At 59.3% G+C, this 57,671-nt stretch carries 45 protein-coding genes (2 of these 45 running past the window's edge); 21 read left to right on the top strand and 24 right to left on the bottom strand.

Annotated elements, in window-relative coordinates; genetic code table 11:
* The 5 genes from ACXR0M_RS03925 to kdgD all read right to left on the bottom strand — a co-directional run.
* Positions 1 to 365: the beginning of an AEC family transporter gene (locus ACXR0M_RS03925; RefSeq protein WP_458830104.1), read on the bottom strand. The gene continues 577 nt to the left of window position 1, outside the view; only the first 365 of its 942 coding nucleotides appear in the window; its start codon is at positions 363 to 365; its stop codon lies off the left edge, out of view.
* A 519-nt stretch (positions 366 to 884) separates the two neighbouring features.
* Entirely contained in the window at positions 885 to 2,438 is a 1,554-nt protein-coding gene (garD, locus tag ACXR0M_RS03920; RefSeq protein WP_458830103.1) for a galactarate dehydratase, read from the bottom strand.
* Between the two features lie 11 nt (positions 2,439 to 2,449).
* Positions 2,450 to 3,814, bottom strand: a complete 1,365-nt coding sequence (locus ACXR0M_RS03915) for an MFS transporter (protein WP_458830101.1) — start codon at positions 3,812 to 3,814, stop codon at positions 2,450 to 2,452.
* A gap of 184 nt (positions 3,815 to 3,998) precedes the next feature.
* Entirely contained in the window at positions 3,999 to 5,444 is a 1,446-nt protein-coding gene (locus ACXR0M_RS03910) for an aldehyde dehydrogenase family protein (RefSeq protein ID WP_458830099.1), read from the bottom strand.
* A 59-nt stretch (positions 5,445 to 5,503) separates the two neighbouring features.
* Positions 5,504 to 6,415, bottom strand: coding sequence for a 5-dehydro-4-deoxyglucarate dehydratase (gene kdgD, locus ACXR0M_RS03905; RefSeq protein ID WP_458830097.1), 912 nt, complete (start codon positions 6,413 to 6,415; stop codon positions 5,504 to 5,506).
* A 236-nt stretch (positions 6,416 to 6,651) separates the two neighbouring features.
* Here kdgD and ACXR0M_RS03900 point away from each other — a divergent pair, with 236 nt between their 5' ends.
* A complete protein-coding gene (locus ACXR0M_RS03900) occupies positions 6,652 to 7,965 on the top strand; it encodes a phospholipase (RefSeq protein WP_458830095.1) in 1,314 nt (437 codons plus the stop codon).
* Between the two features lie 2 nt (positions 7,966 to 7,967).
* A complete protein-coding gene (locus tag ACXR0M_RS03895) occupies positions 7,968 to 8,156 on the top strand; it encodes a hypothetical protein (RefSeq protein WP_458830094.1) in 189 nt (62 codons plus the stop codon).
* A 208-nt stretch (positions 8,157 to 8,364) separates the two neighbouring features.
* Here the strand turns inward: ACXR0M_RS03895 and ACXR0M_RS03890 are convergent, their stop codons facing one another.
* From ACXR0M_RS03890 to ACXR0M_RS03875, 4 genes are all read right to left on the bottom strand, one after another.
* A complete protein-coding gene (locus ACXR0M_RS03890) occupies positions 8,365 to 9,114 on the bottom strand; it encodes a FadR/GntR family transcriptional regulator (RefSeq protein ID WP_024164483.1) in 750 nt (249 codons plus the stop codon).
* Between the two features lie 189 nt (positions 9,115 to 9,303).
* Positions 9,304 to 11,031 (bottom strand): ABC transporter ATP-binding protein/permease, encoded by a 1,728-nt coding sequence (locus tag ACXR0M_RS03885; protein WP_458830092.1) that lies wholly within the window; start codon positions 11,029 to 11,031, stop codon positions 9,304 to 9,306.
* Between the two features lie 96 nt (positions 11,032 to 11,127).
* A complete protein-coding gene (locus ACXR0M_RS03880; protein ID WP_003221630.1) occupies positions 11,128 to 11,688 on the bottom strand; it encodes a response regulator transcription factor in 561 nt (186 codons plus the stop codon).
* Positions 11,681 to 12,943, bottom strand: coding sequence for an ATP-binding protein (locus ACXR0M_RS03875; RefSeq protein ID WP_458830089.1), 1,263 nt, complete (start codon positions 12,941 to 12,943; stop codon positions 11,681 to 11,683). The genes ACXR0M_RS03880 and ACXR0M_RS03875 overlap by 8 nt, the downstream gene beginning before the upstream one ends.
* Before the next feature lie 238 nt (positions 12,944 to 13,181).
* On the opposite strand from ACXR0M_RS03875, the gene ACXR0M_RS03870 reads away from it, so the two are divergent.
* Positions 13,182 to 13,901 (top strand): SIMPL domain-containing protein, encoded by a 720-nt coding sequence (locus tag ACXR0M_RS03870; RefSeq protein ID WP_458830087.1) that lies wholly within the window; start codon positions 13,182 to 13,184, stop codon positions 13,899 to 13,901.
* A gap of 195 nt (positions 13,902 to 14,096) precedes the next feature.
* Here the strand turns inward: ACXR0M_RS03870 and ACXR0M_RS03865 are convergent, their stop codons facing one another.
* Positions 14,097 to 14,285: a hypothetical protein gene (locus ACXR0M_RS03865; RefSeq protein ID WP_458830085.1), complete on the bottom strand. Its 189-nt coding sequence runs from the start codon at positions 14,283 to 14,285 to the stop codon at positions 14,097 to 14,099.
* 218 nt (positions 14,286 to 14,503) lie between these two features.
* A complete protein-coding gene (locus ACXR0M_RS03860) occupies positions 14,504 to 14,866 on the bottom strand; it encodes a DUF6124 family protein (RefSeq protein ID WP_458830083.1) in 363 nt (120 codons plus the stop codon).
* Positions 14,867 to 15,844: 978 nt separating this feature from the next.
* On the opposite strand from ACXR0M_RS03860, the gene ACXR0M_RS03855 reads away from it, so the two are divergent.
* The 9 genes from ACXR0M_RS03855 to ACXR0M_RS03815 all read left to right on the top strand — a co-directional run bounded on the left by ACXR0M_RS03855 (position 15,845) and on the right by ACXR0M_RS03815 (position 28,484).
* Positions 15,845 to 17,446: an ABC transporter substrate-binding protein gene (locus ACXR0M_RS03855; protein WP_458830081.1), complete on the top strand. Its 1,602-nt coding sequence runs from the start codon at positions 15,845 to 15,847 to the stop codon at positions 17,444 to 17,446.
* A gap of 260 nt (positions 17,447 to 17,706) precedes the next feature.
* Positions 17,707 to 19,332 (top strand): ABC transporter substrate-binding protein, encoded by a 1,626-nt coding sequence (locus tag ACXR0M_RS03850; RefSeq protein WP_458830079.1) that lies wholly within the window; start codon positions 17,707 to 17,709, stop codon positions 19,330 to 19,332.
* A 303-nt stretch (positions 19,333 to 19,635) separates the two neighbouring features.
* Entirely contained in the window at positions 19,636 to 21,234 is a 1,599-nt protein-coding gene (locus ACXR0M_RS03845) for an ABC transporter substrate-binding protein (RefSeq protein WP_458830077.1), read from the top strand.
* 174 nt (positions 21,235 to 21,408) lie between these two features.
* Positions 21,409 to 22,830: an OprD family porin gene (locus ACXR0M_RS03840; protein ID WP_458830075.1), complete on the top strand. Its 1,422-nt coding sequence runs from the start codon at positions 21,409 to 21,411 to the stop codon at positions 22,828 to 22,830.
* A gap of 78 nt (positions 22,831 to 22,908) precedes the next feature.
* Positions 22,909 to 24,504 carry an ABC transporter substrate-binding protein gene (locus ACXR0M_RS03835; protein WP_458830073.1) on the top strand — a complete coding sequence of 532 codons (1,596 nt, stop codon included), beginning with the start codon at positions 22,909 to 22,911 and terminating at the stop codon, positions 24,502 to 24,504.
* A 73-nt stretch (positions 24,505 to 24,577) separates the two neighbouring features.
* The gene (locus tag ACXR0M_RS03830; RefSeq protein WP_458830071.1) at positions 24,578 to 25,588 is read left to right on the top strand and encodes an ABC transporter permease subunit; all 1,011 of its coding nucleotides are present in this window, start codon (positions 24,578 to 24,580) and stop codon (positions 25,586 to 25,588) included.
* Positions 25,589 to 25,598: 10 nt separating this feature from the next.
* Positions 25,599 to 26,525, top strand: a complete 927-nt coding sequence (locus tag ACXR0M_RS03825) for an ABC transporter permease subunit (protein WP_458830069.1) — start codon at positions 25,599 to 25,601, stop codon at positions 26,523 to 26,525.
* A gap of 10 nt (positions 26,526 to 26,535) precedes the next feature.
* Positions 26,536 to 27,504 (top strand): ABC transporter ATP-binding protein, encoded by a 969-nt coding sequence (locus ACXR0M_RS03820; RefSeq protein WP_458830067.1) that lies wholly within the window; start codon positions 26,536 to 26,538, stop codon positions 27,502 to 27,504.
* Positions 27,504 to 28,484, top strand: a complete 981-nt coding sequence (locus tag ACXR0M_RS03815; protein WP_458830065.1) for a peptide ABC transporter ATP-binding protein — start codon at positions 27,504 to 27,506, stop codon at positions 28,482 to 28,484. The genes ACXR0M_RS03820 and ACXR0M_RS03815 overlap by 1 nt, the downstream gene beginning before the upstream one ends.
* A 210-nt stretch (positions 28,485 to 28,694) precedes the next feature.
* Here ACXR0M_RS03815 and ACXR0M_RS03810 read toward each other — a convergent pair whose 3' ends face one another.
* The 7 genes from ACXR0M_RS03810 to ACXR0M_RS03780 all read right to left on the bottom strand — a co-directional run bounded on the left by ACXR0M_RS03810 (position 28,695) and on the right by ACXR0M_RS03780 (position 35,908).
* Positions 28,695 to 28,955 carry a hypothetical protein gene (locus ACXR0M_RS03810; RefSeq protein WP_458830063.1) on the bottom strand — a complete coding sequence of 87 codons (261 nt, stop codon included), beginning with the start codon at positions 28,953 to 28,955 and terminating at the stop codon, positions 28,695 to 28,697.
* 155 nt (positions 28,956 to 29,110) lie between these two features.
* Positions 29,111 to 30,346 (bottom strand): MFS transporter, encoded by a 1,236-nt coding sequence (locus ACXR0M_RS03805; RefSeq protein ID WP_458830061.1) that lies wholly within the window; start codon positions 30,344 to 30,346, stop codon positions 29,111 to 29,113.
* A gap of 505 nt (positions 30,347 to 30,851) precedes the next feature.
* The gene (locus ACXR0M_RS03800; protein WP_458830059.1) at positions 30,852 to 31,904 is read right to left on the bottom strand and encodes a hypothetical protein; all 1,053 of its coding nucleotides are present in this window, start codon (positions 31,902 to 31,904) and stop codon (positions 30,852 to 30,854) included.
* A gap of 16 nt (positions 31,905 to 31,920) precedes the next feature.
* Positions 31,921 to 33,018, bottom strand: coding sequence for an alpha-xenorhabdolysin family binary toxin subunit A (locus ACXR0M_RS03795; RefSeq protein ID WP_458830057.1), 1,098 nt, complete (start codon positions 33,016 to 33,018; stop codon positions 31,921 to 31,923).
* A gap of 84 nt (positions 33,019 to 33,102) precedes the next feature.
* On the bottom strand, positions 33,103 to 33,516 hold the full coding sequence (locus ACXR0M_RS03790; protein ID WP_458830055.1) for a hypothetical protein: 414 nt from the start codon (positions 33,514 to 33,516) through the stop codon (positions 33,103 to 33,105).
* Positions 33,488 to 34,132, bottom strand: a complete 645-nt coding sequence (locus ACXR0M_RS03785) for a hypothetical protein (protein WP_458830053.1) — start codon at positions 34,130 to 34,132, stop codon at positions 33,488 to 33,490. Before ACXR0M_RS03785 ends, ACXR0M_RS03790 begins: the two co-directional genes overlap by 29 nt.
* A 192-nt stretch (positions 34,133 to 34,324) precedes the next feature.
* A complete protein-coding gene (locus ACXR0M_RS03780; RefSeq protein ID WP_458830051.1) occupies positions 34,325 to 35,908 on the bottom strand; it encodes a peptide chain release factor 3 in 1,584 nt (527 codons plus the stop codon).
* A gap of 449 nt (positions 35,909 to 36,357) precedes the next feature.
* Between ACXR0M_RS03780 and ACXR0M_RS03775 the strand changes: the two genes are divergently transcribed.
* The 7 genes from ACXR0M_RS03775 (at position 36,358) to ACXR0M_RS03745 (ending at position 43,873) form a co-directional block, all read left to right on the top strand.
* Entirely contained in the window at positions 36,358 to 37,047 is a 690-nt protein-coding gene (locus ACXR0M_RS03775; RefSeq protein WP_458830808.1) for an ABC transporter permease, read from the top strand.
* Between the two features lie 21 nt (positions 37,048 to 37,068).
* Complete coding sequence (locus tag ACXR0M_RS03770; RefSeq protein WP_458830049.1) at positions 37,069 to 37,974, top strand: glycine betaine ABC transporter substrate-binding protein; 906 nt, start codon at positions 37,069 to 37,071, stop codon at positions 37,972 to 37,974.
* A 12-nt stretch (positions 37,975 to 37,986) separates the two neighbouring features.
* Positions 37,987 to 38,640: an ABC transporter permease gene (locus ACXR0M_RS03765; RefSeq protein ID WP_458830047.1), complete on the top strand. Its 654-nt coding sequence runs from the start codon at positions 37,987 to 37,989 to the stop codon at positions 38,638 to 38,640.
* Complete coding sequence (locus ACXR0M_RS03760; protein ID WP_458830045.1) at positions 38,637 to 39,794, top strand: osmoprotectant ABC transporter ATP-binding protein OsmV; 1,158 nt, start codon at positions 38,637 to 38,639, stop codon at positions 39,792 to 39,794. Before ACXR0M_RS03765 ends, ACXR0M_RS03760 begins: the two co-directional genes overlap by 4 nt.
* A gap of 643 nt (positions 39,795 to 40,437) precedes the next feature.
* Complete coding sequence (locus tag ACXR0M_RS03755) at positions 40,438 to 41,601, top strand: type III PLP-dependent enzyme (RefSeq protein ID WP_458830043.1); 1,164 nt, start codon at positions 40,438 to 40,440, stop codon at positions 41,599 to 41,601.
* Positions 41,602 to 41,770: 169 nt separating this feature from the next.
* A complete protein-coding gene (locus tag ACXR0M_RS03750; RefSeq protein ID WP_458830041.1) occupies positions 41,771 to 42,841 on the top strand; it encodes an alpha-xenorhabdolysin family binary toxin subunit A in 1,071 nt (356 codons plus the stop codon).
* Positions 42,842 to 42,871: 30 nt separating this feature from the next.
* The gene (locus tag ACXR0M_RS03745) at positions 42,872 to 43,873 is read left to right on the top strand and encodes an alpha-xenorhabdolysin family binary toxin subunit B (RefSeq protein ID WP_458830039.1); all 1,002 of its coding nucleotides are present in this window, start codon (positions 42,872 to 42,874) and stop codon (positions 43,871 to 43,873) included.
* Positions 43,874 to 43,892: 19 nt separating this feature from the next.
* On the opposite strand, the gene ACXR0M_RS03740 is transcribed toward ACXR0M_RS03745, so the two are convergent.
* Both ACXR0M_RS03740 and ACXR0M_RS03735 read right to left on the bottom strand, forming a co-directional pair.
* The gene (locus tag ACXR0M_RS03740) at positions 43,893 to 44,666 is read right to left on the bottom strand and encodes a tetratricopeptide repeat protein (RefSeq protein WP_458830037.1); all 774 of its coding nucleotides are present in this window, start codon (positions 44,664 to 44,666) and stop codon (positions 43,893 to 43,895) included.
* Complete coding sequence (locus tag ACXR0M_RS03735; RefSeq protein WP_458830035.1) at positions 44,663 to 45,343, bottom strand: Fe2+-dependent dioxygenase; 681 nt, start codon at positions 45,341 to 45,343, stop codon at positions 44,663 to 44,665. Before ACXR0M_RS03735 ends, ACXR0M_RS03740 begins: the two co-directional genes overlap by 4 nt.
* A 206-nt stretch (positions 45,344 to 45,549) precedes the next feature.
* On the opposite strand from ACXR0M_RS03735, the gene ACXR0M_RS03730 reads away from it, so the two are divergent.
* Together ACXR0M_RS03730 and ACXR0M_RS03725 are read left to right on the top strand one after the other, a co-directional pair.
* Positions 45,550 to 47,865 (top strand): TonB-dependent receptor, encoded by a 2,316-nt coding sequence (locus ACXR0M_RS03730; RefSeq protein ID WP_458830033.1) that lies wholly within the window; start codon positions 45,550 to 45,552, stop codon positions 47,863 to 47,865.
* A gap of 234 nt (positions 47,866 to 48,099) precedes the next feature.
* A complete protein-coding gene (locus ACXR0M_RS03725) occupies positions 48,100 to 50,628 on the top strand; it encodes a PepSY domain-containing protein (protein WP_458830031.1) in 2,529 nt (842 codons plus the stop codon).
* A gap of 128 nt (positions 50,629 to 50,756) precedes the next feature.
* Here the strand turns inward: ACXR0M_RS03725 and ACXR0M_RS03720 are convergent, their stop codons facing one another.
* The 4 genes from ACXR0M_RS03720 to ptsP form a co-directional block, all read right to left on the bottom strand.
* Positions 50,757 to 52,298 carry an alkaline phosphatase D family protein gene (locus ACXR0M_RS03720; protein ID WP_458830029.1) on the bottom strand — a complete coding sequence of 514 codons (1,542 nt, stop codon included), beginning with the start codon at positions 52,296 to 52,298 and terminating at the stop codon, positions 50,757 to 50,759.
* A 303-nt stretch (positions 52,299 to 52,601) separates the two neighbouring features.
* Positions 52,602 to 54,335, bottom strand: a complete 1,734-nt coding sequence (locus tag ACXR0M_RS03715) for a PTS fructose-like transporter subunit IIB (protein WP_458830027.1) — start codon at positions 54,333 to 54,335, stop codon at positions 52,602 to 52,604.
* Positions 54,336 to 54,346: 11 nt separating this feature from the next.
* Entirely contained in the window at positions 54,347 to 55,288 is a 942-nt protein-coding gene (gene pfkB / locus ACXR0M_RS03710) for a 1-phosphofructokinase (protein ID WP_458830026.1), read from the bottom strand.
* Positions 55,288 to 57,671: the 3' portion of a phosphoenolpyruvate--protein phosphotransferase gene (gene ptsP, locus ACXR0M_RS03705; RefSeq protein ID WP_458830024.1), read on the bottom strand. Its footprint extends 478 nt past the window's final position; 2,384 of the gene's 2,862 nt are visible here — the last part of the coding sequence; the start codon falls outside the window, past its right edge — the gene reads right to left on this strand; its stop codon occupies positions 55,288 to 55,290. The genes pfkB and ptsP overlap by 1 nt, the downstream gene beginning before the upstream one ends.

The following is a 57,671-nucleotide window of genomic DNA, read 5'->3' as shown; positions in this document are numbered from 1 at the left end:
CCGTACATGCTCGCTGCCAGCGCCAGACCGATCACCCCGTTATTGCCGCGAAAGGCGCCCTGGGTGTAGATGCCACGATCTTCGCGCGGACAACGCACAATCGCCCAGCCCCAGGCCAGGGCAAAACTCACCAGCGTGGCGAGCGCGAAGTAGATCAGCAGCGCCGGTTGCAGCGCGGCGTGCAGGTCCGCGTGCAGAATGCCGAGAAACAGCAGCGCCGGCATGCTCACGTTGAACACCAGCGACGAGGCGGTGTGGATGAAGTTGTCGTTGATCCAGTCGATGCGCTTGAGCAACACCCCGAGAAACAGCATGGCGAACACCGGCGCGGTGATGTTCAGGGTTTCGAGGAAAATTGCCAGCATGCCGGGGAGCCTTTGGGTGAGCGTCGTAAGAAGCCAATGATAAAGCAAAAGCCCCTCACCCTAGCCCTCTCCCGGAGGGAGAGGGGACCGACCGCGTTGTCTTGCGTCAGACATTGACCTGCAAGACCGTGTCGATTATGGATTCGGCAAAGCACTTTCAGGTCGATCTAATTCTAAAATATTCCCGGATCGGCCCCCTCTCCCTCGGAAAGAGAGGGGACCGACCGCGTTGTCTTGCGTCAGACATCGACCTGCATGACCGTGTCGATTATGGATTCGGCAAAGCACTTTCAGGTCGATCTAATTCTAAAATATTCCCGGATCGGCCCCCTCTCCCTCGGAAAGAGAGGGGACCGACCGCGTTGTCTTGCGTCAGACATCGACCTGCAAGACTCTGTCGATTGTGGATTCGGCACGGATCTTTCAGGTCGATGTATTTCTAAAACATTCCCGGATCGGCCCCCTCTCCCTCCGGGAGAGGGCTGGGGTGAGGGTAGCTTTGGGCCTCCCCCAAAACCATCAAGTAATCGGCGCCGGATTGAACAGCGTAATGTCGTTATGCAGCTTGTGCTTCTCCGCCCAGGTCTGCTGTTTGCCGCTGGCCACATCCAGGTAGTAGTGGAACAACTCCCAGCCCAACTCCTCGATAGACGCGCGCCCGGTGGCAATCCGCCCGGCATCGATATCGATCAAGTCAGGCCAGCGCTGCGCCAACTCGGTACGGGTCGAAACCTTCACTACCGGCGCCATTGCCAGACCATACGGCGTACCGCGCCCGGTGGTGAACACATGCAGGTTCATCCCCGCCGCCAGTTGCAAGGTGCCGCAGACAAAATCACTGGCCGGCGTCGCGCAGAAAATCAGACCTTTCTGTTTGAAGCGCTCCCCCGGGCCGAGTACGCCATTGATCGCGCTGCTGCCGGATTTGACGATCGAGCCCAGCGACTTCTCGACAATGTTCGACAACCCGCCCTTCTTGTTGCCCGGCGTGGTGTTGGCGCTGCGGTCCGCTTCGCCTTTGGCCAGATAGCGGTCGTACCAGTCCATCTCACGCACCAGTTCCTCGGCGACGGTTTTGCTCTGGGCGCGGGAGGTCAGCAGGTAGATCGCGTCGCGCACTTCGGTGACTTCGGAAAACATCACCGTCGCCCCCGCACGCAGCAGCAGGTCCGAGGCATAGCCCAGCGCCGGGTTGGCGGTGATCCCGGAAAATGCATCGCTGCCGCCGCACTGCATGCCTAGGATCAGCTCGGAGGCCGGCACGGTTTCGCGGCGGCGCTGGTCGAGCTTCTTCAGACGCACTTCGGCCAGCGCCATGATTTGCTCGATCATCTCGGTAAAACCGTGGCTGGAATCCTGCAGGCGGTACAGCCACGGATCGCTCAAGTCCACCGACGCATCGTCTTCGTGCATCACCTGCCCGGCCTGCAATTTCTCGCAGCCGAGGCTGATCACCAGCGCTTCGCCCCCCAGGTTCGGGTTACGCGCCAGATTGCGCACGGTGCGAATCGGGATGTACGCGTCGGTGGCGGTGATTGCCACGCCGCAGCCATAACTGTGGGTCAGCGCCACTACGTCATCGACGTGCGGATACTTCGGCAGCAGCTCTTCCTTGATCTTTTTTACCGCGTGATCGAGCACGCCGGTGACGCACTGCACGGTGGTGGTGATGCCAAGAATATTGCGCGTACCGACGGTGCCGTCGGCGTTGCGATAACCCTCGAAGGTGAAGCCTTCCAGTGGAGCCTGCGCGGCCGGTACTTCGGTGGACAGCGGCAGGCTGTCCAGCGGCGGCGCGGTGGGCATGCGCAGTTGATCTTCCTTGACCCAGCTGCCACGCGGGATCGGCTGCAACGCGTAGCCAATGATCTCGCCGTAGCGAATCACCTGGCCGCCCTCGGGAATGTCCTCGAGGGTGACCTTGTGGCTCTGCGGCACAAAGTCCACGGTCACCAGTCCGTCGGGAAATTCAGTGCCGGCCGGCACGCCCTGGTCGTTGACCACAATCACTACGTTGTCCCGCTCGTGCAGGCGGATGTAGCGCGGCGAGTCGGAATGTTCAATCAACTGCATGACGCCGCTCCTCAGGAATGCGCTTGAGACAATTTACCGGTGATTTCAGAACCACCGTTGGTTGGAGGCTCTTTGAGCACTACGCGTTTGATCGGGCCGACGATCACCAGATAGCTGAACACTGCGACCAGCGCGTTGGCACCGACGAACACCAGCGCCCATTTGAACGAACCGGTGGAGCTGATGATGTAGCCAATCACGATCGGCGTGGTGATCGACGCGATGTTGCCGAAGGTGTTGAACAGGCCACCGCTCAGGCCGGCGATCTGCTTTGGCGAAGTGTCAGAGACCACCGCCCAGCCCAGTGCGCCCACGCCTTTGCCGAAGAACGCCAGGGCCATGAAGCCGACGACCATCCATTCCACATCAACATAGTTGCAGGCAACGATGCTGCTGGATACCAGCAGACCGGCGATGATCGGTGCCTTGCGGGCGAAGGTCAGCGAATGCCCTTTGCGCAGCAGGTAATCGGAAATCACCCCGCCGAGCACGCCGCCGATAAATCCGCAGATCGCCGGCAGCGAAGCGATGAAACCGGCCTTGAGAATGGTCATGCCACGCTCTTGCACCAGGTACACCGGGAACCAGGTCAGGAAGAAATAAGTGATGCCATTGATGCAGTACTGACCCAGATAAACGCCAAGCATCATGCGGTTGGTCAGCAACTGGCGGATGTAATCCCACTTCGGACCGTCAGCCTTTTTGCCTTTGTTCTGGTCCATGTCGACCATGCCGCCGTTGTCGGCGATGAACTGCACTTCCGCCTCGTTGGCCAGCGGGTGTTGACGCGGGCTGTGGATAACCTTGAGCCAGACCAGCGAGAAGATGATGCCGAGAATGCCCATGACAATGAACACGTGTTCCCAGCCGAAGCGATAGACGATCCAGCCCATCAGCGGTGCGAACAACACGGTGGCAAAGTATTGCGCCGAGTTGAAGATCGCCGAGGCGGTGCCGCGTTCAGCGGTCGGGAACCAGGCCGCGACAATTCGTGCGTTACCGGGGAACGATGGCGCCTCGGCCAGGCCCACCAGAAAGCGCAGCATGAACAGCGCGACAATCGCCGTGGACATGCCGAACTCACCGACAAAGCCTTGCAGCACGGTGAACAGCGACCAGGTAAAGATGCTCAGGGCATAGACTTTTTTCGAGCCGAAACGATCGAGCAGCCAGCCACCGGGAATTTGCCCGGCAACGTAGGCCCAACCGAAAGCGGAGAAGATATAACCGAGGGTGACCGCGTCGATGCCGAGGTCTTTTTGCAGGCTGGAACCGGCGATGGCGATGGTCGCGCGGTCGGCGTAGTTGATCGTGGTCACCAGAAACAGCATGAGCAGGATCAAATAGCGGACGTGAGTCGGCTTGGACGATTGCATGTAGATGTACTCCCACTGATTATTTTTATGCGCGGGTGGATCTTCTTTGGTGTTGCATGTACCCCTGTAGGAGCTGCCGCAGGCTGCGATCTTTTGATCTTGATCTTGAAAACAGGATCAAAAGATCGCAGCCTGCGGCAGCTCCTACAGGGGGCGGTGTCGGGGGCGACACCGCGTGCTGCGTTCAGGAGCCGATATAGGCGGTCTTCACCACCGTGTAGAACTCCTGCGCGTAGCGGCCTTGCTCACGTGAGCCATAGGATGAACCCTTACGGCCACCGAACGGAACGTGGTAATCGACACCGGCGGTCGGCAGGTTGACCATCACCATCCCGGCCTGCGAGTGGCGTTTGAAGTGGTTGGCGTACTTCAGCGAGGTGGTAGCGATACCGGCTGACAGGCCGAACTCGGTGTCATTGGCCATCGCCAGCGCCGCTTCGTAATCCGCCACGCGCACGACGTTGGCCACCGGGCCGAAGATTTCTTCGCGGCTGATGCGCATCGATGCTTCGCTGTCGGCAAACAGGGTTGGCGCGAGGAAGTAGCCTTCGGTGTCGCACGTCACCAGAGCGCCGCCGCTGACCAGACGCGCACCTTCGGACTGGCCGATGTCGATGTACTTCATGTCCTGTTCCAGCTGCGCCTGGGAAACGACCGGACCGATATCGGTACCGGATTTCAGCGCGTGGCCGACCTTGATCGACTTCATGCGCTCGGCCATCGCTTCGACGAACTGGTCGTGAATCCCGGCGGTAACGATCAAGCGGCTCGAGGCCGTGCAACGCTGGCCGGTGGAGTAGAACGCGCTCTGCACCGACAGCTCGACCGCTTGTTTGAGGTCGGCGTCGTCGAGAATGATCTGCGGGTTTTTGCCACCCATTTCCAGCTGTACTTTGGCCTGACGCGACACGCAGTTGACCGCGATCTGCCGGCCCACGCCCACCGAACCGGTGAAGCTGATGCCATCGACTTTCGGGCTGTTGACCAGTGCTTCGCCAACCACCCGACCGCTGCCCATCACCAGGTTGAACACGCCGGCCGGGAAGCCGGCGCGGGAGATGATTTCCGCCAGTGCCCAGGCGCAACCCGGCACCAGATCCGCCGGTTTCAGCACCACGCAGTTGCCGTAGGCCAGGGCCGGCGCGATCTTCCACGCCGGAATCGCAATCGGGAAGTTCCACGGAGTGATCAGGCCGACCACGCCGAGGGCTTCGCGGGTCACTTCGACGTTGACGCCCGGGCGCACCGACGCCACGTAGTCGCCGGACAGTCGCAGGCATTCACCAGCGAAGAATTTGAAGATGTTGCCGGCGCGGGTCACTTCACCGATAGCTTCAGGCAGGGTCTTGCCCTCTTCCCGGGCCAGCAGGGTGCCGAGCTCTTCGCGACGGGCGAGGATTTCCGTGCCGATCTTATCCAGCGAATCGTGGCGAGCCTGAATACCCGAAGTCGAATAAGCCGGGAACGCGGCACGGGCTGCGTCGATGGCGGCGTTAACCTGAGTCAGGTCAGCCTTGGCGTAGTCGCCGATGGTGTCGCTCAATTCGGACGGGTTGATGTTCGCCGAATAATCGGCACCGGCGACCCATTCACCGTTGATGTAGTTGTCGTAACGCTTGGAATCAGCCACAGAAAATTCTCCTCTCTACGCAAAAGCCGCTGATTGCTCAGCGGCCTCTTGGGTCGGTGTTATTGCGCGCCTTGCTTGTCGATCAGTGCGGCGAGCATTTCGTACTCTTCGCCGGTCAGGTCGGTCAGCGGCGCCCGCACCGGGCCTGCGTCATAGCCGGCAATTTTTGCCCCGGCCTTGACGATGCTCACGGCGTAACCGGCCTTGCGATTGCGGATGTCGAGGTACGGCAGGAAGAAGTCGTCGATGATCTTGCCGACGGTGGCGTGATCTTCACGGGCGATCGCGTGGTAGAAGTCCATCGCGGTTTTCGGGATGAAGTTGAACACCGCCGACGAGTAAACCGGCACGCCCAGCGCTTTATAGGCCGCGGCGTAGACTTCGGCGGTCGGCAGGCCGCCGAGGTAGCTGAAGCGATCGCCGAGGCGACGACGGATCGACACCATCAGCTCGATATCGCCCAGACCGTCCTTGTAACCGATCAGGTTCGGGCAGCGCTCGGCCAGACGTTCCAGCAGTGGCGCGGTCAGGCGGCAGACGTTGCGGTTGTAGACCACCACGCCGATGTTCACCGATTTGCACACCGCCTCAACGTGGGCGGCGACCCCGTCCTGGCTGGCTTCGGTCAGGTAGTGCGGCAGCAGCAACAGACCTTTGGCGCCTAGGCGCTCGGCTTCCTGAGCGTACTCGATGGCCTGACGGGTCGAACCACCGACACCGGCCAGAATCGGCACGCTGGTGGCACAGGTATCCACCGCGGTTTTGATGATTTGCGAATATTCGCTGGCCGCCAGGGAGAAGAATTCGCCAGTGCCGCCCGCCGCGAACAGGGCCGAAGCGCCGTACGGGGCCAACCATTCCAGACGCTTGATGTAGCCGGCGCGATTGAAATCGCCCTGAGCGTTGAAATCGGTGACCGGGAACGACAGCAGGCCGGCGGAGAGGATGGACTTCAGTTCTTGTGGATTCATTTTTCGAACACCCTGGTAGCAACGTTTTTTGTGAGTTTTATGATTCAGCCAGCGCTGAAGTTGTAGGTCATCGTACAACTTAAAAGATAACCGTCAACTGCATTTCATCGCTGACCGGCATTTTTTGTCGGACAGGATTCTTTCTTGACGTAGGAAAGTTCTCGTCTAGGCTGGATTTAACTGTATATACATACAGCTAAATTAAGCGCTATCGACGACATATCAAGGAGAAAGAAATGTCCGGACTGCACCCCAAACCGCAGGAAAAACCCACACCGCAGGTTGCCCGCTTCGATGATCTGTTTACCCCAGACGGGATTGGCTTCAGCGCCGACAACCCGCATCTGCTGCTGCACATTGCCGATGCTCACAGCGATGTCGAGCCGCTTACTGCCCTCCCCGGCCAACCGCGCAAAAGCCAAACGCAATTGCGCTTCGAAGGCGGCGAACACACGACCATCGGCGACAACACCCTGCTGCGCTTCGTCGAAAACGCCGAACCGATCCGCGCACAAAATGTGCAACTGCACCTGCCTAACGGCCTCGCCCTGACTTACGGCCAGATACTGGCCCTGGGTGGTGATTTCTACGGCGTGGTCGATCGGCCAATCAACGAAGGCGCGACCCCGGCCGATCGCCTGAACCGCTTCAATGCCGCCTTCGACTCCCTCGCCGTGCTGCCGGCATCGCGCGCCGAGGCGCCGCAGATTCTCGCGGTCATGCAAAAGGAGATCGACGCGGTTAAACAGGCGATCAAGGAAGGCAAACCAGCGCATGAAGCCTACGACGCGCTGGGTGATAAGTTGTCGGAAGAGTGGAACAAGCTCACCGGCGGCGGCAGTTTTATCTCCGCGCTGTTCCCCCTCGGACGGTACCTGAAACTGGCGGCAAACAACGCCGACCACTTTGGCGAATGGGCCAGACTGGCCTACATCGCCGGGCATACCGCCGCCCTGCAGACCGCCGTCGCGGCGCGCGCCAATCACGATGAGCAACAATTGGAACGGGCCTACGCGATGAACGCGTTCGCTGACCACTTCCTCACCGACCTGTTCTCTTCCGGTCATCTGCGCGTGCCACGCAAAGAGCTGGCAGCGGTGGTCACCCCGAGTGATCTGGGCTCGCTGGTGTCGCGTTTCATGCACGACGAGGACAGCAAATTCGGCCTCAAAGTACGCAACGCCCGTGGCGATCAATGGCGCGCCTACGGCGATAAGCGCTACTTCGAAGCCAGCGACACGGACAACCGCACTCAGGTCAATCTGGCCGTGCAGGCCTCGGCGGATGAGATCTTCGCCGCCTATCTCAGCGGCAACGTGCCCGCGCCGTCGACGTTCGCCGCGCTGCAGCGGCTGCCGGACCCGACCGCAGTGCTGAACCTTGCCGGCAACTTCTCACCGCTGTTCCGCGTCGAGGGCGGCAAGGTGCTGCGACGCAAAGACGTCAACAACCTCAACGACACCGCCACCGTCGATGACTGGTGGGGCTGGAGCACCTACCTGCTGCTCAAGGACTACCACCCGACGGGCAACGTCAATCAAGGAGAATGAGCATGACGATCAAATTGAAACTGGAACTGGCGTCGGGGCAGTCGCTGCAAGGCGCACCGCTGGAGTTGCTGGCCGATGGCAAGCCGATTGCCCGGGGGGTTGTGGATAAGTCGGGCGAGGTGATATTTGCCGCCAGACTGGGTAAAGCGCGGCTGGCTGTGCGGGTGGATCGGTCGATATTGCCGCGCTGACTTCACCGGCCCCATCGCTGGCAAGCCAGCTCCCACAGTGATGGATGTCGCACACAAAATTCGCTGCAATCCATGACCCTGTGGGAGCTGGCTTATCAGCCACAGAAATTGATGGCGCACACGAAATCCGCTGCGACGCATAACCCTGTGGGAGCTGGCTTGCCAGCGATGGCAGTGGGTCAGGCGCGAACAGCCCCCCGCCAGACACTTACCCCCGCTGCGCCTGCGCCTCTTCATGCGCCTGACGCAACCGCTCGCGGCTGTTGGTCAGATGCAGGCGCATCGCCGCCCGCGCCGCATCGGAATCCTGACGGGCAATGGCCTCGTAGATTTCCTCGTGCTCACGGCTCAGACGGTTCATGTAGTGCTGCTGATCATCGTGGGCCAATCGCGCCGAATTCAGCCGCGTACGCGGAATGATGCTAGTGCCCAGGTGGGTCATGATGTCGGTGAAGTAGCGGTTGCCGGTGGACAGGGCGATTTCCAGGTGGAAGGCGAAGTCCGAGGCCACCGCATCGCTGGCGTGGGCCACGCTGTCGTTCAGCGCATCGAGCGCGGCGCGCATGGTCGCCAGTTGTTCGGGGCTGCGCCGTTGCGCGGCGAGGCCGGCGGACTCCACTTCCAGGCTGATGCGCAATTCGAGAATCGCCAGCACGTCACGCAGGGTGACGACCGTGGCCGGGTCGATGCGGAAACCGCTGGGGCTTGGCGTGTCGAGCACAAAGGTGCCGATGCCGTGACGGGTTTCCACCTGGCCGGCGGCCTGCAAACGGGAAATCGCCTCGCGCACCACGGTGCGGCTTACGCCATGCTCCTGCATGATCGCCGACTCCGTGGGCAGCTTGTCGCCACGTTTGAGCAGACCGTCGCGGATCTGCTCGGTCAGCACCGTCACCAGCTCCTGGGCCAGGCTGCGGCGCTTGCGCGGGAGACGTGGGGTGTCGATCGGGTTTTCCATGATTGGCGTCTGGTCTCGAAAATTCGGCTTGGTGAACATCATAGCGCAGGCGGGTTGTACGATCACCGCCCAGTCAAAATACGGTTCCTGTAGGAGCTGCCGCAGGCTGCGATCTTTTGCCTTTGATTGTTAAAAAACAAGATCAAAAGATCGCAGCCTGCGGCAGCTCCTACAGGGGATTGGTGTGGGTCAGGCGGTCACGGCTTGCTCCACCAGATGCCCGCTGTCGATCCGTACATGCCGTGGGTGGAAGCGTTTGAGGCTGCTGCGATGGCCGACGCTGACAATGCTCAACCCCGGCAACTGATCGATCAGCGCCTGATACAGCGTCGCCTCGTCCTCTTCATCCATCGCCGAGGTCGCTTCGTCCATGTACAGCCATTGCGGGGCGTAGAGCAGCGCGCGGGCGAAGGCCAGACGTTGCTGTTCACCCGGCGAGAGCATGCGCTGCCAGTGATTGGCCTCATCCAGCCGCGCCACCAGATGCGGCAGACGGCAGGTTTCCAGCACCTGCGCGTAGCGCTCTGGCGCGTACGTGTCGCCCGGTTGTGGATAACTCAGGGCCTCGCGCAGGGTGCCGATCGGCAGGTACGGTTTCTGCGGCAGGAACAGGTAGCGCGCCGCCGGCAACCGGATGTTGCCGTGGCCCGCCGGCCACAAATGCCCCATCGCCCGCAGCAAGGTGGACTTGCCGCTGCCGGAGCGGCCGCTGAGCATCACCCGCTCGCCCGGTTCAACGGTCATGTCGGCATTGGTCAGCAGATGACGACCATCCGCCAGATCCAGGCCGAGGTTGTGCACGTTCAGCTCGCTACCCTGATTCTGCACATCGATGGCCGGGATACGTTCTTCGTTGTCGGTCATGGCCTGACGGAAACTCAGCAGACGATCACAGGTGGCGCGCCATGCCGCGAGACTCTGGTAGGCACTGATGAACCAGCTGAAACTCTCCTGAACATTGCCGAATGCCGAGCTGATCTGCATCAGCTCACCAAGCTCGATCTTGCCGGCGAGGTAACGCGGCGAGGCAACGATGAACGGGAAAATAATGGCTGCCTGGCTGTAACCTGCGGTGAAGAAGGTCAGACGCTTGGACACTTTCATGATGTCCCAGAAGTTCTGCCAGACATTGCCGAAGCGCCCGCTCAAGCGGCGATTTTCGTTCGGCTCGCCGTTGTACAATGCGATGCTCTCGGCATTTTCGCGAATCCGCACCATGGAAAAACGCAGGTCGGCTTCAAAGCGTTGTTGTTGGTTGTTCAGGCCGATCAGGCGACGACCGATCAAGTGCGTCAGCCAACTGCCCACCACGGCGTAGACCAGCACGCACCAGAACATGTAGCCGGGAATGGTGATGCCATAAACTTCAATGCTGCCCGACACGCCCCACAGAATGATCGAGAACGACACCAGGCTGACGATATTGCGCAGCAGGCCGATCCCCAGTTCCAGGGTGTTGGAGGTGAAATTGTTGAGGTCTTCGGAAATCCGCTGGTCCGGGTTATCGGTGTAACCGCCCTGCTCCAGCTGGTAGTAATTCTTGTTGGCGAGCCAGCGCGAGAAGTGCTTTTCGGTCAGCCAGGCACGCCAGCGAATCGTCAGCATCTGCGTCAGATAAAGCCGATACACCGCACCGATGATCGCCACTGCGGCAATCGCGCAGAAGTACAGAATCAGTTGCCAGAACGCCGCTTCATCTTTCTTCTGCAGCGCGTTATAGAAATCCTTGTACCAGGTGTTGAACCACACCGAGATGCCCACGCTGAGCAATGACAGTGCGATCACCGCAATCAGCAGGGTCCAGGCCTTGCCCTTCTCTTCACTGCGCCAGTAAGGCGTGATGATTCCCCACACCTTGCGAAAAAACTGCCCGCGCACAGCATCGTTGACCGCGGAATATTCAGCGTTCTGATTCATGGAAAAGGCTCGATAAAGATAAGAACAGACACGCACCGATCATAGATGATCGATGCGTGTTATCGCGAGGGCTGGCGATGGCCGTTCAGCGCAGGTTCAGCGACGAACCGGGCGCTTCTGCAGTTTGCGCTGCAGGGTGCGGCGGTGCATGCCCAGGGCGCGGGCAGTGGCGGAAATGTTGCCTTCGTGCTCGGTCAGCACACGCTGGATGTGCTCCCACTGCAGACGGTCCACCGACATCGGGTTTTCCGGCACCAGGCTGTCGAGGTCGGCGTGCTCGGAAAGCAGCGCGGCCAGCACGTCGTCGGCGTCGGCCGGTTTGCACAGGTAGTTGCAGGCGCCGCGCTTGATCGCTTCCACAGCGGTGGCAATGCTCGAATAACCGGTGAGGATCACCACGCGCATTTCCGGGTCCAGCTCCAGCAGCTTGGGCAGCAGCACCAGACCGGAGTCGCCGTCCATTTTCAGGTCCAGCGCGGCGTAGTCCGGCAGATCGGCCTGAGCGATGGTCAGGCCTTCTTCGGCGGAACCGGCGGTGCTGACGCGAAAGCCGCGGCGGGCCATGGCACGGGCCATCACGCGGGTGAAGGTCGCGTCGTCGTCGACCAGCAGCAAATGCGGCAGTTCTTCGCCTTCGACTTGGATTTCGTCACTCATGTTGGTCTCCTCGGGCGCCGTGGGGCAGGCGCAGCTCGGTGAGCGTGCCGCCTTCCTCATGACTATAGAGTTTCACTGAGCCGCCGGCGCGTGTCACGCTGGCCTTGCTCAAAAACAGGCCCAGGCCGAAACCTTTGCCCTTGGTGGTAAAAAACGGTTTGCCGATCTGCTCGGCGATGGCCAGCGGCACACCGGCGCCGTGGTCACGAATGCTGATGGTCACGGTTTCCACGTCCCAGTCCAGCGTCACCTGAAGATTTTCCGCGCAGGCGTCGGCGGCATTGTTTAGCAGATTGAGCAGCGCCTGGGTCAGGTCCGGCGGCGGCGCCATGCGCGGCACGCTGCCCTGGCCGAGACGCTGGAAGCGATAACTGGCTTCCGGACGCATCAGGTGCCAGCGGTTCAGCGCTTCGTCGAGCCACTGGGTGACGTCCTGCATCTCCACCGCCATCCGCCGATTGGCTTCGGCGGCGCGCACCAGTTGCTGCAGGGTCTCTTTGCACAACTTGACCTGATCCTGCAGCACCTTGAGATCGTCCTGCAGCATGGCGTCGGGATGGTCCTGCTGCATCTCCTTGAGCAACACGCTCATGGTCGCCAGCGGCGTGCCAAGTTCATGCGCGGCGCCGGCCGCCTGGGTGGCGACCGCGAGCAACTGCTGGTCGCGCAGGCCTTCTTCGCGGCGAATCGCGCGCAACTCTTCCTGACGCCGCAGCTCTTCAGCCATGCGCGCGGCGAAGAACGTGATCACCGCAGCGGCCAGCGCAAAGCTCAGCCACATGCCGTAGATCTGCAGGTTCTCGCGGGCCACCGGCAGGGTTTCCAGCGGATAGAAGCGCGTCAGCATCAGGGTGTACAGCGCCAGCGCGATGCCGGACAGAATCACCGAATAACGCCACGGCAGCGTCACCGCGGCAATGGTCAGCGGCACCAGATAATAAGACACGAACGGATTGGTCGAACCGCCGGAGAAATACAGCAGCGCACTGTGGATCACCAGATCGCAAGCCAGTTGCAGCGCATATTCAAGCTCAGTCACCGGCCATGACGTGCGCAGGCGCACGGCGGTGAACACGCAGAGCAGAATCGAACAGCCGAGGGTCATCGCCAGTTGCACCCACGGCAACGGCAACAATTGCAGCCAGTAGGCCAGGCCAACGGAACCGGCCTGCGCGGCCAGCACCAGGGTGCGGATGAACGTCAGTCGCCAGAGGTTCTGGCGCGTGGCGGAAGTCAGTTGTACGGGGGCGAGCATGAGCTCTCCTGATGAGCGCTCCAGGCGGATCGCACGGAGTATAACCAAGGCGCGGCCTCGAGAGGCGAAAGTGCGGCAAACGACCACACTGCACAAAGCTGCAAGTTTCAAGCTGCAAGCTATAAGTAAAAGCTTTTAGCTTGCAGCTTGAGGCTTGCAACTTGCCGCTGCTTTCCGGAGTCTGATGGTTTCACGCAGGCCCCCGACTGATCACCTGCGCCCATATCAAGGAGCCTTCATGCACACTTTTCGCCGCAGCGCCGCCCTTCTCGCCCTGACCGTTGGTAGCGTCGCCAGCCTTCCGGCCCTGGCCGCCGATGAGCTGCACTACAACCAGATCTCACTGCGCGCCGAAGCCAGCCAGGAAGTGGCCCGCGACCTGATGATCGTGACGCTCTACACCGAAGAGCAAAACACCGACCCGGCCAAACTCGCCGCCGACGTCAGCACCACCATGAACAAGGCTCTGGGCCAGGCCAAGCAAGTCAAAGACATCACCCTGCGCCAGGGCAGCCGCAACAGCTACCCGATCTACGACACCAAAGGCCAGAAAATCACCGGCTGGCGTGAACGCGCCGAACTGCGCCTGGAAAGCACCGACTTCGCCGCCCTGTCCAAACTCACCGGCGAACTGCTGACCGACATGAAAATGGGCGGCATGGACTTCGCCATCGCCGAGCCGACCCGCAAGGCCAGCGAAGACCAACTGCTCAAAGAAGCCGTCAACGCCTTCAAGGCCCGCGCCCAACTGGCCACCGACGCCCTGGGCGGCAAGGGCTACAAAATCGTCAACCTGAACCTCAACAGCAACGGCTACCCACAACCGTACATGCGCGCCCCGATGATGATGAAAGCCGCGGGCATGGCGGATTCGGCACCGGTCACGCCGGAAGTCGAAGCCGGCACCAGCCAGGTCAGCCTGACCGCCGATGGCTCGATTGAAGTGTTGATGCAGTGAGTTGATGCGGGCTGAATGAGAAACCGGCGATCAGAGGATGATCGCCGGTTTTTTTGTGCCCGGGATTTCTGTTGTTTGATCTGCCGCCATCGCTGGCAAGCCAGCTCCCACAAAGTCGTGCGCCGGTTTCAAAATCAGCACAAAACCTGTGGGAGCTGGCTTGCCAGCGATGAACGATAACGCGGTGCCCGAGCATCAATGGTTGTATTGATCACGCAAAATCATATTGATAGCGTGCTGCCAACCCTCATCTTCTGTTCCAAACTGACAGTCGTCCAAGAGATGCCCATTAAGGTAAACCTGCCACCAGGAATTGGTCGTCGCAGAGACATGTAGAACTATGTAACCGCGTCGCTCTGCATCAGTCTTTTCTTCAGGCGTCATGTCTATTTCCTTATGAGAATTGGCGTTCGTTAAAGCCGGGCGCCTGACATACAGCAGGCCCGACGGAAGGCCAGATACATGTTCAATCAACTGAGGCGTCGCAGCTACTGTCAGACCTGACAGGTATGCCGACAGCAAAGCAGGCAGAGCCGCTCCCACATTTGAAATGCATTCCCCCTGTGGGAGCGGGCTTGCTCGCGAAGAACGATAACGCGGTCTCAAGCCTGCGGATCAACCCGATCCAGCGCCCGATTCACCGCCAGCTCGGCCAGCATGATGATCTGCTGGATCGCCAGCGCCGTATTGCGCTGCGGGCGGCTGAGCTGATCGGCGAAGTCGCTGGCCATGGTGTTGGCCGAGGCCAGCGACTCACAGGCGTGAGCCAGCAGACTTTCGGTATCGACGCCGGGATGGACGAGGAACATCGAGCTGGGTGGGCGTGGTTTTGTGGCTTCGGGGCATAGGTAGAAGTCGAGGGCGCGTTTTATGGCTTCGCGGTTTTTGGCGAGGTCTTCGGCGTGGAGGGCTTCAGCGAGCGGAGTTGTGGGTTCGAGCGGTGGATCTGGGACTGGCTTGGTCATTGGATAACCCTATTTTGCAAAAGAACGCCAACACTTGCCGTTTCTCACGCGGCGGAGTGGGTGGCAGCTATGTGCGGGGTGAGAAACCGGAAAAATAGGAAACCGGCCAGACCGAAGTCTGCCCGCACACAGCCGCCATAACGTAATTGCTGGCAGCGGATAGCCGTCGGCAATTATGCGGACACGTGGAGTGAATCACTAATTTTTCAGGGTTCTCACACCCGATCGCTGAGTTTTCAGCGACAACTCAAGGCTAGAGCCCCGGCGTCCGACGGACAACCTGAAAACCTTGTGGGAAGGTTCTGGGTTTTTCACACACTCTTAAACACAACCGAACGCAATGTAGGAGCTGCCGAAGGCTGCGATCTTTTGATTTTGATTTTAAAAACAAGATCAAAAGATCGCAGCCTTCGGCAGCTCCTACAGGGGACTGGATGCAGTCTGCTGGATATTGGTCGGCTGTCAGGCCGCCATCGCTGGCAAGCCAGCTCCCACAAAAGCAAGATCAAAAGATCACAGCCTTCGGCAGCTCCTACACAGGATGAGCGTTAGCTCGGCTGCAGCTCTTGATCTTGATCCACGGGCGACGTCGGGAGGCTGAGTGGAGGGATTTATCCGGGGGTGGGAGCGCAGCGACCGTGCGGCGCAGCCGCACACATCGAGAGGAGGTGCAGCGAAGCAAACCGTAGGCGATGCCCCCGGATGAATCCCGGAGCGAAGGGACCCCGAGCCTTAGCGAGCGGGCCGGACGCAGGAGAAAGCGTTTTTTTGCTTACTTTTTTTAGGCGTTTGTAAAAAAAGTGAGTCGCCGTAAGGGCGAAACCATAAGAGGCCGTTACCGCAGCAACGGATATGTACCCGACCAAAGCCGCCACATATACCGAGATAGACACTTCAACAGAAAAAACGATATTTCCGAACCACCCCAAATCCCCGCTACTCTGAAACCATAACCACGCCAATCTACCCGGGGACTCCATGCCAAGATCCACCCTCAAACCGCTCCTGATCTCCCTGGCCCTGGCCACCACCGCCCCGCTGGCAAACGCCGCCACCACCCTGGTCTACTGCTCCGAAGCCAGCCCGGCAGGCTTCGACCCCAGCCAATACACCAGCGGCACCGACTTCGACGCCTCCGCCGAAACCGTCTTCAACCGCCTCACCCAATTCCAGCGCGGCGGCACCGACATCGAACCCGGCCTTGCGACCAAATGGGACGTCTCCAGCGACGGCCTCCAGTACACCTTCCACCTGCGCCAAGGCGTGAAATTCCACACCACGGAATATTTCACTCCGACCCGCGACTTCAACGCCGACGACGTGCTGTTCACCTTCCAGCGCCTGCTCGACCCGGACAACGCCTTCCGTAAGGCCTACCCCGCCGAGTCCCCGTACTTCACCGACATGGGCATGAACACCACGATCAAGTCAGTGGAAAAAATCGACGACCAGACCGTGCGTTTCAACCTGAACAACGTCGACGCCGCATTCGTGCAGAACCTCGCCATGAGCTTCGCCTCGGTGCAATCGGCCGAATACGCCGCGCAACTGTTGAAGGAAGGCAAAGCCGCCGACCTCAACCAGAAACCGGTGGGCACCGGCCCGTTCGTGTTCAAGCGCTACCAGAAGGATTCGCAGATCCGCTACGCCGCCAACCCGGCCTACTGGAAACCGGAAGATGTGAAGATCGACAACCTGATCTTCTCGATCACCCCCGACGCCGCCGTGCGCCTGCAGAAGCTCAAGACCGGCGAATGCCAGGTCAGCGGCTACCCGCGTCCGGCCGACATCGAAGTGATGGAAAAAGACCCGAACCTGCGCGTGCTCAAGCAGGCCGGTTTCAACCTCGGTTTCCTCGCCTACAACACCACCCATGCGCCGCTGGATCAGCTCAAGGTGCGGCAGGCACTGGACATGGCCATCGACAAACCGGCGATCATCAAAGCCGTCTACCAGAGCGCCGGCCAGCTCGCGCAAAACGCCTTGCCGCCGGCGCAGTGGTCGTACGACCCTAACATCAAGGACGCGCCGTATGACCCGGTGAAAGCCAAGGCGCTACTCAAGGAAGCCGGGGTTGCACCGGGTACCACCATCAACTTGTGGGCGATGACCGTGCAGCGCGCCTCCAACCCGAACGCACGAATGTCGGCGCAGATGATCCAGCAGGACTGGGACAAGATCGGCATCAAGGCCAACATCGTCAGCTATGAATGGGGCGAGTACATCAAGCGCGCGAAAAATGGCGAACACGACGCCATGATCTATGGTTGGACAGGCGACAACGGCGACCCGGACAACTGGCTCGGCGTGCTTTACAGCTGCGCGGCGGTCAAGGGCAGCAACTACGCCAAGTGGTGCGATCCGGCCTACGACAAGCTGGTGCAACAGGCCAAGGTCACGACCGACAAGGCGCAACGGGTAAAACTGTATCAACAGGCGCAACTGATCCTTAAACAGCAGGTGCCGATCACCCCGATTGCCAACTCCACGGTGTTCCAGCCGCTGCGCAAGGAAGTCAGCGACTTCAAGATCAGTCCGTTTGGCCTGACGCCCTTCTATGGCGTGGGTATAAATAAGTAACACCAAGCCCCAAGGCGGCGCGCAGAACGTGACCGGCGCACCGTTTTGGGGCTTCATTTGCACCGTAAAAACCACCCGCAAACGGTCAAATGCGTCAACTATTATACAAATGCGACATTAAGGTACGTTCGTGCCACGCTTTGAGGCCAGCAGTCGCTCTGGATCTTGCATTGGGTATGGCCCCTGCATAAGTATCCGCAGGCACGACTCACGAGGTCGTACCTCACTACTAAAAAATGACAACAAATCATGAGGCCAACATGCTTAAACACGCGGTCATTCCGTTTTTAGTCGGCGCAGGCTTGTTAGCCTCCGCACCGTTCGCATCCGCTGCGACTAACCTGGTGTTCTGCTCCGAAGGGAGCCCGGCCGGTTTCGATCCAGGCCAGTACACCACCGGAACCGACTTCGACGCCTCAGCCGAAACCATGTTCAACCGCCTGAGCCAGTTCGAGCGTGGCGGCACCGCGGTTATTCCGGGCCTGGCCACCAGCTGGGACATTTCCCCGGACGGTCTGACTTACACCTTCCACCTGCGTGAAGGCGTGAAGTTCCACACCACCCCGTATTTCAAGCCGACTCGTGAGTTCAACGCCGACGACGTGCTGTTCACCTTTAATCGCATGATTAACAAGGATGACCCGTTCCGTAAGGCGTACCCGACCGAATTCCCGTACTTCACCGACATGGGGATGGACACCAACATCACCAAGATCGATAAAGTCGACGACCACACCGTCAAGTTCACCCTCGCCCAGGTTGACGCCGCGTTTATCCAGAACATGGCCATGAGCTTCGCCTCGATCCAGTCCGCCGAGTACGCTGCCCAGCTGCTCAAGGAAGGCAAGGCTGCCGACATCAACCAGAAGCCGATCGGCACCGGCCCGTTCGTGTTCAAGAGCTACCAGAAAGACTCGAACATCCGTTACACCGGCAACAAGGACTACTGGAAACCTGAGGACGTGAAGATCGACAACCTGATCTTCGCCATCACCACCGACCCATCGGTGCGCATCCAGAAACTGAAAAAGAACGAATGCCAGGTCACCCTGTTCCCGCGTCCGGCGGATCTCGCGGCGCTGAAAGCCGACAAGACCCTGAAGATGCCTGACCAGGCCGGTTTCAACCTCGGCTACATCGCCTACAACGTGATGGACAAGGTCAAGGGCAGCAACGAGCCTAACCCGCTGGCCGACCTGCGCGTACGTCAGGCGCTGGACATGGCGGTGAACAAGCCGCAGATCATCGATTCGGTTTATCAGGGCGCCGGCCAACTGGCCGTCAACGCCATGCCGCCGACCCAGTGGTCTTACGACACCACCATCAAGGACGCCAAGTACGATCCTGAAAAAGCCAAGCAACTGCTCAAGGAAGCTGGCGTCAAGGAAGGTACCGAGATCGTTCTGTGGGCGATGCCGGTGCAGCGTCCGTACAACCCGAACGCCAAGCTGATGGCTGAAATGCTCCAGTCCGACTGGAAGAAGATCGGCCTCAACGTGAAGATCACCAGCTACGAGTGGGGCGAGTACATCAAGCGTTCCAAAGGTGGCGAGAACCAGGCCATGATCATTGGCTGGAGCGGTGACAATGGTGACCCGGACAACTGGCTGAACGTGCTGTTCGGCTGCGACTCGCTCAGCGGCAACAACTTCTCCAAGTGGTGCGACAAGAAGTTTGATGGTCTGGTCAAGGAAGCCAAACGCACTACCGACCAGGCCAAGCGCACCGAACTGTACAAACAGGCGCAACACGTCCTCAAAGATGCAGTCCCGATGACACCTATCGCTCACTCGACGGTGTATCAACCCATGCGCGCCGAAGTGCAGGACTTCAAGATCAGCCCATTTGGCTTGAACTCCTTCTACGGCGTCAGCGTCAGCAAATAAAAAATCACAGCGGTGACGTTTTCAGCGTCGCCGCTGTTTTTTTCTGCCGACTAGCCAGGAATTTGCCTACATCCGTTTCCGCCACGCTTTACCAGCGTGATACAGGACGTGTTGCCTTTTCCTACGAGTCTTTAGGACTCAGCGCATTTACTGCCAGACCCACGGCCCCTACCGTCGGGTTCTGACCAGTGACTGCGTGGGCTATCGGTTTTGCTGTGCGTACTGGTTTGAGCTCGATGCAGCCACAACCTCCCTGGACGGGATCGCGGCGCATCGGAACAACACTAAAAAAGAGGGAGCGTCATGCGCCATACCTTGGTTTTTTCCGCATTGCTGGGCGCCGGCCTGTTGGCTGCCACGTCCGCCAGTTACGCCGCCAGCAACAGCCTGGTGTTCTGCTCCGAAGGCAGCCCGGCGGGTTTTGATACCGCGCAATACACGACGGCGACCGATAACGACGCCGCCGAGCCGCTGTACAACCGTCTGGTCGAATTCGAAAAAGGCGCGACCAACGTCGTACCGGGTCTGGCAACCAAGTGGGATATTTCCGAGGATGGTCTCAAGTACACCTTTCACCTGCGCGAAGGGGTGAAATTTCATACAACGCCGTACTTCAAACCGACGCGCGATTTCAACGCCGACGACGTGCTGTTCACCTTTAACCGCATGCTCGATCCGCAACAGCCATTCCGTAAGGCTTATCCGACCGAATTCCCGTACTTCAACGGCATGAGCCTGAACAAGAACATCGCCAAGGTCGAAAAGACCGGGCCGCTGACCGTGGAGTTCACGCTCAACAGCGTCGACGCCGCGTTCATCCAGAACATCGCCATGAGCTTCGCTTCCATCCTGTCCGCCGAATACGCCGACAAGCTGCTGGCCGAAGGCAAGCCGAGCGACATCAACCAGAAACCGGTCGGTACCGGGCCGTTCGTGTTCAAGAGCTATCAGAAAGACTCGAACATCCGTTACACCGGCAACGAGCATTACTGGGACCCGAGCCGGGTCAAGCTGAAGAACCTGATCTTCGCGATCAACACCGACGCCTCGGTGCGCGTGCAGAAGCTCAAGGCCGGCGAATGCCAGATCACCCTGCATCCGCGTCCTGCCGATGTTGAAGCGCTGAAGGCCGACCCGAAACTGCAACTGATCTCCAAGCCGGGCTTCAACCTCGGTTACATCGCCTACAACGTGCGGCACAAACCCTTCGACCAGCTCGAAGTGCGTCAGGCGCTGGACATGGCGGTGAATAAACAGGGGATTCTCAACGCCGTTTATCAGGGCGCCGGACAACTGGCGGTCAACGCCATGCCACCGACCCAATGGTCCTACGATGACACCATCAAGGACGCCGCCTACAACCCGGAAAAAGCCAAAGAGCTGCTCAAGGCTGCCGGCGTCAAGGAAGGCACCGAAATCACCCTGTGGGCGATGCCGGTGCAGCGTCCGTACAACCCCAACGCCAAACTGATGGCCGAAATGCTCCAGGCAGACTGGGCCAAAATCGGTCTGAAAGTGAAGATCGTCAGCTACGAATGGGGCGAGTACATCAAGCGCACCAAGAATGGCGAACACGACATCAGCCTGATCGGCTGGACCGGTGACAACGGTGACCCGGACAACTGGCTGGGCACCCTGTACAGCTGCGACGCCATCGGCGGCAACAACTACTCCATGTGGTGCGATCCGGCTTACGACAAGCTGATCAAAGAGGCCAAGGTCGTCACCGACCGCGACCAGCGCACCACGCTCTACAAACAGGCGCAGCAGTTGCTCAAGCAGCAAGTGCCGATCACGCCGGTCGCCCACTCCACGGTCAACCAGCCGTTAAGCGCCCGGGTTGAAGGCTTCAAGGTCAGCCCGTTCGGTCGCAACGTGTTCTCGGGCGTCAGTATCGATTAACCCAAGCGATTAGCCGCAATGCCGAGGGGGCCGTCTACCCCCTCGCGCAAGCGCTTTGCCGAAATTCGCCAATCCGGCCTTTGGCAAACGTTTGCGTTGTGTGAATGAGTTCTAAACCAATAACCGGCCCACCCAAAAAAGCCGGCATAAAAAGAAAGTAAAGGAGCTTCACCCATGAAACTGAGCAGCACCGCGATACTGGCCCTGGCCATCAGCAGCATCACCGCCACGGCGTATGCCGAAAACGTGAGTCAGGAATTCGTTCCGACCACCCTGGCCGGCAGTAGCGCCCAAAGCGAGGCCAAAGGCTTTATCGATGGACAAAGCCTGGGCGGCACCACTCGCAACTGGTACGCCAATGAACTGAAGCGTCGCGATGACACCTTCAGCTACGTGAAAAACAGCGACAAGAACACTTCCCCTGTCGTAAAGACACCGACCCCGCGTCGTATCAACTGGGTGCAGGGCACTATCGTCAACTACACCTCGGGCTTCACCCAGGGCACCGTTGGCGTCAGCACCGAAGTCGCCGCCTACAACGCCATCGTTCTGGACCGTGATCGCAAGGATATCGCCGGCGGCTCCAACCGCACTCTGGCGGACTCCAATGGCGATGCCGTGGACCAGTGGAGCAAACTGGGTCTGGCCAACGTCAAGTTCCGTGTCTCGAACACGACCCTGACCGCCGGTCGCCAGAACTTCAGCACGCCGATCGTCGACGTTATCGGCAACCGTCCGCTGCCTTCGAGCTTCGAAGGTATCAGCCTGCACAGCGAAGAATTCAACAACCTGTCGTTCGACCTGGCCGGTTTCGACCGCGTCTCGCCGCGTACCGAACAGAGCCTGTCGAAATTCCGTACCGAATACTCGGCCACTGGCGTTGAAACCGACAAGGTCTACACCGCCGGTGTGAACTATCAGCCGCTCAAGAGCCTGAAAACCAGCCTCTACGTCGCCAATGTCGAAGACTTCTGGAACCAGTACTACTTCGGCGGCACCCACGAGCTGGGTGACAGCCAGGTACTGAGCCTGACCACCGGCCTGAACTACTACAAGACCGTCGACGAAGGCAAAAAGTTGATGGGCAACATCGACAACGACACCTACTCCCTGTCGTTCGGCCTGACCCACCAGGCGCACAGCCTGACCTTCTCGTACCAGCAAGTTAACGGTAACGAGTACTTCGACTACCTGCACGAAACCAACGGCATCTACCTGGCCAACTCCCTGCTGTCGGACTTCAACGGCCCGAACGAGAAATCCTTCCAGATTGCCTACGGCATCAACATGGCCGAATACGGCGTGCCGGGCCTGAAGTTCAATATCTACCAGGCTCGCGGCTGGGGCATCGACGGTACTCACTACACCGGCACCGCCTACACCGATCCAGGCGCCAAACGCGGCGACCTGAGCCTGATGGACGGCGAAAGCCACTACGAATACGGCATCGGCGCGTCTTACGCCGTGCAGAGCGGTCCGCTCAAGGCCACCGCTATTCGCGCGACCTACACCACTCACCGCGCGAGCGAGCACCAGGCTGACGGCAACATCAACGAGTTCCGTCTGGTGACCACGATTCCATTCAACATCCTGTAAAAAACGCCAACCGACGGCTGACTCATGAAGAGTCGGCCGTTCGGTTTTTTGTCTTCAACCGATTGCAGAGGGTTATCGATGAAAATGCTTCCCCTACGTGCGGCCGTCGCGGCTGCGTTGTTGAGCGCCGCCATCGGCGTCTCGGCCAAACCCTTGGTGGTCTGCACCGAAGCCAGCCCGGAAGGCTTCGATATGGTCCAGTACACTACTGCAGTCACTGCCGATGCGGTGGCCGAAACCATCTTCAACCGTCTGGCGGACTTCAAGCCCGGCACCACTGAAGTGATTCCGGCGCTGGCCGAGTCCTGGGACATCAGTGAAGACGGCCTGACGTACACGTTCCACCTGCGCAAAGGCGTCAAGTTTCACACCACCGAATACTTCAAGCCGACGCGCGACATGAACGCCGACGACGTGGTCTGGAGCTTCCAGCGTCAGCTGGACCCGAATCACCCGTGGCACAAACTGTCGAGCGTGGGCTTCCCGTACTTTGAGAGCATGGGCTTCAAGGAGCTGCTCAAAAACGTGGAAAAAGTCGACGACAACACGGTCAAGTTCACCCTGACCCGCCGCGAAGCGCCGTTCCTGGCCGACATCGCAATGGCGTTCTCCTCGATCTATCCGGCCGAATACGCCGACCAGTTGCTCAAATCCGGCAAGACCGGCGACCTCAACAACAAACCGGTCGGCACCGGCCCTTTCGTGTTCCAGCGTTACAACAAGGACGCGCAAGTGCGTTTCAAGGCCAACCCGGACTACTTCCGTGGCAAGCCACCGGCTGATGCGTTGATCTTGGCGATTGCCACCGACAACAACGTGCGCCTGCAGAAGCTCAAGGCCAACGAGTGCCAGGTCGCGCTGTATCCGAAACCGGATGACATCCCGAGCATCAAGAAAGACAACAACCTGAAAGTCGACGAGCTGGACGCGATGACCGTCTCGTACGTGGCGATGAACACCCAGCACAAATACCTGAGCGACGTGCGCGTGCGTAAGGCCATCGACATCGCCTTCGACAAGGAAGCCTACGTCAACGCGCTGTTCGGCAAAGGCAACGCGACGGTCGCGGTCAACCCGTACCCGCCCACCCTGCTGGGCTACAACCACGACCTGAAGAATCCGCCACGCGATCTCGACAAGGCCCGCGCCCTGCTGAAAGAAGCCGGGGTTCCGGACGGCACGGTGTTTACCCTGTTTACCCGTAACGGCGGCGGCCCGACCAACCCGAACCCGATGCTCGGCGCGCAAATGATGCAGGCTGACCTGGCGAAAGTCGGGATCAAGATCGATATCCGCGTGATGGAATGGGGCGAAATGCTCAAGCGCGCCAAGGCCGGCGAGCATGACATGGTGTCGGCCGGATGGGCGGGCGACAACGGCGACCCGGATAACTTCCTGACGCCTATGCTCAGTTGCGAAGCGGCGAAGAACGGCGAAAACTACGCGCGCTGGTGCAACGAGAAATTCCAGGCACTGCTCGACGAAGCACGGGCTAAAGTAGATCCGGCCGAACGGGCCAAACTCTATGAGCAAGCCCAGGTCTTGTTTAATCAGGACCAACCGTGGATCAGCATGGCCCACACCCGGATGTTTACCGCAATGCGCAACAACGTAGAGGGTTATCACATCAGCCCTCTCACCACTAATAACTTCGCCACCACCCAGGTGAAGTAGATAAGAAACGCCCGGCCGCCCTGACCCCAGGGCGGCCGGGCATGCCTAACCGGCTGATGAGGTACCACACAAGATGTTTAGTTTTATTGCCCGCCGACTGGGGTTGTTGATCCCCACGTTTTTCGGCATCACCCTGCTGACTTTCGCGTTGATTCGCATGATTCCTGGCGACCCCGTGGAAGTGATGATGGGCGAACGTCGGGTTGACCCCGAAATGCACGCTCAGGCAATGGAACGCCTTGGTCTGAACAAACCGCTGTATGCCCAGTATCTGGACTACGTCGGCAAGCTGGCCCACGGCGACCTGGGTGAATCCCTGCGGACCCGTGAAAGCGTATGGACCGAGTTCAAGCAATTGTTCCCGGCGACCTTTGAACTGTCGATGGCCGCCCTGTTCTTCGCCGGCGTGTTCGGCTTGCTGGCCGGTGTCATCGCCGCGCTCAAGCGAGGATCTCTGTTCGACCATGGGGTAATGGGCATCTCCTTGACGGGATACTCGATGCCGATCTTCTGGTGGGGCCTGATTCTGATCATGTTTTTCTCGGTGAGCCTCGGCTGGACGCCGGTTTCCGGGCAAAACGACCTGCTGATCGACGTGGAGCGCAAAACCAACTTCATGCTGATCGACACGTGGCTCAGTGACGAGCCGGGCGCGTTGCTCGACTATTTGCATCACCTGATTCTGCCCGCCATCGTGCTGGGGACCATTCCGCTGGCGGTCATCGCCCGCATGACGCGCTCCTCGATGCTCGAAGTACTGCGCGAAGACTACATCCGCACCGCCAAGGCCAAAGGCCTGTCGCCGGCACGCGTGGTATTCGTTCACGGCCTGCGCAACGCGCTGATTCCGGTACTGACCGTGGTTGGCCTGCAAGTCGGCACCCTGCTGGCCGGTGCGGTACTGACTGAAACCATCTTCTCGTGGCCCGGCATCGGCAAATGGCTGATCGAAGCGATCGGCGCCCGTGATTACCCCGTCGTGCAAAACGGCATCCTGCTGATTGCCTGCATTGTGATCCTGGTCAACTTCGTGGTGGACATCCTCTACGGCTTTGCCAACCCACGCATCCGTCATCAGCGCTGAGGTCAATTCCATGAGCACTCCAACTTCCTCGGCAGCCACCACCACGTCCACCGTGGATCAAAGCCTGCTGTACCCGTCGCCGTACAAAGAATTCTGGCAAGCATTTGCCAAGAACAAAGGCGCCGTCGCCGGTCTGATGTTTTTCAGCCTGATCGTGTTCTGCGCAATCTTTGCTCCCTGGGTTGCCCCACACAATCCGAGCGAACAATACCGGGACTTCCTGCTGACCCCGCCAGTGTGGCTCGAAGGCGGGCAATGGCGGTTTTTCCTCGGCACTGACGAACTGGGCCGGGATCTGCTGTCACGCCTGATTCAGGGTTCCCGGCTGTCGCTGCTGATCGGCCTGTCGTCTGTGGTCATGTCGTTGATTCCGGGCATCATGATGGGTCTGCTGGCCGGCTTCTTCCCGAAAGTACTCGGCCCGACCATCATGCGTCTGATGGACATCATGCTGGCCCTGCCGTCGCTGCTGCTGGCTGTGGCGATCGTCGCCATCCTCGGCCCTGGCCTGATCAACACCGTGATCGCGATTGCCGTGGTTTCGCTGCCGTCCTACGTGCGTCTGACCCGTGCCGCCGTGATGGGCGAACTGAACCGCGACTACGTCACCGCCGCCCGTCTGGCCGGCGCCAGCCTGCCGCGCTTGATGTTCATCACCGTGCTGCCCAACTGCATGGCACCGCTCATCGTTCAGGCCACCCTGAGCTTCTCTTCGGCGATCCTCGACGCCGCGGCGCTGGGCTTCCTCGGCCTTGGCGTACAACCGCCAACCCCTGAGTGGGGCACCATGCTGGCCTCGGCCCGCGACTACATCGAACGCGCCTGGTGGGTCGTCAGTCTGCCTGGTTTGACCATTTTGCTCAGCGTGCTGGCAATCAACTTGATGGGCGACGGTCTGCGCGATGCGCTGGACCCGAAACTCAAGAACGCCGCCTGAGGAGATTCCCATGTCACTGCTAGAAATCAAGAATCTCAACGTTCGCTTCGGCGACAAGAACGCGACCCCGGTGGTCGACGGCCTCGACCTGAAAGTCGACAAAGGCGAAGTCCTGGCCATCGTTGGCGAGTCGGGTTCGGGTAAATCCGTGACCATGATGGCGCTGATGGGCCTGATCGAGCATCCCGGTATCGTCACCGCCGACTCGCTCAGCTTTGACGGCAAAGACATGCTTAAGCTGAGCAACCGTCAGCGTCGGCAGATCGTCGGTAAAGATCTGTCGATGGTATTCCAGGACCCGATGACCGCGCTCAACCCGAGCTACACCGTCGGGTTCCAGATCGAAGAAGTGCTGCGCCTGCACCTGAAAATGTCCGGCAAGCAAGCGCGCAAACGTGCGATCGAACTGCTGGAAAAAGTCGAAATTCCGGGCGCCGCCAGCCGCATGGACGCCTACCCGCACCAACTGTCCGGCGGCATGAGCCAGCGTGTGGCAATTGCCATGGCGATTGCCGGCGAGCCGAAACTGCTGATCGCCGACGAACCGACCACCGCGCTCGACGTGACGATTCAGGCGCAGATCATGGATCTGCTGCTGGCGTTGCAGAAAGAACAGAACATGGGCCTGGTGCTGATCACCCACGACCTCGCCGTGGTGGCTGAAACCGCCCAGCGCGTGTGCGTGATGTACGCAGGGCAAGCCGTTGAAGTCGGCCAGGTGCCGCAACTGTTCGACATCCCCGCGCACCCGTACAGCGAAGCGCTGCTCAAGGCGATTCCCGAGCACAGCCTCGGCGCCTCCCGTCTGTCGACCCTGCCGGGCATCGTCCCGGGCCGCTACGACCGTCCGCAGGGTTGCCTGCTGTCGCCGCGCTGCCCATACGTGCAGGACAGCTGCCGTGCGCAGCGTCCGAGCCTTGATCCGAAAGCCAACAGCCTCGCCCGTTGCTTCTACCCGTTGAATCAGGAGGTGGCGTAATGGCCGTCGTACTTACCGCCCGCGACCTGACCCGTCACTACGAAGTGTCCCGAGGCCTGTTCAAGGGTCACGCGACTGTACGCGCCCTCAACGGCGTATCGTTCGAACTGGAAGCCGGCAAGACCCTCGCCGTAGTGGGCGAATCGGGCTGCGGCAAATCCACCCTGGCCCGCGCCCTGACCCTGATTGAAGAGCCGTCGTCCGGCTCGCTGAAGATTGCCGGTCAGGAAGTCGCCGGTGCTGACAAGGCCCAGCGCAAGCAACTGCGCAAAGACGTGCAGATGGTGTTTCAGAGCCCGTACGCGTCGTTGAACCCACGGCAGAAAATCGGCGATCAACTGGCCGAGCCGCTGCTGATCAACACCAATCTCAGCGCCGCCGAACGTCGCGAGAAAGTCCAGGCGATGATGAAGCAGGTGGGCCTGCGTCCTGAGCATTACCAGCGTTATCCGCACATGTTCTCCGGCGGTCAGCGCCAGCGGATCGCCCTGGCCCGGGCGATGATGCTGCAACCGAAAGTGCTGGTGGCCGACGAACCGACCTCGGCGCTGGACGTGTCGATCCAGGCACAGGTGCTGAACCTGTTCATGGACATGCAGCAGGAGTTCAACACCGGTTACGTGTTCATCTCGCACAACCTGGCCGTGGTCCAGCACGTGGCCGATGACGTGATGGTGATGTACCTCGGTCGCCCGGTGGAAATCGGCCCGAAAGACGACATCTACGCACGTCCGCTGCACCCGTACACCCAGGCGCTGCTGTCGGCGACCCCGACCATCCACCCGGATCCGGACAAGCCAAAAATCAAGATCGTCGGCGAACTGCCCAACCCGCTGAACCCGCCATCGGGTTGCGCGTTCCACAAGCGCTGCCCGTACGCGACCGAGCGTTGCAGCAGCGAATTACCGGAGCTGCGTGCGCTGGATAGCCGTCAGGTGGCTTGCCACTACGCCGAGCAATTTCTCGACGGCGCGGCGTAAGGCATAGAAGAGCGACACACAATACTGTGGGAGCGGGCTTGCTCGCGAAAGCGATGGATCAGTCAGCCAGATGCCGTCTGACACGCCGTCTTCGCGAGCAAGCCCGCTCCCACAGGGATGATGTTGGACTGAGAGTCAAAGCGTTAACCAAACCCCTTCTCCCCCGATTGCGCATCAGTCGGGGAAGAAGGGGTTTTCTTTTGCCGGCGGCTACGTCTGGCTGTCGCCGTCATCCGGATCGTCGGAATCTGGCTCGTCGGTGGTCGAGTCATCATCATCGGCACTGCCACCCTGCCCCTGATCACCCGGCTCAGCCTCGGACTTGGCGAGCATCAGTCCGTTGTGGCCAATTGGCCCGTTAAACGCCTGAGTGTCGTGGCTCTCACAGTCGGCCCACGCCGTCGCAGTGCCGATAGACAGCATGACCATCACTTTCAACAGCAATAAAACGCGTAGCAATCTGCTCTTCATAGCTGATTCCATCCTTTAGCCGGTGAACACGCGTGCCTGGCTGGCGCTCTGTGAAATCTAGTTCCGAACAGCCGGGTTCACCAGATAGGACGCTAACGGACAGGCGGAATTGCCCGTGCGTATAAGACCGCTTTCGAATAAACCCCATAACCGCATCAGCTAAGCGAGGCGGCATCAGGCCTCGCGGCGTTTGCGCTTTTGCGATCACTTGCAGCCGTGGCCAGATAAAGCAGCGGGATGCCCATCAGCGCCAGCCCCAAACTGAACAACCAGACACTGTGCCCGCCGAAGCGACCATAAAGCTGCCCCACCAACACCGGCGAGAGCAACGTACTTGCGCTCCAGCTCATGAAAAACAGCCCGAAGTATTGGCCGCTCCTGCCGCTTTGCGCGTGGCGCATCACCAACACATTGAGCGGCGGCATGAACAGCGCCTCGCCCAACGTCCAGATCACGGTCGACAGGCACACATAAAGCAGCCCCGAGCCCAGCGGAAGCATGCCCAGCCCCAAGGCCAGCAGCAGACACCCGGCGATCAACTGCCGCCGCGAACCCCAGCGCTCGCCCCAGTGCGACAACGGAATCTGCAGCGCCACCACCAGCATCGCGTTGAGCGCGAACTGCCAGCCGATGGCTTCGGTGCTCAAGCGGTAGTAATCACGCAGATAATTGCCGAGGGTGCTGTAGACCGTGTCGAACGCCATGCCCAGCAGGACGGTGGCAGCCAACAACCAGAGGAACGGTTTGTCGCGCAGCGGCAGGCCCACGTCTGATGGCATGGCGGGTGTGTCCTGCGGCGCCAGCACCGGTCGCCGCCAGGTGGTGTACACAAACCACAGCAGCGCCAACAACGTCATCGCCGCACTAAGAAAGAACAGCCAACGAAAATCCCACTGCGCCAACACCCCGCCCGCCACTCCGGCGGCGGCCATGCCCAGGTTGCGCGCGATACGGCTCAAGGCCTGGGCGCGGGTGCGCTGCGCCTCGTCGCAATACTCCATGATCAACCGTTGATGCAGCGTGCGAATTGCACCGTCGACAATCCCGCTGAGCACCAGCAACCCCGCCAGCCACGGCACCTGCGTGGTGACGCCCAGCCCCAGCAACACCCAGATCGAAATAAAGAACAACGCCGCCGTCAGTCGCGATGTACGGAGATGGTCACTGAGCAACCCGCCGAGCATCGAACCGATCAGCAGACCGCCGCCGTATCCCGACAACAGCCAGCCCACGGTTTCGATGGCCAGCCCCAGCTCCTGACGCAGGTACAACGCCATGAACAGCTTGACCATGCTGCTCAGGCGATTGATGAACAGCAGCGCTGCGAGCACCCAGGCCATGGTGCTGAAATAACGGGCGAAGTGCAGAAATGGGGTGAGCCGGCCTTGCATTCCCTTGATCCTTGGAGGGGGCGTGAGTGGGAAACACTAGCTGCCGGCTGCATGGTTGTCTCAAGCAAAACCGGCGAAACCGCAAATCCAGAGCAAGCCCACAGCCGTGCACGAAATACCCTACACACCAATACCCCCCTTGTAGGAGTTGCCGAAGGCTCGGGCTTGCCGGGGATTGCGCAACTGGTGATGCTCAGTGAACTGGCGGTGGATCGCTTGTCGGATCGGTTGGAGTTGCCGCAGGGCAGTGATCGATCCCTTCAACCCTACGACTCGTTGTGGCGAGGGAGCTTGCTCCCGCTCGGCTGCGCAGCAGTCGTAAACCTGGGTCGGCGCTTCCCGGGGAGATCGAAGCGATCAGAATCGGGGCTGCCTTGCAGCCCAACGGGAGCAAGCTCCCTCGCCACAGAAATGCGGCCGGCGGGCAATAAACCCCACAATTTTTTGTTGTGGGGTTATAAAACGGAGCCATAATTTAAACCTGATAAAACCTTAAACGTATCCCTCACGAACCATAATCCCACATCCGCGACCAGGAAAACTGGAACCTGTTCAGAAACGTTGAAAACTCAGGGCTATGTTCTGAAAAACTCTCCCCAACCAACACAACCTCGCCGACCTCGCGCATGTCATTAACAAATACACTATTGAAATACTCGATCAAAAAATCTTTGATTTTATTTACTTCAACAACGTAATCCCCACGAAGACCAGCAAAAGCTCTAAACGCAGCCAATTGAGCACGTCTATTGTCAATATCATTTAACTCTTTTTCTTGAATTGACATTTTCTCTTCGCGGATTTCGACTTCACGATTCAGGTACGCCTTGGCTTGCAGTAATTGCTCATACTTTATCGATTCGTTGGCCGACTTCAAGACTTCTATTGCAATGTTCGCCGCCGCCTTGATCGCTTGTTTACCTGCCTCTGCCCTCATGTCCGCCTTACCTGACTTGCCAAGATTTCCGCCCTCATCAATCACAGCAACAACACCCTCCTTAACAATTTCAGCGGCAGGCATTACCTTATCAATAACTGTCTTGGACTCATACTCATCTATTGCCTGCTGGACGGTGTCACGCTTTTCTAGAAGCGCCGTCAACTTCAGCTTATCCTCAGGTAAATCTTTCATAAAATCATTGCGTCTCGCATCAAGCTCCCAATATTGAATATCCACATTGCTGAGCTTTACGGTTTGAACACTATCAATCTGCCAACGAAGGTCATCGATTATTTTTTTCAACTTACCCTTAAGATTATTTAGTTCATCCTTTAGCTCTTCGGATGTATCGGTAGTGGCCTCCACATCGCTACCTTTTTGAAGCTCCTTGACGCTAACCAGATAACCAGCGATTGCTTTATTACGTATAATCGCCTCATAACCCCCCAGTGACTTATTTATTAACTCATCGGTTGCGGCATGCGCTTTCCTCAGCCTGGCCAGTTCATCATTTAGCGCTTTAATGTACAAGTCAGCGAGCATGACACCCGAGTTCTTAAGCGAAATTCTAAACTTAAGTACCGCAGGCACATATATTTCAGCGATCTTAATATCCATGGCATTTTCCTCGAGCTCAGGCCAATAGCGCTTTTTTTAGATCTTCGACGTTCTTGTTGATTCTATCCCAACGATCCAACACACTTTCCATCTTGTTAACGAATGAATGGAGAAATTTCCACTCTTTCTGTCTGGTCAGCGTGCTTTTTGATTCTTCGATTTCCGTTAATGTTGAAGACCACAGCGTTTCAAGCTGAGTTACGCCCTCGATAGCGCCTGCTACATAAATCACCATACTTGACAGATTCGATTGTAAGATTTTCAAATCGGCCATGATTTTTATTATGGTTTCCTGCTCCGAGATTAACTCACGCTCCTTAGCCCTTTCTTTTTGAATATCTGCATTGACTGCGGCGTCTCTGCCAGCCTTTATTGTAAAGCCAACCCCGACGCCAACAGGGCCATATAATCCGCAAATCGTCCATTCCCACCATTCAAAAGCCGTTTTTTTTCTGAGCTTGTTAATCCGATCATTGATTTCGATAAGCTTCGTCGATATATCGCTGAGTCTCTCACTTGCATTTGCTTTCACAACACCATTGAGCCGAACGCCGAGATCTTTTTCAATTTTCGCCAGTTCATCTCCAAAGCTCTTAAGTTCTTCCTTCACCTGCGATGTTTTTTTTCGCTTTGCTTCAATAGAATCGACAACGGTCTGAACGAAATCATCAACGTCGTCGTATTCCCTAGCCGCGTCGGCGTCAGTAATATCAACCTTCATATAAAACGTAACACGGTCTTCCTCAGCAAGCTCATTGAATTTTTTATTGTAATTTTCATACCCTGGAATTTTTTTTATTAATTCAACTGCGCCCCCACCATACTCTTTTAAATCAGCATAAAATGCACTCAACTGACTAGCCACATCAAGCATTTTAAATTCAATGTCGTCCCAACTCGAAGCGTTCGCATACACAGAGTTACAAAAACCTTGCAACTGACTTGAGGTGACTCCTTCTCTGGCTTCGGTAAATTCAGAGCAGCCAAACTTCCTGTTAATATCTTCTATGCTTTGCGGCAGCGCCAAGCCCTGCGCCACGTAGAATTTCACCTTACTTACATCGTCACTGGTTATTTTGGTATGCGATGGGCCGTAGCCCAGAATATCGGCCATGACATCATTCCTTCTAATCGATTCTTACCTGATATGAAATACTCTTGCACGCCCACGGAGTATTAACCATCCAATAAGCCTATCTTACATACGCCGGTAAATATTTATGACTTCCTGTACATCATTCTTTATCTGCTGCCAGTCTTTTGAACTGGCCGTAACATCTTTAACAAACAGCCTCAGACTTCGCTTATCATTCACCAACGAAAGCTTTAAATGTGAGGATTGTACAAAAGCATTTGCATTCTTCCACAATGAGACGATTTGCTTCAATCCTGGCCCACGCACATAAAAAAACTTGTTTACCCTCTGCAACTGTGCATACAGGTTATAATTAGAAACAAACAAACTACCCGCCACACCTCCACACTTGATACTTTTAATACGTGCGTTATGTCTTTCCTCTACACCATTATAAACAGCTTGGCGCACAATACCTGACTCCATTCCTTGCATATTTGCATCAACTTCAGACCTTTCTTTTTCTTTTACACTCACAAAAAATATCCATAGCACCCTTAGCTTTAACAAAGTTATCCAAAGCAGCCTCGCCATATTCACCCAACAAACTCCTAATAAGAGGTTGAATGTTTACTTTTGCGTCTTGCGTCAACCCAATCGACCAACCCTCCGCCACCTTAACAAGTTCGATAGCGCCGCTAACACTAGCTTTCAAAAACTGCATAGTGTCTGCCACATTAACAAACTGACATTGTGCATCGACGCTTAACTCTCCCGTATCAAAAGCCTGTATTTGTTCATCTGTCAGATCTTCAACCCTTCTAAACCCATCCGACAACTTTAATTCAGTAACAACGTCGCTTACAGAATCCGCCCACGTCTTCAACGCGTGAGCAAATGCTACAAGCTGCTCAGCAATATCTATCGTATGTTCCTCAACAAAATTCAAGGCCGCGTAAGAATTTCTAGCATTAACAAACAATGCAACGACATCGTCCCGGGCTGTCTGCGTCAAGTTATCCAATGCACCTTCGCCATAGCTTTTTTCAATCTCGCTGACGTCAGTGGGAAACGCTTCCAGACTCCAAACAAAACTCAAGCTTTTTTCCAGATCGGATTTACTTAGAAAAGGTTTATCATATACGTCGTTCATAATCAGACTCCTGCTTAGTTTCTTCACACCGCCATTGATAAAACAATTGTCAAAATTCGCCTACTGTCATATATGACAGGTATATCGATTTTCCTGACCAACGGTAGAAATATACACGCACAAAAAAGCCCGCCAACGAATGCTGGCGGGCCTGGGGACGAGCTTTAACTCGAGGGTTTTAGATGTTCGGGCTTAGTGATGCTCACGCGTCGCGCGGAATTTCACATCTGGCCAGCGCTCTTCCATCAGCGCCAGATTCACCCGCGTCGGCGCGAGGTAGGTCAGGTGACCGCCGCCATCGAGCGCCAGGTTTTCCACCGCCTTGTTGGAAAACTCCTCAAGCTTCTTCTTGTCGCCGCATTCGATCCAGCGCGCGGAGTACACGGTGATCGGCTCATACGAGCACTCAACCTTGTATTCCTCTTTCAGGCGGCTGGCGACCACGTCGAACTGCAGCACACCGACGGCGCCGAGGATGATGTCGTTGCTGCGTTCCGGGAAGAACACCTGGGTCGCGCCTTCTTCGGCCAGTTGTTGCAGGCCCTGGCGCAGTTGCTTGGATTTCAGCGGATCGCGCAGGCGTACGCGGCGGAACAGTTCCGGGGCGAAGTGCGGGATGCCGGTAAAGCCCAGCGCTTCGCCTTCGCTGAAGGTGTCGCCGATCTGGATGGTGCCGTGGTTGTGCAGACCGATGATGTCGCCGGCGTAGGCCTCTTCCAACTGTTCACGCTCGGAGGAGAAGAACGTCAGGGCGTCGCCGATGCGTACGTCCTTGCCGGTACGCACGTGGCGCATCTTCATGCCTTTTTCGTACTTGCCGGAGCAGATACGCATGAAGGCGATGCGGTCGCGGTGTTTCGGGTCCATGTTCGCCTGGATCTTGAAGATGAAACCGGAGAACTTCTCTTCCACGGGCTCCACGGTGCGCTCGTTGGCGACACGGGCCAGCGGACGCGGCGCCCAATCGACAACGGCGTCGAGTACGTGGTCAACCCCGAAGTTGCCCAGCGCGGTACCGAAGAACACCGGGGTCAATTGACCGTCGAGGAATTCCTGCTGGTTGAACTCGTGGCAGGCGCCCTGCACCAGTTCCAGCTGTTCGAGGAAACGCTCGTACTCGTCGCCCAGGTGCGCGCGCGCCTCGTCGGAGTCGAGTTTTTCGATGATCCTGGTTTCGGTGCGTTCGTGCCCGTGACCGGCGGTGTAGACAATGATGTAGTCGTCGGCCAGGTGGTACACGCCCTTGAAGTCGCGGTAGCAACCGATTGGCCAGGTGATCGGTGCGGCCTTGATCTTCAGCACCGCTTCGATTTCGTCGAGCAGTTCGATCGGGTCGCGGATATCACGGTCGAGTTTGTTGATGAAGCTGACGATCGGCGTGTCACGCAGACGGCAGACGTCCATCAGCGCGATGGTCCGTGGCTCGACACCTTTACCGCCATCGAGCACCATCAGCGCCGAGTCCACGGCGGTCAGGGTGCGGTAGGTGTCTTCGGAGAAGTCTTCGTGGCCCGGGGTGTCGAGCAGGTTGATCATGTGTTCGCGATACGGGAACTGCATGACCGACGTGGTAATGGAAATACCCCGCTGCTTCTCCATCTCCATCCAGTCGGATGTTGCATGGCGGTCGGACTTACGGGATTTCACCGTACCGGCCACTGCAATCGCCTTGCCCATCAACAGGAGCTTTTCGGTGATCGTGGTTTTACCGGCATCGGGGTGGGAAATAATGGCGAAAGTGCGGCGTTTCGCGACTTCGGCGGCCTGGTTGGTCATGGGAAATCGCCTGGCGGTGATTCAAAAAAGGGCGGCGAGTATAGCTTAAAAAGTAACCGCCGAACCACCGTCCCTCAGTCACACAAAACCCTGTAGGAGCTGCCGAAGGCTGCGATCTTTTGCTCTGTTTTTCAAAAGCCAGACCAAAAGATCGCTGCCTTCGGCAGCCCCGACAGGTGGCCAGATGGCATCTGATGTGGGAACCTTTTAACGCACGGAGACGTCCATCCCCTGTTACGAATTTTCGTCAGGGGCTGAAAAATCAGCACGTTAGCCTGACGAGGCTGCGCTCATGGCTCGCTTTCAAGCAGCAATTGCCTGCTCTGAAAAACAGCTGCTTCTCGCGAACGACTGTCCCGGCGGCCAAGTACGGCATGCCACACGGGACCGCGCTCGCCGACTACAAGAAAAGGAGTCCGCCTGTGGCTATCCGCTATGGCAAAGGGCTGATGGGAGGTGCGGTGGTGATCGCGCTCCTGGCCCTGCTGGTCCACTGGATCGGCATCAACACCATCGAGCATTACCGCGACGATTTGTTGTTTTACCTGCAAGCTCATCTGGTTCTGGTTCTCGCTTCAATGCTGGCCGCCCTGGTCGTGGGCATCCCCGCCGGTATCTTTCTCAGCCGCCCGTCGATGGTCGGTCGCGCTGAACGCTTCATGCAGATCTTCAATATCGGCAACACCGTGCCACCGCTGGCCGTACTGGCAATTGCCCTGGGGATTCTCGGCATCGGCAGCGGTCCGGCGATCTTCGCTCTGTTCCTCGCCTCCTTGCTGCCGATTGTGCGCAACACCTACGAAGGCCTGAAAAATGTGCAGGGCTCGCTGAAAGAAGCCGCGGTCGGCATCGGCATGACCCCGCGTCAGGTGCTGTGGAAAGTCGAGTTGCCCAACGCCGTGCAGATCATCGTCGGTGGTGTGCGTGTGGCGCTGGCGATCAACGTCGGTACCGCGCCGCTGGCATTCCTGATCGGCGCCAACAGCCTCGGCAGCCTGATCTTCCCTGGCATCGCCCTGAACAATCAGCCGCAACTGCTGCTCGGCGCCGCGTGCACCGCGCTGCTGGCCCTGCTGCTCGATGGCGTGGTCACCCTCGCCAGCCGCCTCTGGCTGGAACGCGGTTTGCGCCCGTCTTAAGGCTTTTGCGAAGGAATGAATATGAAACGATTTAGCTCGTCTTTGGGATTGATAGCGGGCTGCATCCTGCTGTTCGCAGGTATCGCCCAAGCCGCTGACAAACCGGTGATTCGCCTCGGCGCCCGGGTTTTCACCGAACAAACCCTGCTTGCGGAAATCACCGCGCAATACCTGCGCAGTAAAGGTTACGACGCGCAAATCACTGGCGGTCTGGGCAGTAACCTCGCGCGTAGCGCCCACGAAAGCGGGCAACTGGACATGCTCTGGGAGTACACCGGGGTATCGCTGGTGGCCTACAACCATGTCACCGAGAAACTCGACAGCGAACAGTCCTACGCCCGAGTGAAAGAACTCGACGCGAAAAAGGGCCTGGTCTGGCTGACCCCGTCGAAATTCAGCAACACCTACGCCCTCGCACTGCCGCAGAAAGTCGCCGAGGAATATCCGCAGATCACCAACATCAGCCAGTTGAACGACGTGTTGCGCGCTGAAGCCAAGACCAATCATCTGGTGGCGTTGGATACCGAGTTCGCCAACCGCTCCGACGGTCTCGACGGTATGGTCAAGCTCTACGACATGAACCTGACCCGCAAGAACATTCGCCAGATGGACGCGGGACTGGTCTACACCGCGCTGCGCAACGGCCAGGTGTTCGCCGGTCTGGTCTACACCACCGACGGTCGCCTCAACGCCTTCGGCCTGAAACTGCTGGAAGACGACAAGCATTACTTCCCGGACTACACCGCAGCACCCGTGGTGCGTCAGGCGTATCTGCACCAGCACCCGCAACTGGCCGAGCAACTCAAGCCGCTGGCGCAACTGTTCGACGACGAGACCATGCGCCAGCTCAACGCGCGGGTCGACGTCGATCACGAAAGCCCGTCGAAAGTCGCCGCAGATTTCCTGCGCCAGCACCCACTCAACTAAGGAGGAAAAGTCATGGAATTGCTGAACGCCTTTTCCCACCTCGACTGGCAGCAGGTGATGCACCTGACCTGGCAGCACATCACCCTGGTCGGTATCGCGGTCAGTCTGGCGATCCTTATCGGTGTGCCGCTGGGCATTTTGATGACGCGCTTCCCGACCCTCGCCGGCCCGTTGCAGGCCAGCGCCACGGTGTTGCTGACCGTGCCGTCGATTGCGCTGTTCGGTCTGCTGCTGCCGTTCTACTCGAAATTCGGTCAGGGCCTCGGTCCGCTGCCGGCCATTACTGCGGTGTTCCTTTATTCACTGTTGCCGATCATGCGCAACACCTACCTCGCCCTGACCGGCGTAGAGCCGGGCATTCGTGAAGCCGCACGCGGTATCGGCATGACCTTCGGCCAGCGCCTGCGCATGGTCGAGTTGCCGATTGCGGTGCCGGTAATCCTCGCCGGGGTGCGCACCGCGGTGGTGATGAACATCGGCGTGATGACCATCGCCGCGACCATCGGCGCCGGCGGCCTTGGTGTGTTGATCCTCGCCTCCATCAGCCGCAGCGATATGTCGATGTTGATCGTCGGCGCGCTGCTGGTCAGCCTTTTGGCGATTTTCGCCGACCTGATTCTGCAATGGCTGCAACGTTCGTTGACTCCAAAAGGACTCCTGAAATGATCGAACTTCAAAACCTCAGCAAGACCTTCCAAAGCAACGGCAAAGATGTCAAAGCCGTGGACTCGGTGAGCCTGACCGTCAATGAAGGCGAAATCTGTGTGTTCCTCGGGCCATCGGGTTGCGGCAAGAGCACCACGCTGAAAATGATCAACCGCCTGATCAAACCGACCTCGGGCAAGATCCTGATCAACGGCGAAGACACTACCGACCTTGATGAAGTAACGCTGCGGCGCAACATCGGCTACGTGATCCAGCAAATCGGTCTGTTCCCCAACATGACCATCGAGGAGAACATCGTCGTCGTTCCCAAGCTGCTCGGCTGGGACAAACAGAAGTGCCACGACCGCGCCCGCGAACTGATGAACATGATCAAGCTGGAGCCCAAACAGTATCTGCATCGCTACCCACGTGAACTGTCCGGCGGCCAGCAGCAACGGATCGGTGTGATTCGCGCACTGGCGGCGGATGCCCCATTGTTGCTGATGGATGAGCCGTTCGGTGCGGTCGATCCGATCAACCGCGAGATGATCCAGAACGAGTTCTTCGAGATGCAACGGGCGCTGAACAAGACCGTGATCATGGTCAGCCACGACATCGACGAAGCGATCAAGCTGGGCGACAAGATCGCGATTTTCCGCGCCGGCAAACTGCTGCAGATCGATCATCCGGACACGCTGCTGGCGCATCCGGCGGACGATTTCGTCAGCAACTTCGTCGGCCAGGACAGTACGCTCAAGCGCCTGCTGCTGGTGAAAGCCGAAGACGCTGCCGACAACGCGCCGTCGGTCAGCCCGGAAACCCCGGTGGCCGATGCGCTGGAGTTGATGGACGAGCATGACCGCCGCTACGTGGTAGTGACCTGTGCCGAGAACAAGGCGCTGGACTACGTGCGTCGCCGTGACCTGCATCGCCAGACCGGCACTTGCGGCCAGTACCTGCGCGAGTTCAACGCCACGGCGGCGTATGACGAGCATCTGCGGATTCTGCTGTCGCGGATGTACGAGTTCAATCGTGCGTGGCTGCCGGTGATGGATGCTGAGCGGGTGTTCCTCGGCGAGGTAACGCAGGAATCGATTGCGGCCTATCTGAGCTCGGGACGCTCACGCGGGATGAAGACCAATATCGTCTCGCCGGCGGAGGCAGTGGTCGCTTGATCACCAAAACCTGTGGGAGCGGGCTTGCTCGCGAAAGCGTAATGGCATTCCAAGCAGATGTTGCCCATGAAATTGCCTTCGCGAGCAAGCCCGCTCCCACAGGAGTCGAGCAGGATCCTGATCATTCGCAGGGCGGAAAAGAATCTCAACAGCCGCCCCCGTAGAACCTCCGCAAAGCGACCGCTGGAAATAGGCAAAATCCCCCTCAGACCACCCACTCGCAGCCAACGTCGCCGATGTTGCACCGATCACACTTGGCGATGAGTTAGCCGACAAAATCCGTGAACGTGCAGCTATATTTAACACTGGAAAATTCCTGGGGAACATCTGTCCGTCATCTCGGTCGGCTACAAAGAGTGATATCCGCGACGCACGTCAGAAGTGTGCAAAAACGCGACATTTTTAGTTGATCTCAGGCCCCCCACGCCCTAAAGTTCGCGCCGAACGTCCATGCTGGAAACGATCCATCCGGCTCAAGTACTGACGACGAGACAGCAAGGCCAAGGGAAAAGAAGCTGAAATTTCCCATGGCCTTTTTGCTTTCGGCGACATGCCTTGGGAAGTAGGCGAACCAAAGTGGGGATACGGAGGGCGTTCATTTGCACCCATTGTTTTTACGAGTTTGCCCATAGGAGCTCCCAGCATGTCGATCCAGGTCGAAGACTATTTCGCGCGCGAAACCTTTCAGAAAATGAAGGCGTTCGCTGACAAACAGGAAACCCCGTTCGTGGTGATCGACACCGCGATGATCGCCAAGGCCTACGATGACCTGCGCGCCGGTTTCGAATTCGCCAAGGTCTACTACGCAGTCAAGGCCAACCCGGCCGTCGAGATCATCGACCTGCTCAAAGAGAAAGGTTCGAGCTTCGACATCGCCTCGATCTATGAGCTGGACAAAGTGCTGAGCCGTGGCGTGCGCCCGGACCAGATCAGCTACGGCAACACCATCAAGAAATCCAAGGACATTCGCTACTTCTACGAGAAGGGCGTGCGCCTGTACGCCACCGACTCGGAAGCCGACCTGCGCAACATCGCCAAGGCAGCACCGGGTTCGAAAGTCTATGTGCGTATTCTGACTGAAGGCTCGACCACCGCTGACTGGCCGCTGTCGCGCAAGTTCGGCTGCCAGACCGACATGGCCATGGACCTGCTGATCCTCGCCCGCGACCTGGGCCTGGTGCCTTACGGCATCTCGTTCCACGTCGGCTCGCAGCAGCGTGACATCAGCGTCTGGGACGCCGCGATCGCCAAGGTCAAAGTGATTTTCGAACGTCTGAAAGAAGAAGACGGCATCCACCTGAAGCTGATCAACATGGGCGGCGGCTTCCCGGCCAACTACATCACCCGCACCAACAGCCTGGAAACCTACGCCGAGGAAATCATCCGCTTCCTGAAGGAAGACTTCGGTGATGACCTGCCGGAAATCATTCTGGAACCGGGCCGTTCGCTGATTGCCAACGCCGGCATCCTGGTCAGCGAAGTGGTACTGGTCGCGCGCAAATCCCGCACCGCCGTCGAGCGCTGGGTCTACACCGACGTGGGCAAGTTCTCCGGCCTGATCGAAACCATGGACGAAGCGATCAAGTTCCCGATCTGGACCGAAAAGAAAGGCGAGATGGAAGAAGTGGTGATTGCCGGCCCGACCTGCGACAGCGCTGACATCATGTACGAGAACTACAAGTACGGCCTGCCGCTGAACCTGGCGATCGGCGATCGTCTGTACTGGTTGTCCACCGGTGCTTACACCACCAGTTATAGCGCAGTGGAGTTCAATGGCTTTCCGCCGTTGAAATCGTTTTACGTGTAACAACTTCCAGCGTCATACAAACCCGTGCCTTGGCACGGGTTTTTTTATTTCAGACAACCAGACATGACAAATATTGACCAATAATGAGTTACACACATTCGATATACCTCTCACAATAAATACACTTAACCTGCGAACTCCAAATACCACTTTAAAAAGGAATTAAAAAGTGCAATCGAGTTCAACTCCGCTCATCACAAAAGATGACATTCGCAAAATCCAAAACTACACTTCGGCAGCCAAAGCCCTGCCCCGCACAATCGAAGATGTGGAAAAGCAATTAAAAACAAAACACACCGGCATTGTCGGACTGGAACCGTTCGACATCGTCACGCTCAACCATACTCTCATCAACAATGCCAATTCCTGGAATGACATCGAATATTCAATGAAACGCGTTGCCGGCAGTCTGGCGACCTTTTCGGAAGATCTGGAAAGTTTCGGCCAGGACATTATCGATGCCATTGTCACGATGCCCGGTTACATCAACTACCTCGGTACACTCGATGCGTTGACCGAGGAGGAAATCAACGCCCTCCCCCCACTGGAAATCGGTAAAACGGAGAAGAACCGATTCGGCTCTATCCAGGAGGCCCTGGTATTCATTGCAAGTTCCATCGAAGAGAAAAAGCTCAGCAGTCTGGATGTAGCCGCAAGACTGCAGTACTTCAAGGCCGAATTGAGCGGCAAGGTTTCCATCAGCCTTGGGGAAAAACTGAAGCTGGCTGGCGATGAGGATATCAATCGGCAAATTACTGAACTGAACGATGCCATTGATAAAGCGCAGAAAGCCGTAGAACAAAAGACCCGGGAAACCAAGCCGAATTTCTTCGAAAACATTCTCGGTTTCATCGCCGGTCGCCAAAATCCTTATGGAACAGATTTGTATTACAAGTATCTTGAAATTGAACAAGCAAAAGTTCTACGTCCGCTGATCGCCCAACGCGACTTACTGGCGGAGCAGGTCAAACAAAAAAACATTCTCGCCGGCACGCTACTTGAATTTCAGGCAGGCCTGGACAGTATATCGATTTATGTAGAAGGGGCGATTCAGAGCACCTCACAACTGGAGACGCTGTGGATCAACATCTCCGACTACATCAACGCCTCGCAAAACAAAATCAAGGGCATGCATGATTTCCTGTCCTTGAGAAGCTTCGTTTCCAGCCTAAGGATCACCCTGAAAAACTGGAAAACTGTAGAACACAACTCCCACCAACTTATTAACGCTTTCGACTGAGTTAACTACCAATAAAGAGAAGGATCTTTCATGACTGACAATAATTATGCTCTGCCAGACCTTGCTCGCCTTCGGGAAAGTCGCGAGGCCATTCGTTACCAGGCGATCATCGGCTCGGCCAACCTGTACATCAAAGCGCTGAGCGATGAACTGATCAACCTGAACGCTGCAGTCAGCGACCTGGATCAAGCAGCCGCCAACATCATCACATCGGCCATCACGGTGCTCGAAACCGATGATCTGGAAGACAATCTGCAGGCCCTGGCCGCTCTCAAAGGCGCTGAACCCACTCCTCAGGTTGAAAACGCCATAAAGGGGTATATGCGCATTGCCACGAGCCTGATCAGTTTGTCCACCGAGCGAATTGCGACATGGCATCGGGAATTGAAAAATTCAGTGTTCGCCATGCAGAGCATCGTCATCAGCAACAATCGCTTCAGGCTTGAGGAACTGGCCACAGCGAGGCTCAGGCTGGACCATGAACACAGCGCTGAGCAAATTCCACTGACGGTGCTCAGAGACGACGAAGGCGTTCTGAACGCAGCGATCGCGCAGTTTGAAAAGCTGACATTCATTGACCGGATCAAACCCCTGCTGGAACAGCTGAAGGCAATGATCGGCAATAAACCGATAACCCCTGAAGCCGCTGCGCTGGAAGCTGGCCTGATTGTCGCCAACAAGTTTCTCGACGAGGCCAATGAGCTGATCAAATACAAGGATCTGGTGAATGCTCGGGCGATCATTCAGACACGAATCGTGCAACGCGAAGAGCGAGTGAAGTCGCTGGCCAGACAGCTTCAGGAAAACGACACGAAAACGCGTCAGTTGACTGACACACAGAAAGTACTGCCGCACCGTGACGCCTACGTCGGTGAGGTCACCAAGCTGACAAGTGCGCTGGAACTGTTTGGCAAGGCGATCAAATCCTCCTCCAGGGGTGACCTTTTGGCTCAGGGCGAAAAGGTGCTTGAACACAGCGAGACGCTGCGCGACTACCTGAACGCGCTGAAGGGACGCTGGCTGCGCGGTTGACCGGACGGGGAGCCCGTCATTACTGATGAGGAGCACCCTTGCCGGCGCTGAGGGAAGCCATCTGCTGGCGGTAAGCAACTGCCATTGCCTGAATCTGCGGATGCGTGGATTTGAGCAATGCATCACTGCTCACTTGCAGAAAACGCAAGTTGCCGCCAGCCATTGCCAGCGTCAGCCAGGACAACGCGTCATCGATTCGCCCCTGTTCTGCCAACACCGCCGCATGACTGAATTGACCACGAAAATCCCCGCTCTCGGCCGAGCGCCGATACCAGTCGTGCGCCGCCTGCGGATCTGCCGGGCAGATCTGCCCTTCTTCCAGATAACGTCCCAGCAGGTTCATCGATTTGGCATGACCCATTTCTGCTGCACACTTGTACAACACCAGCGCCTGAAGCTGATCCAGCGCCACACCGCGCCCGGTCGCGAGCAGGTTGGCGAGGTTGTACATCGCCCAATCCAGCCCGGCCTCCGCTGCGATTCGATAATGTCGCGCGGCAATCGACGCGTCCGCCGCACATCCCCAGCCATGCTCATGGCAACGCCCAAGCATATTGCGCGCCATCAGATGCCCGCGCCCGGCCGCAATACCGAACCAGCGCAGCGCCAGTGCTTGATCCTGAGCGATGCCATGCCCGTCGAGCAGGATCTGCCCGAGCAACGCCTGCGCCTCCGGTACGCCCTCGCCCGCCGCCAGCAAAATTGCCTGCGCGGCTCGGGCCGGACTTTCTTCGAGCATGGCGCTGAGCTGCTCACCGTCGAGCACTTCCTCGCGCCGCAGTTGAAAACTCATACCTCGACCCAGCGCCGCAGCAGGTTGTGATAGGTGCCGGTAAGGCGGATCAGTGACGGGTGATCGGGCATGTCCTGGGTCAGTTGCTGAATCGCGCCGTCCATCTCGTACAGCAGCGCGCGCTGGCTGTCTTCGCGCACCAGGCTTTGCGTCCAGAAGAACGCGGCGTAACGCGCGCCACGGGTGACCGCGTTGACTTTGTGCAGGCTACTGCCGGGGTACAGCACCATGTCGCCGGCCGGTAGTTTCACCCGCTGGGTGCCGAAGGTGTCCTGGATTTCCAGCTCGCCGCCGTCGTAATCCTCCGGCTCGCTGAAGAACAGCGTGGCCGACAGATCGGTGCGCACCCGCTCGATGCTGCCCTTGGGCTGACGCACGGCGTTGTCGATATGGAAGTCGAAACTGCCGCCCGCCGTGTAGCAGTTGAGTAACGGCGGGAATACTTTGTGTGGCAACGCAGCAGACATGAACTGCGGATTTTTCCACAGCCGTTCGAGCAGCGCCGCGCCGATCTCCTTGGCCAGCGGATGACCTTCAGGCAGCTGCAGATTGTGCTTGGCCTTGGCCGATTGATAGCCGGCGGTGATCTTGCCATCGGCCCAGTCAGCCTGCTCCAGCGCCTCGCGGATACGCTGCACTTCGTCTTTGGCGAACAGACCGGGGATGTGCAGCAGCATAGCGATCGTACCTGATGGTAAAAGGACGCCAATGGTATTGATTCTTATTGACCAAGTAAAACCCACAGACGAATGAATCGGCAAAAACCGTAAGGTCAAACTGTAAAGATTGTAAATTTGTCGCGAATAACAATGTTTCGCAATTGATACGAATAACTGTTTACCCTATATTCCGCGACCTCAAATCCTTGGGGAGGGGAATAAAAATGTCACGCCAACACGCACAATTGCCGGTCAGTTCACCACGTTTGCTCGCCTCGGCCATCGGCGTCGCTATCACTGCCGGCTCCGCCGGGCACATGGTCTTCGCTGCAGAAAAGACCGAGAGCAAAACCTCCGGCAATGCCATCGCCCTGGACGCCACCGCCATCACTGGCGAAGCACAGGACTCGACGTCCTACCAGGTCGAAAAAGCCTCCTCGCCCAAGTACACCGCCCCGCTCGTCGACACGCCGCGCTCGGTGACCGTGATCCCGCAACAAGTACTCAAAGACACCGGCGCCCTGAACATGCAGGACGCGCTGCGTACCGTGCCGGGCATCACCTTCGGCGCCGGTGAAGGCGGCAACCCGCAGGGCGATCGCCCGTTCATCCGTGGTTTCGACGCTCAGGGCGACACCTACCTCGACGGCGTACGTGACACCGGTTCGCAGAGCCGCGAAATCTTCGCCGTGGAAAACATCGAAGTCAGCAAAGGCCCGAACTCGGCCATCGGTGGTCGCGGTGCGGCGGGCGGCAGCATCAACCTGGTGAGCAAGAAAGCGCACCTGGGCGATTCGTTCGACGGCGGCTTCACCTGGGGCTCCGACCAGACCCAGCGCTACACGATGGATGGCAACTACCAGTTCAGCGACACCGCTGCCGGGCGCCTGAACCTGATGAGCCACGAAAGCAACGTCGCCGGCCGCGACAAGGTCGATTACGACCGCTGGGGTATAGCGCCGTCGCTGGCGTTCGGCCTGGGCACCGACACCCGCGTCAACCTCGACTACTACCATCTGGAAAGCAACGACACCCCGGACTCGGGCATTCCCTACACCATTCCGGCCGCAGGTTCGGCGGCACGTACCAAATCCAACCCGGACAAGCCGTACGCCGGTGGCGATCACAGCAACTTCTATGGTCTGGATCGCGACTTCCGCAAGGGCCGCACCGACACCGCGACCTTCGCCATCGAGCATGACCTGAGCGACTCGCTGACCATCAAGAACACCCTGCGCCACGGCACCAGCATGCAGGATTACATCCTGACCCAGCCGGACGACAGCAAGGGCAACGTCAACAATGGCAGCGTCTGGCGCCGGGCCAACACTCGCGTGAGCAACACCGAGACCACCACCAACCAGACGGACCTGTTCGGCAACTTCTACGTCGCCGGTTTCAAGAACAGCTTCTCCACCGGCGTCGAATACACCCGTGAGGAAAGCCAGAAGTCCTCGTACAACGTCAACACCGACACCACGCCACGCACCAGTGCCGTGACCACCAACTGCAATCCGGGACTGATCGGCGCCGCCAGCGGCTACAACTGCACCTCGCTGTCGAACCCTAATCCGAATGATCCGTGGAACGGCGCGATCTCGCGTAACTACGCCGGCACCGACACCGAGTCCGACACCTACGCCCTGTACGTGTTCGACACCCTGGAACTGTCCCAGCAGTGGCTGGTGAACATGGGCCTGCGTTACGACCATTTCGAAACCGGCTACAACACCTACAACAACGCTGGCCGCACCACCTCCAAAGGCGCTGACACCAGCGAGTTCGTCACCGGCCAGTTCGGCGTGGTCTACAAACCGGCGGAGAACGGCAGCATCTATGCGTCTTACGCAACCTCCGCAACGCCACCGGGCAATACTCTGGGTGAAGGTCAGGAAGGCAATCCGCTGGGTGGCACCCCGGATCGCAACGGCAACCTGCTCAAGAGTGACATGGAGCCGGAAACCACCAAGAACTACGAAATCGGCACCAAGTGGGATCTGCTGAACGATCGCCTGTCGCTGACCGCGGACGTGTTCCGCACCGAGAAAGAAAACGCGCGGGTTCAAGTCGATACCACCTCGTACGAAAACGCCGGCAAGACCCGCGTGCAAGGTATCGAACTGTCGGCCAGCGGCAAGATCACCGACAAGTGGCAAGTGTTCGCCGGGTACGCATTCATGGACAGCGAACAGGTAGACGGCGGCCCGATGGGCAAGGCCAACGACGGCAACGAACTGCCGAACACGCCGAAAAACAGCGCCAGCCTGTGGACCACTTATCAGGTCACGCCGAAGCTGACCATCGGTGGCGGCGCGTTCTATGTCGACGACGTCTACGGCAGCGTGGCCAACACCACCATGGTCGACTCCTACGTGCGTTACGACGCCATGGCCGCGTACAAGCTGAGCAAGAACGTCGACCTGCAACTCAACGTGCAGAACCTGACCAACGAAACCTATTACGACAAAGCCTTCTCGACCCACTTCGCCAACCAGGCGGCGGGCCGGACGGCGCTGTTGAGTACCAACTTCCACTTCTAAACACTGTGGAACCTGTGGGAGCGGGCTTGCTCGCGAAAGCGGGGGGGCAGTCAGCCTTCATGTCACTGACAGATCGCGTTCGCGAGCAAGCCCGCTCCCACAGGTGAGGTGATCATCAGGCGAGGCCCCGTTCATTCAGTTGGCGGGGCTTTTGCGCGTAATAAAGAACGCTTCTCGATAAGCCACGGCATAATGCGCGCCGTGAAAACAATTTCCGAACGGACGGCGAGCGACGTGTTGAAGAAGACCCTGTTCCAGTTGCACTGGTTTTTTGGCATCACTGCCGGCCTGGTGCTGGCCCTGATGGGCATTACCGGTGCCGCCTATTCGTTTCAGGACGAAATCCTGCGGGCGCTGAATCCATCGGTGTTGCAGGTGGAAAAACAGGTGGCCGGCGTCCTGCCTCCGGTCGAACTGGTGGAACACATCGAAGCGACGTCTGGCAAGAAAGTCGCGATGCTCTGGGTCGAGACCGACAGCGGCAACGCCGCACGCGTCTACTTCACTCCGCCCAAAGGCGAACGCCGGGGCGAGATGCGTTATTTCAATCCGTACACCGGCACGTTCATGGGCGACGCCGTGGGTCAGGACTTCTTCGGCCTGATGCTGCAACTGCACCGCTTCCTCGCCATGGGCGACACCGGGCGCAACATCACTGGCGCGTGCACGTTGATCCTGTTGTTCTTCTGTCTCTCCGGGTTGTACCTGCGCTGGCCGCGCCAGTGGCACAGCTGGCGCGTGTGGCTGACCCTCGACTGGAAGAAAAAGGGCCGCAGCTTCAATTGGGACCTGCACTCGGTAGCCGGCACCTGGTGCCTGCTGGTGTATCTGCTGCTGGCGTTGACCGGGCTGTCCTGGTCATACGAGTGGTACAACAAAGGCCTGACCAAGTTGCTGTCCGACGCGCCGCAAAACGAGCGCGTGCGCGGTGGTCGCGGCCCGGCACCGCAAGGTCCGGCACCGACCGCCGACTACGCAGCGATGTGGAGCAGCATCTACAGCGCCGCCGGTCCGGGCCTGTCCGCCTACAACATCCGCATGCCGGCCGTGGCCGGGCAACCGGCGACCGTGTTCTATCTGCTCGACAGCTCGCCGCATGAGCGCGCACTCAACCAGATCACCCTCGACCCGGCGACCGGCGTGGTCAAACGTGTCGACCGCTACGCCGACAAGAGCTTCAAGGCGCAACTGCTGACCAGTATTTACGCGCTGCATGTCGGCAGCTATTTCGGCCTCGTCGGGCGGATCATCGTCACCCTCGCGGCGGTGTGCATGCCGCTGTTTTTCATCACCGGCTGGTTGCTGTACCTCGACCGTCGCCGCAAGAAAAAACAGATCCGGGACGCGCGCAAAGGCCTCGAACAACCGGCCGGCAACGGTGCCGGATGGTTGATCGGTTTTGCCAGCCAGAGCGGTTTTGCCGAGCAGCTGGCGTGGCAGACCGCCGGCCAGTTGCAGGCCGCCGGGTTGCCGGTGAAGGTCCAGCCGCTGGCCGATCTCAGCACGCAGGATCTGCGTGAATCGAACAACGCGCTGTTCGTGGTCAGCACCTTCGGCGACGGTGACGCCCCGGACAGCGCGCGCGGTTTCGAACGCAAAGTGCTGCGCAACGCTGCGAGTCTCGATGGCCTGAACTACGCCGTGCTCGGCTTGGGTGACCGCCAATATGCGCACTTCTGTGGCTTCGCCCGACGCCTGCATCAATGGCTCAGCGAACACGGCGGCAAGACCCTGTTCGCCCCGGTCGAAGTCGACAGCGGCGACCCGTACGCCCTGCGGCACTGGCAGACCCAACTCGGTCTGCTCACCGGGCAAGCACCAGTCGACACCTGGCAAGCGCCGAGCTACGAAAACTGGACGCTTTTGCGCCGAGAACTGATGAACCCTGACAGCAGCGGTTCCCCGGTGTACCTCTTGGGCTTGAGCGCACCGAGCACCAGCAGTTGGCTGGCAGGTGATCTGGTGGAAGTGCTGCCGCGCAACAGTGCGTGGGCGGTCGAGCATTTCCTTGATGGCCTCGGCATTCGTGGTGAAACCCGGGTGAAGGTCAGCGGTCTCGAAGAGCCGCTGGATGTCGCCCTCGCCTCACGCCAACTGCCCGAACACCGCGCACATCTGGTCGGCCTGCACGCGCAAGCGCTGGTCGATTCGCTAGTGCCGTTGGCCATGCGCGAATACTCGATTGCATCGATTGCCGCTGACGGTGTGCTGGAGCTGATCGTGCGTCAAGAGCAACACAGCGATGGCAGCCTCGGCATTGCTTCCGGCTGGCTGACCGAGCATGCGCCGGTCGGCGCCAGCATCAGTATGCGCGTGCGCCGCAACAGTGGTTTCCATCTGCCGAATGCGCCGGTGCCAATGATTCTGCTGGGCAACGGCACCGGTCTTGCCGGATTGCGCAGCCTGCTCAAGGCGCGCATCGCTGACGGTCAGCAGCGCCAGTGGCTGCTGTTTGGCGAGCGTAATCGCGAACACGATTTCCTCTGCCGCGCGGAGCTCGAAGAGTGGTTGATCAATGGCGATCTGGCGCGTCTGGACCTGGCGTTTTCCCGGGATCAGGCGCAGAAGATCTACGTGCAGGATCGCCTGCGCGAATCCGCTGACGAGCTGAAGAAATGGCTGGCCGACGGCGCGGTGATCTACATCTGCGGCAGCCTTCAGGGCATGGCCGCTGGCGTGGACCAGGCACTCAACGACATCCTCGGTGCTGCCGAAGTCGAACGCCTGATCGAACAGGGCCGCTACCGCCGCGACGTCTATTGACAACACCCCATCCCCCTTGTGGGAGCGGGCTTGCTCGCGAAAGCGTCGCTTCAGTCGATATCTGCTTCACTGACATACCGCATTCGCGAGCAAGCCCGCTCCCACAAGGAAATGCAGTGCCGGTTAGATCAAACCGGCTGCAGTTTCTGTTCGAAAACTGCCACCCCATTCAAATCGCGCAACACCACGCTCATCTCCCCGCTTTGCCCTTCAATATTCACCTCACCAAAAAACTGAAACCCGGCAAAAGGCGAAGCGTTCTGCGTGGGCGGTGCTTTCTGGAACACCACTTCCGGGCCAAAGGTCTTGTCCAGCGGATTGGGGCCGAAACTCCCGGCATTCAGCGGCCCGGCGACAAACTCCCAGAACGGTTCAAAATCCTGAAATGCCGCGCGGTCCGGGTGGTAGTGATGTGCCGCGCAGTAATGCACGTCCGCCGTCAGAAACACGAAATTGCGCACCTGCTGTGCGCGCAGGAAACCCAGCAGCTCGGCGACTTCCAGTTCGCGTCCCTGCGCCGGGCCGGGATCGCCGTTGGCCACCGCCTCCCAGCGCGCCACGCCCGGGCTGACTTCACCGTCCGGTACACCGAGGCCGATCGGCATGTCGGCGGCGATCACCTTCCACTGCGATTTGGAGTGCTTCAACCCACGCTTGAGCCAGTCCAGTTGCTCACGGCCGAGGAACGGCTTGGCTGCGCCGAGGTTGTCGTCGTTGGCGCCGCGATAGCTGCGCATGTCGAGCACGAACACGTCGAGCATCGGCCCATAACCGAGCTTGCGATAAATCCGCCCGCCACCGTCGGCCGCCTGCAAACGCATCGGCGAATATTCCAGCCAGGCCTTGCGCGCACGGCCGACCAGGGTGTGGATATCTTTTTCCTGATAACGCTCGTCGAGCTGCTTGCCCGGCGACCAGTTGTTGACCACTTCGTGATCGTCCCACTGCCAGATCTGCGGCACTTCGGCGTTGAAGCGGCGGATGTTTTCGTCCATCAGGTTGTAGCGGTAATTGCCGCGGTAGTCGTCGAGGGTCTGGGCGACTTTGCTCTTGGCTTCGGTGGTCAGGTTGCGCCAGATGCGCCCGCCCTCGGTGGTCAGTTGCGCCGGCACCGGGCCGTCGGCGTAGATGGTGTCGCCGCTGTGGATAAAGAAGTCCGGCAGGCGCAGGCGCATGGATTCGTAGATGCGCATGCCACCGATGTCCGGGTTGATGCCGAAGCCTTGGCCGACGGTGTCGCCACTCCAGACGAAGCGGATGTTGCGCCGCGCCTTCGGTGCACTGCGCAGGTGGCCGAGCCACGGTTCGCTGGCGACGCCGGTTTGCGCGTCCTTGAAATATACCCGATAGAAAATCGCCTGATCGGTGGGCAGCCCGGTCAGCTCGACGCGGGCGGTGAAGTCGGTGCGCGCATCGGCGAGTGGCGAAACCACACGGCGCGGGTGGCGAAACTGGCTGCGGGTGTCCCACTCGACCACCATCCGCGCCGGACGGTCGCTGCGGCTCCAGATCATCGCGCGGTCGCCCTGCAGATCGCCGGACTGTACGCCGTCAGTCAGTTGCGGCCGGTCCTTGACCGACGCAATCACCGCCGGCGCCAGCCCCGGCATCAGCAGCCCGGCGCCCACCACTTGCATGACCCGCCGCCGCCCCGGATTGAAATCGCTCATGCTGTTCTCCCTGGAAAAAGGAAAACTTAAGCATGGCTTCATGAATTGGGGATGACAAAGATCCCTGTGGGAGCGGGCTTGCCCGCGATGGCGGTGAGTCAGCCAGCCTCAACGTCACTGACAGATTGCAATCGCTGGCAAGCCAGCTCCCACAGGGTAAGTGGTTGAACAAAATCTTAAGAACAACCCGAAACCTTGTAGGAGTGAGCCTGCTCGCGATAGCGGTGTGTCAGGCAACATCAATGTCTCTGACAGATTGCTATCGCGAGCAGGCTCACTCCTACAGGGGATTTGCGTTGTCGGTCAGGCCTGGGCAGGTTCCATTGCCAAGTCAGCGCTTTCCGGGCGTTTGAGCGTTGCGTACACAACCGCCGTCAGCAAACTCCCCGCGACAATCGCCAGCAGATACAACAGCGCATGGTTGATCGCATTCGGGATCGCCAGCACAAACAGACCGCCGTGTGGCGCCATCAGTTTGCAGCCGAAATACATCGACAGCGCGCCGGTCAGCGCACCGCCGGCGATGCTGGCCGGGATCACCCGCAGCGGGTCTTTGGCGGCGAACGGAATCGCCCCTTCGGAGATAAAGCACAGCCCCAGCACGAACGCTGCTTTGCCGGCCTCGCGCTCGGTCTGGGCGAACTTGCGCCGAGCGATGAAAGTGGCAATACCCAGCCCGATTGGCGGCACCATACCGGCAGCCATGGTCGCGGCCATCGGTGCATAACTCTGCGAGGCCAACAGCCCCACCGAGAACGCATACGCCGCCTTGTTGATCGGCCCACCGAGGTCGATGCACATCATGCCGCCGAGCAGCACACCGAGCAGGATTGCGTTGGTGGTGCCCATGCTGTCAAGGAACTGCGTGAGCGCCGCGAGCATGCCGGCGACCGGTTTGCCGACCACGTAAATCATCACCAGACCGGTGATCAGGCTGGCGAACAGCGGGATGATCAGAATCGGTTTCAGCGCGTCGAGACTTTGCGGCAACTTCACATAACGGGCGATCGCCTTGGCCGCATAACCGGCGATGAAACCAGCGACGATGCCGCCGATAAACCCGGCGCCCAAAGTGCTCGCCAGCAAGCCGCCGATCATCCCCGGCGCGAGGCCCGGACGGTCGGCGATCGAATAGGCGATGTAACCGGCGAGCAGCGGCACCATCAGCTTGAACGCAGTCTCGCCACCGATCTGCATCAGCGCCGCAGCGAGCGTGCCAGGTTCCTTGAACGCGGTGATGCCGAAGACGAACGACAAGGCGATCATCAAACCACCGGCCACCACCATCGGCAGCATGAACGACACGCCGGTCAGCAGGTGTTTGTAGACCCCGGTTTTCTCTTGCTTGATCGGTGCCGAGCCGTCGCCCGCAGCGCTCTCGACCTGAGCCTCCGCCAGGGCTTTTTTCAGCGTCGCTTCGGACTGCTTCAAGGCAATCCCGGTGCCGCAGCGATAGATCTTCTTGCCGGCAAAACGCTCGGTGGCGACTTCGATATCGGCGGCCAGCAACACCACGTCGGCCTCGGCAATCGCCGCCGCACTGAGCGGGGTTTTCGCGCCGACCGAGCCTTGGGTTTCGACCTGCAGCTCGTAGCCCAGACGCTTGGCAGTTTGCTGCAAGGCTTCTGCGGCCATGAAGGTGTGGGCGACGCCGGTCGGGCACGCAGTGATCGCAACAATGCGCGGCGCACGTTGCGCAGCAGCCACCGGCGCCGCTTCGCTGGCGACGTACACTTCAGCCTCTTCAGCGCCGCGACGCAGCACCGCTTCGACATCCTGCAGCGCTTGCGCCGGGGCAATGCGGAACACGCGTTTGCCGACGAAACGGGTCATGTCGATGTCGCCGGTGACCACCAGCAACACCCACTCCGCCGCTTCAATGGTGGCGGCGGACAATTCACGTTCCGGGTGCGCGGCATCGACCACTTCAACGCTGGTGCTCCAGCCCTGACGCTGGGCTGCCGCGTCAAGCAGACGGGCGCACAGCACACTGGTGACCATGCCGTTCGGGCAGGCCGTGACAATGGCTAATTTCATGACAAACCCTCTTATTGTTCTGTCAGGGGACGCACGCGTACGCCCTGTTCGAGCTGCGCCAGTTGCGCCGCATCGTTGATGCCGAAACCGATCTGCGTCACCGCCATCGCGGCAATCGCCGTGGCGCTGCGCAAGGTCTGCTCGGGCGTCTCGGCGCTGAGCAGACCGTGGAGCATGCCGGCCAGCAGCGAGTCACCGGCCCCCACCGTACTGGCGACCGTGACCTTCGGCGGCGAGGCATGCAGCGCCGAGCCGACGCTGAACCAGTTCACGCCGTCGGCGCCATGGGAGATCACCACGTGCTCGATGCCCTTGGCATGCAGGCACGCTGCAGCCTGGGCTTCAGCGGCCTGCGCGACCACATCGCAATCGAGCGCGTCGGCGAGTTCTTCGGTGTTCGGCTTGATCAGCCACGGGCGCGCTTCAAGGGCGGCGCGCAAGGCTTCACCGCTGCTGTCGAGGGCGACTTTCAGACCGAGTGCGCTCAGGCGTTCGATCAGCTCGCGCAACCATTGCGCGCTGACGCCACGCGGCAGACTGCCGGCCACCACCACCGCATCGTGACCCGGCGCAATCTGCACCAGGCGCTCAAGCAACGCCTGCTGCGCCGCTGCGTCGACCACCGGTCCCGGGCCGTTGATGTCAGTGATGCGCCCGTCGTGTTCGGCGACCTTGATGTTGCTGCGCGTCTCTCCCGGCACGCGAATGAACGCGTCGACAAAACCGCGCTTGGCGAACAGGGTTTCGAAAGCTTGCAGATTGTCGGCGCCGAGAAAGCCGCTGACCGTCAGTTGATGCCCGAGGTCCGCCAGCACCTGCGCGACGTTGACGCCCTTGCCGGCGGCATGGGTGTGCATCGCGTCGCTGCGATTGACCTGACCGGCCTCCAGCCGCGGCAGCTCGACCGTGAGGTCCAGCGCCGGGTTGAGGGTCAGGGTGAGAATCTTGGCCATTACAGGGCCTCCACTAATGCGCGCACTTCATTCGCGCTGCCCACGCTGAGGGCTTGTTGAGCAAGGGTTTGCGCCTGGGTCAGGCTGAGTTCGCGGATGCGCGCCTTGACCTCGGCGATGCTGCGCCCGGACACGCTCAGCTCATCGACGCCGAGGCCGACCAGCACCGGCACCGCCAGCGGATCCGCCGCCAGTTCGCCGCACACGCCAACCCATTTGCCATGGGCATGCGCCGCGCGCACGGTGATGTCGATCAGTTGCAGCACCGCCGGGTGCAGGCCATCGGCCTGGGCCGAGAGCGTCGGATGACCACGGTCGATGGCCAGGGTGTACTGCGTCAGGTCGTTGGTGCCGACGCTGAAGAAATCGACTTCTTTGGCCAGCACTGGCGCCAGCAACGCGGCGGACGGTACTTCGATCATGATCCCCAGTTGCAGATCGGCGACCGGAATTTCCAGGCGCAGACGCTCGGTCATGTCGCGGGCCTGACGCCACTCTTCGACGCTGCCGACCATCGGGAACATGATGCGCAACGGGCGGTTGTCCGCCGAACGCAGCAAGGCGCGCAGTTGCGCTTCCATGATCTGCGGACGCTGCAACGTCAGGCGAATGCCGCGCACGCCGAGGAACGGGTTTTCTTCCTTGGCGATCGGCCAATACGGCAACGGTTTGTCGCCACCGACGTCCAGAGTACGCACCACCAACGGCCGCCCGCCAAGGCCGTCGAGTACGCGACGGTATTCGGCTTCCTGAGTGGCTTCGTCCGGCGCTTGCGGGTGGGCCATGAAAATCAGTTCGGTGCGCAGCAGACCAATGCCTTCGGCGCCCTGCTCCACCGCAGCGCTGACGCCCGCGCTTTCACCGATGTTGGCGAACACTTCCACGGCGTGACCGTCAGTGGTGTGCGCCGGTTGATGGCGTTGTTCGGCGGCAGCCTTGAGGCGTTGCTCGCGGGTGTCACGTTCTTCGGCGGCGCGCTGCAGGGTCGCGGCATCGGCGTCGACGTGCAGACGCCCGCGCTGGCCGTCGAGCAGCAACGGCGTGCCCGGCTCCAGCAGCAACACCCCGGCGCCGGCACCGACCAGCGCGGGAATGCCGAGCGCGCGAGCGACGATGGCACTGTGCGCGGTGGCGCCGCCGCGCGCGGTGAGAATCCCCGCTACCCGCGCCGGATCAAGACGCGCCACGTCCGATGGACCGACTTCGTCCATCACCAGAATGTACGGTTGCTCCGGCTCGTTCGCGGTTTGCACGCCGCACAGTTGCGCCAGCACCCGGCGACCGATGTCACGCAGGTCCGCTGCACGCTCGGCGAGCAAGGCATCCTGCAAGGATTCCTGTTGTTTGGCCGCGGCTTCAATCACCGCCATCCACGCCGCCTCGGCGCTTTCGCCTTGCTTGAGGCGCGTGTCGACTTCGTCGGTCAGCTCCGGGTCGTCGAGCATTTCCTGGTGGGTGATGAAAATCTCGCGAATCGCTTTGGCCTTGCTGCGTTCGATCAGGCCCTGAATGTCCCGGCGTACGTCGTCCAGTGCTTGCTTGAGACGCTCGCGCTCGATAGCGGCGGACTCACCGCGCAACGGGTAATCGATGGCTTGCTGCACCTGAATGTGCGCCGGGCCGATGGCGATACCCGGTGCGGCAGGGATCGCCTGCAACTGCGCGCCGGACGCCGGGGCGAGCAGCACTTCAGCGATATCGGCGACGACTTCACGCTGCTGACTGACGGCCGGCAGCGGTTCAACTTCTTCACCGAGGCCTTCTTCGATAGCGGCCAACAGTGCCGGCAAGGCATCGGCGGCGATGCTTGGCTCGGCGATCAACTCGAGTACCTGACCGCGACGGGCACCGAGGCTGAGCAGCTTGCTCAGGCTCTTCACCGACACGGCGCTGTCCTGGCTGTCGACAATGCGCACACGGATTTCGCCGTCGAAGCTCTTCGCCAGTTGCGCAAGGATTTTCGCCGGACGTGCATGCAAGCCGTGGGCGTTGGCCAGCGCAATTCGCGCGCTCGGCCAGTCGGCCGGCAGCTCGCCGCCGAGCACTTCAAGGACTTTGCGGGTGCTGGTGGCGCGGCCCAGTTCATGGCCGCGGCCTTCGATCAGCAACGCGCACAGGCGCTCAAGCAACGCCTGATGCGCCTCGCCCAGGCTGGCCAGACAGAACAGCCCACTGAGCGGCTGGCCGAGGTAACGCATCGGTTTGTCCGGGGTGACGAACGCCAGGCCCGGACGCTTCACGGTCTGTTCGCTGTGCAGCCACCACAGGCCATCGCCCAGCGGCAGCGCTTCGACTTGCTGCAATACGCCGGCAAAGCCGTTGCTGACACAATCGGCCTGGCGCAGCAGACGCGCGCCCCGCCAGACCAGTTCTTCGAAATCGT

It is taken from the genome of Pseudomonas sp. Eth.TT006 (genome assembly GCF_054456575.1).
Note: the sequence above shows the minus strand (reverse complement) of the source record. Positions and strands in the feature narration are given on the sequence as shown.

Excerpts from the sequence above, each read along its gene's own strand:
- garD (WP_458830103.1), bottom strand. The coding sequence starts at position 2,438 with ATGCAGTTGATTGAACATTCCGACTCGCCGCGCTACATCCGCCTGCAC.
- ACXR0M_RS03915 (WP_458830101.1), bottom strand. The coding sequence starts at position 3,814 with ATGCAATCGTCCAAGCCGACTCACGTCCGCTATTTGATCCTGCTCATG.
- kdgD (WP_458830097.1), bottom strand. The coding sequence starts at position 6,415 with ATGAATCCACAAGAACTGAAGTCCATCCTCTCCGCCGGCCTGCTGTCG.
- ACXR0M_RS03900 (WP_458830095.1), top strand. The coding sequence starts at position 6,652 with ATGTCCGGACTGCACCCCAAACCGCAGGAAAAACCCACACCGCAGGTT.
- ACXR0M_RS03895 (WP_458830094.1), top strand. The coding sequence starts at position 7,968 with ATGACGATCAAATTGAAACTGGAACTGGCGTCGGGGCAGTCGCTGCAA.
- ACXR0M_RS03890 (WP_024164483.1), bottom strand. The coding sequence starts at position 9,114 with ATGGAAAACCCGATCGACACCCCACGTCTCCCGCGCAAGCGCCGCAGC.
- ACXR0M_RS03885 (WP_458830092.1), bottom strand. The coding sequence starts at position 11,031 with ATGAATCAGAACGCTGAATATTCCGCGGTCAACGATGCTGTGCGCGGG.
- ACXR0M_RS03880 (WP_003221630.1), bottom strand. The coding sequence starts at position 11,688 with ATGAGTGACGAAATCCAAGTCGAAGGCGAAGAACTGCCGCATTTGCTG.
- ACXR0M_RS03875 (WP_458830089.1), bottom strand. The coding sequence starts at position 12,943 with ATGCTCGCCCCCGTACAACTGACTTCCGCCACGCGCCAGAACCTCTGG.
- ACXR0M_RS03870 (WP_458830087.1), top strand. The coding sequence starts at position 13,182 with ATGCACACTTTTCGCCGCAGCGCCGCCCTTCTCGCCCTGACCGTTGGT.
- ACXR0M_RS03865 (WP_458830085.1), bottom strand. The coding sequence starts at position 14,285 with ATGACGCCTGAAGAAAAGACTGATGCAGAGCGACGCGGTTACATAGTT.
- ACXR0M_RS03860 (WP_458830083.1), bottom strand. The coding sequence starts at position 14,866 with ATGACCAAGCCAGTCCCAGATCCACCGCTCGAACCCACAACTCCGCTC.
- ACXR0M_RS03855 (WP_458830081.1), top strand. The coding sequence starts at position 15,845 with ATGCCAAGATCCACCCTCAAACCGCTCCTGATCTCCCTGGCCCTGGCC.
- ACXR0M_RS03850 (WP_458830079.1), top strand. The coding sequence starts at position 17,707 with ATGCTTAAACACGCGGTCATTCCGTTTTTAGTCGGCGCAGGCTTGTTA.
- ACXR0M_RS03845 (WP_458830077.1), top strand. The coding sequence starts at position 19,636 with ATGCGCCATACCTTGGTTTTTTCCGCATTGCTGGGCGCCGGCCTGTTG.
- ACXR0M_RS03840 (WP_458830075.1), top strand. The coding sequence starts at position 21,409 with ATGAAACTGAGCAGCACCGCGATACTGGCCCTGGCCATCAGCAGCATC.
- ACXR0M_RS03835 (WP_458830073.1), top strand. The coding sequence starts at position 22,909 with ATGAAAATGCTTCCCCTACGTGCGGCCGTCGCGGCTGCGTTGTTGAGC.
- ACXR0M_RS03830 (WP_458830071.1), top strand. The coding sequence starts at position 24,578 with ATGTTTAGTTTTATTGCCCGCCGACTGGGGTTGTTGATCCCCACGTTT.
- ACXR0M_RS03825 (WP_458830069.1), top strand. The coding sequence starts at position 25,599 with ATGAGCACTCCAACTTCCTCGGCAGCCACCACCACGTCCACCGTGGAT.
- ACXR0M_RS03820 (WP_458830067.1), top strand. The coding sequence starts at position 26,536 with ATGTCACTGCTAGAAATCAAGAATCTCAACGTTCGCTTCGGCGACAAG.
- ACXR0M_RS03815 (WP_458830065.1), top strand. The coding sequence starts at position 27,504 with ATGGCCGTCGTACTTACCGCCCGCGACCTGACCCGTCACTACGAAGTG.
- ACXR0M_RS03810 (WP_458830063.1), bottom strand. The coding sequence starts at position 28,955 with ATGAAGAGCAGATTGCTACGCGTTTTATTGCTGTTGAAAGTGATGGTC.
- ACXR0M_RS03805 (WP_458830061.1), bottom strand. The coding sequence starts at position 30,346 with ATGCAAGGCCGGCTCACCCCATTTCTGCACTTCGCCCGTTATTTCAGC.
- ACXR0M_RS03800 (WP_458830059.1), bottom strand. The coding sequence starts at position 31,904 with ATGGATATTAAGATCGCTGAAATATATGTGCCTGCGGTACTTAAGTTT.
- ACXR0M_RS03795 (WP_458830057.1), bottom strand. The coding sequence starts at position 33,018 with ATGGCCGATATTCTGGGCTACGGCCCATCGCATACCAAAATAACCAGT.
- ACXR0M_RS03785 (WP_458830053.1), bottom strand. The coding sequence starts at position 34,132 with ATGAACGACGTATATGATAAACCTTTTCTAAGTAAATCCGATCTGGAA.
- ACXR0M_RS03780 (WP_458830051.1), bottom strand. The coding sequence starts at position 35,908 with ATGACCAACCAGGCCGCCGAAGTCGCGAAACGCCGCACTTTCGCCATT.
- ACXR0M_RS03775 (WP_458830808.1), top strand. The coding sequence starts at position 36,358 with ATGGGAGGTGCGGTGGTGATCGCGCTCCTGGCCCTGCTGGTCCACTGG.
- ACXR0M_RS03770 (WP_458830049.1), top strand. The coding sequence starts at position 37,069 with ATGAAACGATTTAGCTCGTCTTTGGGATTGATAGCGGGCTGCATCCTG.
- ACXR0M_RS03765 (WP_458830047.1), top strand. The coding sequence starts at position 37,987 with ATGGAATTGCTGAACGCCTTTTCCCACCTCGACTGGCAGCAGGTGATG.
- ACXR0M_RS03760 (WP_458830045.1), top strand. The coding sequence starts at position 38,637 with ATGATCGAACTTCAAAACCTCAGCAAGACCTTCCAAAGCAACGGCAAA.
- ACXR0M_RS03755 (WP_458830043.1), top strand. The coding sequence starts at position 40,438 with ATGTCGATCCAGGTCGAAGACTATTTCGCGCGCGAAACCTTTCAGAAA.
- ACXR0M_RS03745 (WP_458830039.1), top strand. The coding sequence starts at position 42,872 with ATGACTGACAATAATTATGCTCTGCCAGACCTTGCTCGCCTTCGGGAA.
- ACXR0M_RS03740 (WP_458830037.1), bottom strand. The coding sequence starts at position 44,666 with ATGAGTTTTCAACTGCGGCGCGAGGAAGTGCTCGACGGTGAGCAGCTC.
- ACXR0M_RS03735 (WP_458830035.1), bottom strand. The coding sequence starts at position 45,343 with ATGCTGCTGCACATCCCCGGTCTGTTCGCCAAAGACGAAGTGCAGCGT.
- ACXR0M_RS03730 (WP_458830033.1), top strand. The coding sequence starts at position 45,550 with ATGTCACGCCAACACGCACAATTGCCGGTCAGTTCACCACGTTTGCTC.
- ACXR0M_RS03720 (WP_458830029.1), bottom strand. The coding sequence starts at position 52,298 with ATGAGCGATTTCAATCCGGGGCGGCGGCGGGTCATGCAAGTGGTGGGC.
- ACXR0M_RS03715 (WP_458830027.1), bottom strand. The coding sequence starts at position 54,335 with ATGAAATTAGCCATTGTCACGGCCTGCCCGAACGGCATGGTCACCAGT.
- pfkB (WP_458830026.1), bottom strand. The coding sequence starts at position 55,288 with ATGGCCAAGATTCTCACCCTGACCCTCAACCCGGCGCTGGACCTCACG.